Here is a 57,349-nt window from a genome sequence, read left to right as displayed (position 1 = left end):
CCCCGCGGGAGCTGGCGAAGGTTTAAAGAGCGGGGCATTAAACAGGCGCGTATACCGCTGCTCAAACCATGCCAGAGGGCAGGAAGAAAGCTTATTGTCGCTGTCATGACGAATCAGCACTTCACAGCTGAATTCAGGGTTAACCAGCGCCACGGAGGGCGAGGCTTCAGTTAATCTGATAATCGTGACAGTCCAGCCACGCTCATGCTGCCAGCGTTCGCCGGGTTGCGGATAATTACGCATGTTCACCTCCGCAGGGAATGCGACCGGCAAAACTCAGCACGTAGTCCGGGGCAAGTCTGCGCCGCGCTGAGCGCTCGTTATCTGCGGTTATCCTTAACATCACAGGGCGGGCATTGCGTTGACTGCGGTTGATCGCCGCGAATAACCAGGTACACTTCTGTTTAGCCATCTTCGTTGTCTCATATAGCGGTTTGGTCAGAAGCCCGGTTAGTGTTGCTGCACTGTCGGGCTTCGCACTCACAAGGTGAATCGCACCTTCACTTTTAAAGCTACCCTTAAGTGAATCGCACTTCAAGTCTTTTATTATCATTTTTTTTGCGTATACTGAATCGCACCTAACGCAAGGAGATCCAGTAATGGCAACGGGTTCAACTAACAACAAGTCGCAGCAACTTAATGCTCGTTTCCCACATGATGTAGTTGCAGAATTAGAAAGCAACCTTGAAGATGGGGAAACGAAAGCGCAATTTATTGTTACCGCTGTAAAAGGCGAGATTAAACGCCGGCAGCGCAGGAAAAATAAGCCAGAGCAAGTAAGCTGAATAGAGAAGCGAATAGACGTTCTCTCAGATTCCATGCTAATTTCAGTAAGCGAAAATATTTTTAAGCCCACAAACTCATTTTGTCGGGCTTTTTTATTAGTGATTTTCATGCCGTTCACCACGAGAGGCATATATTTGCTCTTGAATCCAGTGATCGACTTCGCTTTCAACAAATGAAATTGCACGAGTTCCTATTTTCACCGGGCGGGGAAATGTATTGTTTGAAAGCTGTTTGTAAAGCCATGCCTTGCTACGCTGAACGCGTCTTAACACCTCTTTTGCTGAGATAAGGGTCTGATTCTCTGAAAGGTTGTTTGCATATTCCATCTTGTTACTCCGTGTTCTACTTAAGTTCACGGTGACTTTAAACACTGAAAAAAAGTCATTCTAGTGATAATGGAATCTATTAAGACAAACGTTGATTCTATTGAAACGTGATGATTTCCACTGAAAAAAAGAAACGATATTCATATGAAAGAACACAAGAAGAAGGAAATGCACAAAAAATAAAATCAATAAAATTCATATAGATAGGATGAAAAATCAAACAAATCATACGTTGAAAGGTATTATTACGTTTTATCGATTCATATTACTCAGGAATTACCACAGTATTACACTGTATTACCCCCTCTAGCCCCTTAGAGCCTCTTGTAGCCCCTTCTAATGAGAGATATCCAGAAAGTAATTAATAAATTCACTCTCCGTATTTTATAATATCTTTACCCAACTTTATTTTCTTATAAAACGTAGCTTTTTTAATTCCTTTCAATGGAATCTCATTTTCATTACAAAAAGAAATAATATCATTATATATAACACTATTATCGCTATAATTTACCTTTCCATGTTTCTTAAGTAATTCAATTAGCAGGTAAATTAATTTACAACTATAATTATCCTCGTCATCTTTTCTATACTGCCCTCTGCCATTACTCCTTAATTTTTTACCAATTTCATATAATTCATTTCCTCCTAGCATCATTAAAATATCGCCCCAATCTTTATTTTTTACCTGTTGTTGCAATGCGTTCTCAATTCTTTCCTTAATCTCCACAGGTACAATATCTTCCCTCTGAAAGATATAAGCGGCAGTTAATACTAAGTTCGCTTCCACTTTTTGCGTGGCGGATATGTTTTTATATTCATTAATCAGTTGTAGATTTCTGGTTATTGCCTTTCTTAATCTGATAACCTCTTTTAATTGAATCTCAGTCAATTCATCATTTTCGGTATCATAGTCAAAACCATTCATAGCAAGCGCCACTTCGTGTGGCGTAATGTACGTTAACCTATTAAAATAAAACAAATTATTATCAGATTGTGTGTTATTCATTTATATCTCTCCGTAGCCACACAATGGTAATTATTTTCCATGCACACGCGCAAAATCATATGGTGTGATAGATCCATTCTTGTTAGCATCAATGTAATCAGCCCACCATTGCAGCATTAATCTTCTTTCTTCAAGATATTCAGAAGTGTGCATATATGAACCTTTCACGTTTTTTCGTTCAACGTGGCTTAACTGTCTTTCAATAGCGTCATCATTCCATAGTTTCGACTCACTTAGCGCACCACGCGCCATAGTTCTAAATCCATGACCACATACTTCCGTTTTCGTATCATATCCCATTACACGTAAGGCGCTATTTACTGTATTTTCACTCATTACTTTTTTAGGGTCATGATCGCTGGGAAATATCACCTCACCTTTACCGCTCAAGGCATGTAAACGTTTAAAAATATCAAATGCCTGTTTGCTCAGCGGAACAATATGTTCAGTTTTCATCTTCATCCCACGCTCAGAGTGTTTTACGCCGGGAATAGGCTTACGAATTCCGGGTATCGTCCACTCGCTTCGTTCAAAGTTAACTTCACTCCAGCGAGCAAAACGCATCTCACTTGAACGAATAAATGTAAGTAGCGTTAATTCAACGGCAAGCCGTGTCATTAGTCGCCCTTTATAGCGTGATAATCTTTCAAGGAACTCAGGGATTCTTTTTGGGGGTAGCGCTGGGTGATGGGTCGCCTTAACGCTTAAAAGCGCTCCAGCCATATCACTGGCAGGATTTGACTCAAGAAGGTCATTCTGCACACCGAAACGCATAATTGCGTTTACGCGCTGCATCAGTCGCTGCGCAACATCATGTTTACCTGCCGTATCGACAGCTTTGATCGGATTGAGAAGCTGGCTGGTTCTCAACGTCCTAGCGTCAATTTGACCTATCGAGGGGAAAATATACTGCTCAAGGGTCAGCAGAACGCGATGGCTATGATCTTCGCTCCAAGTTAGATTACTTGCGTGCCATTGCCTTGCGATAGTTTCAAATAAATATGCCCCCTCAATTTCAGCTTGTGCCCCCTTTTGCTCCACTTTGGGGTCAATGCCCTGAGACAACAATTTCTTTGCTGCATCGCGCTTACCCCGAGCCTCAGCCAAAGTGATCGTCGGGTATACACCAAAAGCGAGCCGATCTTCCTTTTTGTCAGACGGGCGGCGATACTTCATGCGCCAGTATTTGGAACCTTTAGGGGAGACTTCAAGATACAAGCCGCCTCCATCAGCCATTTTATAGGCTTTCTCTTTCGGCTTTGCTGTCTCTATCTGGCGAGCGTTGAGTTTCATTTTGGGGGCACAAATCCTGATCGAATTGACATGCCCCCGATTATGCCCCCAAAAGGGGGTAGACCACAAGAGACCAACAAAGACCATGAAATACGGTAACTTGCTTGTTTTTAAAGATTTTTTCTGGATTTGTAGACTTCAGGAAACGTCAAAAGAAGTGTTAATGGTGCCGAAGGCCGGACTCGAACCGGCACGTATTTCTACGGTTGATTTTGAATCAACTGCGTCTACCGATTTCGCCACTTCGGCACTGAAGGGTATGCGGAAAACGTTGAGGATTATACCCTTACCTGTCACCCGCGCAACCTCAATTGTCGCTAACGTGCGCCAAGTGATGAAAAATTCACCTTATTATACGGACTAATCTCAAACGCAGGCTTTTGCACGGTCCTGTGGGCCGGATGGCGGAACTCTGCCTGGTGTGGGAAGTCCTATTGGCGGATAGCAGGCGCGCCGTGGATGGCGGGCCGGATACACATCGAGGTTAAAATGAAAAAAATTTTACAGCGCCTGACCCTGACAGCGGGCGTACTTTCTTTTATGGCGGCAGGAACAGCACTGGCGGCGAGCTGGCAGGATCAGTTGAGCAGCGCGGCATCGCAGCTAAGTCAGCAAAATAACAGCAACGGTACGGCACAGAACGATGCTAACGCCCAGGGCGGGTTATCGCTCTCTTCACTTACTGCACTGCTGAACGGCGGTGACAAAGCAGTAAGTAGCAGCACCATGACCAACGCCGCTGGCGTGATGGAATACTGCGTTAAGCATAACGTGGTGGAGAATAATGCTAACAGCATTAAGGATCAGGTACTGAGCAAGCTTGGCCTACAGGACAGCACAACGCAGGCGCAGCAAACCGACTACCAGCAAGGGCTGATGGGCCTGTTGAATACCGGCAATGGCCAACAGCTGAATCTGAAAAGCCTGAGCAATACCCCGCTTGGCGAAAAGCTTAAGACCAAAGCCTGCGATGTCGTATTAAAACAGGGCAAAAACTTTATCTCCTGATCCCCACTCTCTGCGCCCTGCTCTTTAACACGGCGCAGAGATTATTCTTCCTTTATTCATCTTTAACAATGCTAGTCCTGAGTGATGGTAAACGTCATCGCGCCACGCGCCACACCGGGAGTGATACTGGTACTGATCGGCGTGTAGGATGCCAGCATCGGAATAGAGATTTCCGGCTCCCCGGCCAGATGATAGGTTTCCGGCGTATCAAAAGTCAGCAACCTGCCATCACGATGCATGACCTTAATCGCAATGCCGCCAGCGGTTCCTGGTCCCTCCTCTATCGGCACAATTCCCGGCTCCGGCGAAGGCGCACCGCCTGAGGATGAGAAGGTTACCTTCACCGGCAGATTCCCCTGGCAGATTAACTCAATATCAAAGGCCGTGGGCGAAACGGTACTGGCTACGCCGGTAAAAGATCTGCGGTTTACCCGGCCTAACGGCACCATAAGGCTTGTGGATTTGGCATAGCAGCTTTTCATACGCACGCTGCCGGAAGCGGCCTGTAGCGTTAAAGCCGTAGCGAGATTGCCTGACTTATCCGAGAGCATAAAGCGCGCCACTTCGCCGCCGGGAAAAATGCCTGGCGTAATATCACCGGTACGGTAAAACAGCAGCTGTATATCAGCACCGATCACCGGTCTGCTTCTATCCGCCGTTATCGTGGTATTAACCGGCATAAAACTATCGGGTAGCAGCGCGTCGGAGATTTTCACCCCCACGCCCGGAATGCCGGTTTCATATACGTCCGGCAGCACGCCGCTGGGACGCGCCCAGCTACCGGTCAGGACTGACTGCCAGTTAATACTGCCCTCGCAGTTTTGCGCCAGATCGCCAGCGATCGCGACCGTTTTACTGCCGATCACGCTGCCTGGCGGCTGATTAGGATCCACCAGCAGATCTGGTAGCGTGATCTGCTGTGTTCGGGGCGTTCCAAGATCGCAGCCTGCCGCCTGTACGCTGGCGGGCGCTGCGGCGCATAACATTATTACACCAGCAACTGTTAACTTCTTCATTGCAGTATCCCTTCTTTCAAGCCGATTTACCGGCAGATAGCCTTCAGCAGGAGAATCTCTTCGCTGCTGTCAGGCAACGCGAAGCTGGCGCGGCACTGCTTGTCGGCGCCGCTTCCCCAATTCACCAGCAGCTTGCCCCGCGACGCCAGGCCGCTCAGCCATACCTCGCCATCACTGCCGACAATGCTGCTGTAGTCTGAGTTATCGTCTTCCGGCCTGACCGTCGCACCGAAAGGCACCGGCTGACCATTCGTCCGCACCAGGGTAAACAGGGCACGCTGCCCTAACCTGCCGCTGAAATCCGCTCTGACCACCGCGCCACGAGTAGGGATCACCTGGCTGGAGGACTGCGCCAGCTCAACCGTTTCCGGCAAAGTGAGCGGATCGAGCGTCAGCTCACTCACACGATAAGGCCTGACGTAGGGAACCAGGGTATAACCGCGAAAATCGGTAATAACGCCGGTCTGGTTTACTACCGATGCGCCGCCCACGCCGGGCGATTTAACCAGCGCTACCGTCTCACCAAGCGGCTGGCTGAGCGTAACGCCATCCTGATGCGCCACCAGCGCACCGCTGATACCATAGTTCAGTCGTCGGCTGTTGCGATCCCATGCGTAGCCCGCATCCACCTGACCGTAGCCGCCGCGATAATCGATATCGGCACTACCTAGGCTGCCGCCGTTACGGTTGGTGTAGCCCTGACGCACGCTCCAGCCGAGGTTATTGTCCTCCAGCGCGGTACCGTTCAGCCCTACCGTCTGGCTGGTGCTGCCGTGACGTGTGCTGTTTACCTGATAGCTCGCCCAGGTATTACTGCTCCAGTCGCTAAGCGCCATATTGAGTGAGAGCGCCACGATTTGTTCCTCGCGCCCGCTTTTTTTACCGCTAAATCCAAGTTGCGTATTACGGTTATAGCTGTAGTTCAGGTTAAGGCCGATCCCTTTCCAGCTATTGTTGTAGCCGATATTTATCGAGCGCAAACGCCGATCGTTATCCCAAAATGACTCATCAACCGCGTTGATCGTCAGGGAGCCAGCACCGCTCCACAGGTTCTGGGTAAGCAACATTTCTGCCCGCTGGCGGCGCTGCTCTCTGAAGTAACTTTGACTGTCGCCATAGCTATCCAGCACATCATCAAGGCTGTAATAATCCCTGGTCGCATAGCGAAATCCAGCCAGCGCCAGGTTAGTACCGGTGCCGATAAAGTTTTTGCCATAGCGCAGACGCCAGACGTGACCATGTTGGGTGTCTTGTCGCCCGGCAAGCTTACTGCGTGCCACGGTCGCATCCAGAGAGAGCGCACCAATCTGTCCGAAGTTTCTGCCCACGCCCGCTACCAGCGAGTGATAGCTATCCGCCTGCTGTGTGCCGCCATAAAGGGTAAATCCATGCTGCAATCCCGCAATCGCGGTCCCCTGAACAAACATCTTGCTGGTGGTGTGGTTCTCATCATTCCGGTATTCACCGCCGGTCAGGCTGTATTTTATATAGCCTTCACGCTGTAATACCGGAACGGAAGCAAAAGGCACCACCAGTTGCTGTTCGCTACCGTCAGTTTCGCGGATGGTGACGTAAAGATCGCCGCTGCTGCCGGTAGGGTAAATATCGTTAATCGCGAAAGCACCCGGCGCAACGTAGGTCTGGTAGATGATGTTGCCATTCTGGTAGACGTTCACCTGAGCATGGCTGCGCGCGATGCCGCGCACTATCGGCGCATATCCTTTCAGGCTGTCCGGCAACATATCGTCATCCGACGCGAGCTGTACGCCCCGAAAAGAAACGCTGTCATAAATATCTGTCGGCGACGTGCTTTCCCCCAGCGTGAGCTGTGCCTGCAACGGTATAATGCCGCGCTGAACTCGGGTATAGAGGCGATCCCACCCTGCATCGCTATGACGGCTACGCGACCAGGTACTGTAGTTACGCAGCCGCCAGGGGCCTACGTTAATTCCGGGCCGCAGGCTAAGAAACTGGCTGTCGTTGTTACGCCGGTGCGCCTGTAGCGCTTCGCTATGCGCGCCGCTGAAGCGATAGTTGAGCATCAACGCGCTAATTCCTTCATCCCAGCGGTCTGGTGGCACCGCGTCACGTGCGCTGTGGTTCAACTCCGCCTGAGGAAAGCTAAGTATTAACTGCTGAGCGTTCACATCCAGACGGGCGCGGGCGTCAGCGATCTGTGAAAGATCGGCACAGCCGTTTTCCTGTTGAAGCAAAGGATAACGCGCCACGTTAACCCCATAGCTTGCCAGTACGTCAGCACTCAGGCAGGGCTGTAGCGTTTGCCCGCCTTCCTCATTATCTTGCCGAAAAAAAGTAACATCCCGCGTTTCTTGCCGCCGGTTATTCATCACGACTTCAACCCGATAGGTGCCAGGCAGCTGTTGTAGCTCCTCAAAAGCCGAAAGATCGACCTTATCGTTATCAACGCTCTGTTTTTCCAGCATTGCCGGGTTAAAACGGACTTTAGCGTAACCGTTATTGGCCTGAATCAGAGCTGACATAAGGCACAGCAGCAGTAAGCGGCGTTTCCTTGCGCCCGTCATGGCTTTTCCTTATTCAATAACGCTTCTGTTTTTTATTTATCAGTCAGTAGCTTGCTTCAGCCTCTGCCGTCGCGGCACCATAATCATTAATTATCCGCCAGCGCACCTTGCCTGATGCTGCCAGCTGAGGAATGTCGTAGGTCCTGGTGGCAAAAGGTGCCACCCATTCCGGGTTCTTAATAGCTTTACCGTTGACCTCAACAGAACGAAAACTCATGTAGAAAGGCGTTGGGTTATTAACCTGAAGCTGACCTTTCTGCTGACTCCACTGCAATTTGCCATAGCTATCAGTGGGCGATACTCGCTTAAGCGTGGCCGGACGATAGATCAGCTTGAGCTGATTTTTAATGGCTATCTGTAAAATATTCTCATCATCGGCGGCACCGGGAATCGATTTAATATTGGCCCAGAACAGGCTTTCCCGATCTTCGGGCAGACTTCCACCGGTAAAAAGGAGACGCAGAACGTTTTTTTGTTTGCCGTCAAGGCGAAATAACGGCGGTGAAAAAATAAAGGGCGCTTTACCGCCATCCAGACTTTCTGTCCAGGATTGTATTAACCAGGAAGTTGCATCAGGGTTAGTGACGCTGATAGTGGTTTCTTTGCGGTCACCATGAAAAATAATGCGCGTTCCGCCTATCACGACGCTCGCTGATGCTTCGCTACTAAATAGCGATAAAAGCAGCAGAAAGCCGAAAATCCGTTTATACATTTCCGCTATCCTGAAAAAAGCAATGGGCCGCCAGCGGCCCATTGCGGGAACGATTAGTTATAGTTCATCGTAAAGGTAGCAACTGCGTTAGCCGTGCCTGCCTGCACGTTGCCATTCATATCGATATAGCTGGCGTAGAATTTCAGTTCATTATCTACGTCAGGTAGCAGCTCATACTGGCTGGACGCTCTGAACAGCGGCAGTTTCTCCATGGTTTTATCGTAGAGCTGAATAGCAACACCAGTTGCTGAATTAGCCCCAGAGCTTATCGCCAATACTTCGTTATTGCCGTTATAACCAGCGCCATCAAATTTTACTCTGGCAACGCCTGCCGGGCATTCAGTCAGTGTTAAAACAAACTCTGTCGTAGAAGCAGTAGAACCTTGCCCAGTAAAGCTGCTTTTATTTACGGATCCCATCGGTACCACCAGGCTTGGGCCATTAGCTCCCGTCAGCCTGCAGGTATTATCGATGATTTCGCCGTTAAAGTTGACGGTACCGTCATAAGCAAGCACGGATGCGGATGCAAACAACAAAGTCATGCCTAATGAGATTTTGTTAAAACGTTTCATATATATCCTTATCAGCTATTGTAAGCGAAATACTACTCATGCCTTAAAAAAAGTGGACACGATTCCTTTTATTCTCTGAAGCACAGAGAATTTCATAAACAAACGTTCTTCGACAAAAAAAGTAGATAAAATCAGGCGTTACGATACGAAAAGTCCTTCCTCATCGCTCCTTATCAAAATAGTGTCTCTGAGTTATTAACACGTCAGGACATTATTCGACTCCATATTATGAGGATGGCTAACGCCTGACTCTCACATCATCTTGTCGACATTAAAATTACAATAAAAAAAGATGAGAGAAAGTGAAGAATTAACAATTCAGGAAAAATAAATAAAATTTCACAATATCAATGCAATACTGGCAATAACCACAGCGGCATCCGCTGCAAAGATGATTAAAATCAATAAATTAAAAGCAAAAGTATACATAATTAAAAATTACAAGATTTAAAAAATATAATAAATAAGATTATATATCGCCTGGATCCCCTTCATTTCTCAAGAGCGTTTGAATGCATAATGTTGTTATGTTAGCTTGAGCCGCTACCCGCCAGCTACATGTTGTTACTTATGGAATCTATCGACGAGGAATTAACCATGTTTTACTGCATTAATAACAACGCTATCTTCGATCCGATAAATCATACATTAACTTCAAGTAAATTTTACCCGGGAAATGACACGAAAATTAATCAACCTGCCAGCCGTTGTCTGGCGTTACTGATTGAACGCAAGGGCGACATTATTTCTCAGGAAGAATTTATGAACGAAGTCTGGCGTAAGCATGGTATGGAGGTGACGGTTAATACGCTCTACCAGAACATATCTATATTAAGGAAGAATCTGAAACGGGTAGGTATTGATGACAATATTATTATTACCGTACCTAAAAAGGGTATAACCCTCTCAGCGCAGGTAGAAGAGTGTGACGAAAAGCCGGTAAACTTTTCCTCATCAGACTTTTCTTCAGAGAAAAAAAGTTTCTCACTGTTTAATAAAAGAGGGAGCGTTCGTCTGCTGGCCGCGCTGTGGTTCATATTGCTTGCGACATTACTGGTGCTGTGGCTTGTCTTTACCTGAAGCCAATACTTTCTCCTGACACAGCTAATAGTTGCTTCTGAAACAAGCAAGCGCGGAGAAACACGATTTTCTTAACGTGCTACGCTATGCTGATAGCATGGAGAAAATAAACGAACTGAAACGAGCTAAGCGCCTGGCGCTTTCCCTGCTGCTGATTGCAGCAGCGACTTTTATATCTACCCTGTTTATGCCGCCCTGGCTATGGGCTAGCGCGCTGAAAGCGGTAGCGGAAGCAGCAATGGTTGGGGCTCTGGCTGACTGGTTTGCCGTCGTTGCCCTGTTCCGACGCGTACGCGTGCCCTTCATCTCTCGTCACACAGCCATTATCCCCCGTAATAAAGATCGTATTGGCGAAAACCTCGGACGTTTTGTACAGGAAAAATTCCTTGGCACGGATTCGCTGCTGGCATTAATTCGCCGCCACGATCCGGCGCAGATAATTGGCGGCTGGCTGAGCGCGCCCGATAATGCCCGGCGCGTAGGTCAACATCTGTTGCAGCTGATGCGCGGCTTCCTCGATTTTACCGATGATGCACGTATCCAGCGATTTATTCGACGAGCGGTACATAAAGCGATAGATAAAGTCGATCTGACCCAGTCCAGCGCCCTGCTGCTGGAAAGCCTGACGAAAAATAATCGCCATCAGGCGCTGCTGGATGCGGCTATCGATCAGCTGCTTCGCCTGTTGAACCGCGACAGCACGCGTGAATTTATTGCCATGCAGATTGTCCGCTGGCTGAAGCGCGAACATCCAATTAAGGCAAAGGTTCTGCCGACGGAATGGCTGGGCGAGCACAGTGCGGAGCTGGTTTCCAGCGCGGTGAATTCACTGCTGGATGAGGTAAGCCAGGATCAGGGGCACGAGCTGCGCCTGGGTTTTAATCGCGCCGTAGAAAAGTTGATTGCGCGTCTGAAAGCCGATCCTGATATGGCGGCGCGGGCAGAAACTATCAAAGGCTATCTGAAAGAGGATGAGGCGCTTAACCGCTATATCAGCGAACTGTGGGGAGATTTACGTGGCTGGCTGAAAACGGATTTAACCGCCGAAGATTCACGCGTTGGAGAGCGAATAACCGAGGCTGGGCTGTGGCTGGGCGAAACGTTGATGAATGATGAGGCGCTGCGCACGTCACTGAATCAGCATATGGAACAGGCGGCACAGACTATCGCGCCTGAATTTGCCACATTTTTAACGCGTCATATCAGCGATACGGTAAAAAGCTGGGATGCGCAGGAAATGTCACAACAAATAGAGCTGAATATTGGTAAGGATCTACAGTTTATTCGTATTAACGGAACGTTGGTAGGCGGGTGTATTGGTCTGCTGCTGTGGCTGATTACGCAGCTGCCCGCGCTGTGGCAATGGCTCAGCGCGGGCTAAGGGTGACAATTACTTCTTCAGGCCGCCCAGACGATCTTTATCGCTGGTGCCGGTGAGACTGTCTTTCTCGAAACCGGTGGTGGTAGTGCCAGCCGGACGGTCTTTCTCCAGGCTGCCGGTTGTACCACCGAGACGGTCTTTCTCCAGACCCGTAGTAGCGGCAAGGCCTTTATCGAGGTCCTTTGCGCCGGTCTGCTCAACCTCAACCTCCTGACGACGCACGGTATCTTTTACCGTCTCGACGCGTTCGGTTGTCTCGTTGCGGATACCCACTTCCTCTTTAATATGCGCGGTTTTGCTTACCGTCGGCACTTCATGGGACTCTTCCACTTCAATAGTTTTGTCAGACCAGTCGACATCATTCAGGTAGGCAGGCTCATTAACCGAATTACGGAATACATCCGCGTGCTGCTCGAACAGCGAAACATCTTCCGCCACTTCATCTTCAACGGTATAACGACGCAGACGTACGGTGCCGTCGCGTACCTGACGTTTACCAATGTCCACCTGCTCTTCTGCCAGCTTCAGCGCTTCGTGCTGATCTTTACCGGTCAGTGAAGTGCCGGTGACGCCAGCACCAGCAACGCCGGTAGCAGCCGAGCCGGTAGCACCTGTTGCTGAAGATGCGGTTACGCCGGTAGCGGAAGTGCCGGTAACACCTGTTGCACTTCCGGTTACGCCATCATTATGTTTACCGCTCAGCAGGTCAGCCGCCCCGGTTTTACCCGCTGTGGTTTTGCCACTGTTGTGATCCAGCGTGCCAGGGACACCGGAGGTAGGATCGCTATTGCCGGTTACGCCAGCGGAGCCTGCGTTAAAACCCGCCGAGGTGGTGCGCCCGGAGAGATCGTTAGTTTCACCCAGGTGTTCGCGCTGTTTGCCAGTAGTATCCGCATGTCGATAAGAGGAAGAATAATCATTAGCGTATTGATCCAGCAACGTTTCGATGCGATCGGCATCTTCTTTACGCGCACGCACCGTCAGTAATACGCCGCCGCCCTGAATGGCTTTGTTGTATTCGGTGGCATAGTCATCATCAACGTCATCACCAAACAGGCGCTGCCAGAAGCTGGGATGGCGGATCTCTTTACCTTCTACGCGTAGTCTTTCACCGGAAATAATATCAATATGGTTTTCCGCGATACCTTCGGCAATCAGTTTCTCTTTAGCGACTTCCGCCTGCTGTAGCTGATTAAAAGCAGTAACGATTTTTTCATGTGCCATAATAGTCTCCTCGTGCTTAGGTGTACGGTTAATTATCTTCCTTGCTGATCTCTATCTCCTGGCTACGTAATGTGACCTGTTGTTGAAAATGCTCGCGCTTTTTCAGTTTATGAATATGAACTTCTTCCTTTAATATATGACGACGAATAATTTCTACCTGCTCTTCAATTACTGGCACAATTAATACGTCACCTTCCTGACGAACCTGGGGAAAATAACCTTCCTCAATCGGTTCATTTTTTTCAACGTGCGTTATCTCCACCTCTTCATGCCAGAGCTCTGCTTCCAGTAGCTTCTCAGCGCTGGTGGTGGAACGATGAATACGGATGCGACGGTCCACCACGCGAGTGGTGCCGATCTCCGCCCGCTCTTCTGCCAACGGAATGACATCCTGCTGTTCCGCCTTTTCCTGCTGCGGCGCAATTTTCTTATCCATTAATTACCTCCGCAAATAGCGCCGTGTCAGAATATGCGTTCATTATCATGTCAGTGACCGATAACTTACCGTAATAGTTATAAAGCATAGACCAAACGGTGACTTATGTAATAATCAGCCGTGGCAAATTGTTAAGAAATATAAATTCCACTGACATTAACGCCTGGAGCGGCCCTGTTTTTTATCGCTTTTTATTCACCAACAAATTTTCACATCAGGCTATGGTGAGAATAAAAGAGCAGACTTCTTATTAACCTCTTCTTGGCGCTAACATTTTAATTAACGCAGCGGCAGAAAAGGTAACAGGCGGTCAAATTTACAATTATTTAGCCAGGACCATACAAGATGCAGAACAGAGAGAAAAGCGAGAAGAGATAAACGGACGCGGCACTGGCTGCCGCGTCCGGGAGATTAACGACGTTTCATCAGCATCCAGACGCTGATAGCAAAGAAAGCGGCGCTGGGCAGCACCGCGCCCAGAACCGGCGGCAGGCCATACACCAGGCTAAGCGGGCCAAAGATCTGATCCAGCACGTAGAACAGAAAACCGAAGCTGATGCCGGTCACCACGCGTACGCCCATCGATACGCTACGCAGCGGCCCAAAGATAAAGGAGAGCGCCATCAGCATCATTACGGCCACCGACAGCGGCTGGAAGATTTTACTCCACATATTCAGCAGATAGCGCCCGGACTCCTGACCGCTCTGCTGCAAATATTTGGCGTAGTTGTGCAGGCCGCGAATCGACAACGCATCGGGATCGAGCGCCACCACACCAAGCTTGTCCGGCGTCAGGTTGGTTTTCCATTCGCCACTGATGCTCTGCTTGCCGGTGATCTGTTTCACATCACTCAGATCTGACTCATCCACCTGCCCCAGTTTCCAGCGCCGTTTCTCTTTATCCCAGATAGCGGTAGCGGCGTAGCGCACGCTCATCAGCCGACGCTGATCGTTGAAGTTATAGATGCTGATGCCGTCCAGCTCATTACTGCCCTTGATGCGCTCTATATAGATGAAGCTGTTACCATCTTTTGCCCACAGCCCGGACTGGGTAGAGAGCAGCGAACCGCCAAGGATCTGTTGGGCGCGGAAGTTACGCGCCATCTGTTCGCCCTGCGGCGCAACGAATTCACCGATGGCCATCGTCAGCAGCACTAGCGGAATCGCGGTTTTCATTACCGATAGCGCGATTTGCAGACGGGTAAAGCCGGAGGCCTGCATTACCACCAGCTCGCTGCGCTGCGCCAGCGTACCGAGGCCGAGCAATGCGCCAAGCAGTGCCGCCATCGGGAAAAAGATCTCAATATCTTTCGGCACGCTGAGCAGGGTGTAATAACCGGCGGAGAGCGCGGTATAGGCGCCCTGACCGGTTTTACGTAGCTGATCGACAAACTTAATGATGCCGGAGAGCGACACCAGCATGAACAGCGTCAGCATGATGGTGTTGAAGATGGTTTTACCGATATAGCGATCGAGTACGCCAAACATCAGACTGAACCTCCACGCGTAAAGCGGGCGCGCAGACGCCGCATCGGCACCGTATCCCACAGGTTCAGCACAATCGCCAGCGCCAGATAGCTCAGGTTAACCACCCACATCCAGACCGCCGGATCGAGCCGCCCTTTTGCACCGTTTGATTTCAGCGAGCTTTGCAGCAGGAAGAAGATCAGATAGAGCAGCATCGCTGGCAGCATCGACAGCACGCGTCCCTGGCGCGGGTTCACCACGCTTAACGGTACTACCATCAACGCCATCACCAGCACCGAAAAGACCAGCGTCAAACGCCAGTGCAGCTCGGAGCGAAACTGCTTCGAATCGTTATGAAGCAGATTCGAAAAGTTGGCCTGCTCCGCATCGTCAGGATCGAGCGTGGCGGTTTTATAACCGATAATCGCCTGATAGTTAGTGAAGTCGGTGATGCGGAAATCACGCAGCAGCGCGGTGCCTTCAAAGCGGGTGCCTTTATCCAGCGTCACCACCTGCGAACCGTCCAACCGCTGCTCCATATGGCCGCTGTCTGCCAGCACAACGGAAGGACGGGCGTTGCCTTTAGGACGTAGCTGAGCGAGGAAAACGTGACCAAACGCGTTGCCCTTAACGTCTTCAATAAAAAGCACGCTGTTGCCGTCGCTGGACTGCTGAAACTGCCCGGCTGCCAGCGCCGCCGCGCCGGGGTTGGCTTTCGCATTCTGCGTCACTTCGCTCTGGTAGCGTGATGACCAGGGGCTTAGCCACAGCACATTAACCGCCGCCGCCGCCGCCGTCAGCAGCATTAAAAACATCGCCGCTTTTACCAGTACCGCCTTGCTCAGGCCGCAGGCGTGCATCACCGTAATTTCACTTTCGGTGTAGAGCCGCCCCAGCGTCATTAAGATGGCCAGAAACAGACTGAGCGGCAAGATAAGCTGTGCCATTTCCGGCACGCCGAGCCCAAGCAGGGTAAGAACTAAGTTTGTCGGGATCTCGCCATCCACCGCCGCGCCCAGAATCCTGACGAGCTTCTGACAAAAGAAGATCAGCAGCAGGATAAAGAGTATTGCCAGCTGGCTTTTTAGCGTTTCCCGAACCAGATATCTAATGATGATCACGCTTCGTATGCCTGTGAAAACTTGTCTTTTTGCTGGAAAATCGATAGTTTCAACGCTTATCCGCCATTTTTAATCATCAATGGCCGTCGTCATAGATCTATTGTATGACACAAGCGTTCAGGTGACGTAAAAAATAACAAAGTCACTGAAACACAAACTGACGTCCTTTTTACTGGAAACGTCGTACGCAACGGCGTCAGCGTTACGAGGCGGTACATTCTAGCCGCAGCCAGCGCCGTTGTCTTTAAGATTCAGGAGAGTGCATGGAGTTCAGTGTAAAAAGCGGTAGCCCGGAGAAACAGCGTAGTGCCTGTATCGTTGTGGGTGTCTTCGAGCCGCGCCGTCTGTCGCCGATCGCCGAACAGCTGGATAAAATCAGCGATGGCTACATCAGCGCCCTGCTGCGCCGCGGCGAACTGGAAGGTAAAGTGGGTCAAACGCTGCTGCTGCATCATGTGCCGAATATCCTTTCTGAGCGTATTTTGCTCATTGGCTGTGGTAAAGAACGCGAGCTGGATGAACGTCAGTATAAGCAGGTTATTCAGAAAACGATTAATACATTGAATGATACCGGCTCGATGGAGGCGGTCTGTTTCCTGACTGAACTGCACGTTAAAGGGCGCAACACCTACTGGAAAGTGCGCCAGGCGGTAGAAACGGCAAAAGAGACGCTCTACTGCTTCGATCAGCTGAAAAGCAACAAAAGCGAACCACGTCGCCCGCTGCGCAAAATGGTGTTTAACGTGCCGACACGCCGCGAGCTAACCAGCGGCGAACGCGCGATTCAGCACGGTCTGGCTATTGCCGCCGGTGTGAAGGCGGCGAAAGATTTAGGCAACATGCCGCCGAATATCTGTAACGCTGCCTATCTCGCTTCACAGGCACGCCAGCTGGCCGATGCCTGGAGCAACATTACCACGCGCGTTATCGGCGAGCAGCAGATGAAAGAGCTGGGTATGAACGCCTACCTGGCGGTGGGCCAGGGCTCGCAAAACGAATCGCTGATGTCAGTGATCGACTATAAAGGCAGCCCGGACCCGGAAGCGAAACCGATTGTGCTGGTAGGCAAAGGGTTGACCTTTGACTCCGGCGGCATCTCTATCAAGCCGGCCGAAGGCATGGATGAGATGAAATATGATATGTGCGGTGCCGCATCGGTATATGGCGTGATGCGCATGGTGGCAGAGCTTAACCTGCCGTTGAACGTGGTTGGCGTGCTGGCGGGCTGTGAAAATATGCCGGGCGGACGCGCTTTCCGTCCGGGCGACGTGCTGACCACCATGTCCGGGCAGACGGTAGAAGTGCTGAATACCGATGCCGAAGGGCGTCTGGTGCTGTGCGATGCGCTGACCTACGTGGAGCGCTTCGATCCGGAAGTGGTGATCGACGTCGCTACGCTGACCGGTGCCTGCGTGATCGCGCTGGGCCATCATGTCAGCGGTCTGCTATCAAACCACAACCCGCTGGCACACGAGCTGATCGGCGCTTCCGAGCAGGCGGGCGATCGCGCCTGGCGCTTGCCGATGGCCGATGAGTATCAGGAGCAGCTGGAATCGAACTTTGCCGATATGGCGAATATCGGTGGTCGTCCAGGCGGTGCAATTACCGCCGCCTGCTTCCTGGCACGCTTTGCCCGTAAATATAACTGGGCGCATCTGGATATCGCCGGAACCGCCTGGCGCTCCGGCAAAGCAAAAGGCGCTACCGGTCGCCCGGTGGCCCTGCTGTCGCAGTTCCTGCTGAACCGCGCCGGAATGAACGGCGACGACTAGGCTGTTTTAATCCAGCCGCTGCATCTGTGGCGGCTGGGTGCTTCATAACTGAACCTATTACTATTCAGCGTCTGGCAACACGCCATACGCCGACAGGCATACATCATGAAAAAGGCCACTTTCTATCTTCTGGAAACCGACGCACAGACGGACGGCCTGAGCGCGGTCGAGGCGCTGGTCTGCGATTTAGCAGAGCTGCGCTGGCGCGAAGGTAAGCGCGTGCTGATAGCCTGTGAAGATGAACAGCAGGCCGTGCGGCTGGACGAAGCCCTGTGGCAGCGTCCGGCGAAAGCCTTTGTGCCGCATAATCTCGCCGGTGAGGGCCCCAAATATGGCGCGCCGGTAGAGCTGGCCTGGCCGCAGCGTCGCGGCAACGCGCCGCGCGATCTGCTGATCAGCCTGCTGCCGCAGTTTGCAGATTTTGCCACCGCTTTCCATGAAGTGATAGACTTTGTCCCTTATGAAGAATCATTGAAACAGCAGGCGCGTGAACGCTACAAAGCCTATCGCAGCGTCGGCTTCCACTTGAATACGGCAACCCCGCCACAGCCGCAAACGACATAGCAGAAATGGAAAAGACATATAATCCGCAAGAGATCGAACAGCCGCTTTACGAGCATTGGGAAAAGCAGGGCTACTTCAAACCGAATGGCGATACCAGCCAGGAAAGCTTCTGCATCATGATCCCGCCGCCGAACGTCACCGGTAGCTTGCATATGGGTCATGCCTTCCAGCAAACCATTATGGATACCATGGTGCGCTACCAGCGTATGCAGGGTAAAAACACGCTGTGGCAGGTGGGCACCGACCATGCCGGTATCGCCACCCAGATGGTGGTGGAACGTAAAATCGCCGCTGAAGAGGGCAAAACTCGCCAGGATTACGGGCGCGATGCTTTTATTGAAAAAGTGTGGCAGTGGAAAGCCGAATCCGGCGGTACCATTACCCGTCAGATGCGCCGCCTCGGCAACTCCGTGGACTGGGAGCGCGAGCGCTTCACCATGGACGAAGGCCTCTCCAACGCGGTGAAAGAGGTGTTTGTTCGCCTCTATAAAGAGAACCTGATCTACCGTGGCAAACGCCTGGTAAACTGGGACCCGAAACTGCGCACTGCCATTTCCGATCTGGAAGTGGAAAATCGCGAGATCAAAGGATCGATGTGGCATATCCGCTATCCGCTGGCGGATGGTGCGAAAACCGCTGACGGCAAAGATTATCTGGTGGTTGCTACCACTCGTCCGGAAACTCTGCTGGGCGATACCGGCGTGGCGGTCAACCCAGAAGATCCGCGCTACCAGAGCCTTATCGGCAAGTTTGTTATGCTGCCGCTGGTTAACCGTCGTATTCCGATCGTGGGCGACGAGCACGCCGATATGGAAAAAGGCACCGGCTGTGTGAAGATCACCCCGGCGCATGATTTCAACGACTACGAAGTGGGCCGCCGCCACAAGCTGCCGATGATCAATATCCTGACCTTTGACGGCGATATCCGTGAAAGCGCGCAGGTATACGATACCAACGGTGAAGAAACTGACGTTTATGCCGCAACGCTGCCGGAAGCCTTCCGCAATATGGAACGCTTCGCCGCGCGTAAGGCGATAGTTGCCGCCGTTGATGAGCTGGGCCTGCTGGAAGAAATTAAACCGCACGACCTTACCGTGCCCTATGGCGATCGCGGCGGCGTAGTTATCGAACCGATGCTGACCGATCAGTGGTACGTGCGTACCGCCCCGCTGGCAAAAGTGGCGGTGGAAGCGGTAGAAAACGGCGACATTCAGTTTGTGCCGAAACAGTACGAAAATATGTACTTCTCCTGGATGCGCGATATTCAGGACTGGTGTATCTCCCGTCAACTCTGGTGGGGCCACCGCATTCCGGCGTGGTATGACGCTGAAGGCAACGTCTACGTAGGCCGCAGCGAAGAAGAAGTGCGTGCGGAAAACCAGCTCGACGCCAGCGTAACGCTGCGTCAGGACGATGACGTGCTGGATACCTGGTTCTCTTCCGGCCTCTGGACCTTCTCTACTCTCGGCTGGCCGGAGAATACCGACGCGCTGCGTACCTTCCATCCCACCAGCGTGCTGGTGAGCGGCTTCGATATCATCTTCTTCTGGATCGCGCGCATGATCATGCTGACCATGCACTTCATCAAGGATGAAAACGGCAAGCCGCAGGTGCCGTTTAAAACCGTCTATATGACCGGTTTGATCCGCGATGAGGAAGGCCAGAAGATGTCGAAATCGAAGGGCAATGTTATCGATCCGCTGGATATGGTGGACGGTATCGCTCTCGACGCGCTGCTGGAAAAACGCACCGGCAATATGATGCAGCCGCAGCTGGCGGAAAAAATCCGCAAGCGCACCGAGAAGCAATTCCCGAACGGCATCGAACCGGCGGGCACCGATGCGCTGCGCTTTACCCTGGCAGCGCTGGCTTCAACCGGACGTGATATCAACTGGGATATGAAACGCCTGGAAGGCTACCGCAACTTCTGTAACAAGCTGTGGAACGCCAGCCGCTTCGTGCTGATGAACACGGAAGATCAGGATTGCGGGCAGAACGGCGGCGATATGACGCTGTCGCTGGCGGATCGCTGGATTCTGGCAGAATTCAACAATACGGTGAAAGCCTATCGCGAGGCGCTGGACAGCTATCGCTTTGATATCGCCGCTAATATCCTGTATGAGTTTACCTGGAACCAGTTCTGCGACTGGTATCTGGAACTGACCAAGCCGGTGATGCATAACGGTTCTGAAGCGGAACTGCGCGGCACGCGTCATACGCTGGTCACGGTGCTGGAGGCGCTGCTGCGTCTGGCGCACCCGATCATTCCGTTTATCACCGAAACCATCTGGCAGCGCGTGAAAGTGCTGAAAAATATCAGCGCCGATACCATTATGCTGCAACCTTTCCCGGCTTACGATGCGGCGAAAGCGGATGAGGCAGCGCTGGCGGATACCGAGTGGCTGAAACAGGCGATCGTTGCGGTGCGTAATATTCGTGCAGAAATGAATATCTCTCCGGGCAAGCCGCTGGAACTGCTGCTGCGCGGTGCCAGCACCGACGCACAGCGTCGCGTAAATGAAAACCGCAGCTTCCTGCAGGCAATGGCGCGTCTGAGCGAGATCACGCTGCTGCCGCAGGGCGATAAAGGCCCGCTCTCCGTGACCAAACTGGTGGACGGTGCTGAGCTGCTGATTCCAATGGCCGGTCTGGTGGATAAAGAGGCGGAGCTGGAACGTCTGGCGAAAGAGCTGGCGAAAGTTGAAGCCGAGATGGAAAAAATTCAGTCCCGTCTGGGCAATGAATCTTTCGTCGCCCGCGCACCTGAAGCTGTCGTCGCCAAAGAGCGCGATCGCATGACCGAGCTGGAACAGGGCAAAGCCAAACTGATTGAGCAGCAGGGCGTGATCGCCGCGCTGTAATACGCGCTTTCTGCCGTCAACAGGCAGCCTTTCTAACCTACCCTGTCAGCATCCGCTGGCGGGGTATTTTTTTGCCTGCCGTAAAGCGGTAGCCGTTGGCTATTACTCTGTGATTGCGCTTAACGGCAACGCTTTTCGCTGAGAACGCAATGGCTGAATTTTTCTCAATGCCGCAGAGATTGCATCGCCCCGTCAGCGGTGTTATTACACTCTTTTCGTTTCTTTATTCAGGCCAGACGTATGACTATCGCCACCGACACTTCGCTGCGCATTCGCCCCATCCGCGAGGCGGATAACCCCTTTGTTGCCCAGGTTATTCGTCACGTATCGGCAGAATTCGGCCTGACCGCCGATAAAGGCTATACCGTTGCCGATCCTAATCTTGATCGTCTGTTTGAGCTGTATAGCGAAGCGAACAGCGCCTATTGGGTGATTGAACTGAATGGCAAAATCGTTGGCGGCGGCGGCATCGCGCCTTTGCAGTGCAGCGCACCTGATATTTGTGAGCTGCAAAAGATGTATTTTATGCCGCAGCTGCGCGGACGCGGGCTGGCCTGGCGACTGGCGTTGCAGGCGTTTGAATTTGCCCGCGAGCGCGGCTTTAAGCGCTGTTATCTGGAAACCACCGCCAGCCTGACTCAGGCGATCCGGCTGTATGAGAAGCTGGGCTTTCAGCATATCGATGGCCCGCTGGGCTGCACCGGTCACGTTGATTGTGAAGTAACCATGTTAAAGACGCTGTAAGCGACCTGCTCGCCCGCTGTCGAACATGGTGTCAGGCGCGGGCGAGAGAGTTGCGCGTTTTTTACTGGGTTAGCCGCCAGGCGGGGACGCCGCTGTGGAAACGCAGTTCGTTATCCGGCTCCTGAATCAGGCGCGCTTCCGTTTCGCCAATAAGACGCACGCGTGCGCTGATGTCAAAGGGAGCGATACGCGCCGCCAGCGCCAGATAATCCTGATAGTGACGCGCCTCGGAGCGCAGCAACGACAGATAAAATCTTGCCAGCTCCTCATCCAGATAAGGTGCCAGGCTGGCAAAGCGCTCACAGGAGCGCGCCTCAATATAAGCGCCGCAAATCAGCTTATCCACCAGCGTCAGCGGCTCATGGGTGGTGACTTCACGCATCAAGCCTTTGGCGTAGCGGCTGGCGCTGATTTTCCGATAGGGAATGTTGCGCGCCTGCATAATCTCCCACACCTGATAAAAATGGTGCAGTTCCTCTTTGATCAACAGCACCATTTTATCCAGCAGCTCATCGCCCCACGGGATATCGTTGCGGGCGATAATGCGTTTCGACAGATTTTTATGCGCCTCGATAAAGCCGCTGTCACGATCTTCGCGATGAATAAAGGCTTCGTAGGGCTGGAGCCAGGCAAGCATGGCGTCACCGCTTGGTTTATCCGCTACATATTTACGGATCAGCCAGGTAGCCGTTTGAGCCGCTTTTAATTCGCAGATCATATGATCGGTGAGCAGCAAAGGAAGATGCTCCGCTTTACGCGCCTCATCAATCCAGAGTTGGGGCGTGCGGCAGTGCAGAAACTGGTGAACGGGAGCAAGCAGATCGGTGTAGTTCATGACATAGCTACGGTTAATGGAGCGCGCCGCATCCACAGCGCGCCGGATTAATCAGGAAAACAACGGAAGATCAGTGGCGAACGCCATCGTCATCGTCGTCCAGGTAATCGCCCTCTTCATCTTCTTCATCCTCACCGTCCGGATCTTCGAAGTAGGTGCCCCAGCCATCATAATCAACGTTATGTTTGCCCGCCAGGTTAACCAGCTGCTCAACCTGCGCGTCAATCAGATCGACATTGAGCGCCAGCTCGCTCAGGATATCCACGCACATTACCGTGGTGCCATCCTCCAGCTCCAGCTCTTCGGGCTCGGTCACTTCATAACCCAGCTTAAAGGCATCTACCGCCGCTTTTTCCAGCGCGTCGAAGCTGTCGCAGGAGAGATGATGCTCAATGGTATAGAGCGCATCGGGATCGCTTCCATCTTCCAGCAGCTCTTCAATAATCGCTCTGGTTTCTTCGCGCTGCTCTTCCAGCAATTCTTCATATGCCATGATGGGTTCCTCAGTGTGTGGCAAACATTGTGATTATTTTCCCACACTGCCGTTCGCGCCACTACACAAAAGCGAAAGTTTATTGCGCCTGGGGTTGAAAATGAATATTCATACGTTTAAATTGAATTTAAATTCATTCATCAAAAGACAAGGAGTGCTGTATGAGCCAGTTTTATCAACGCCATTTCCTCAGGCTGCTCGATTTCACCCCGGCAGAAATCAATGCACTGCTGGCGCTCGCCGCTGAATTAAAAATCGCAAAAAAAAAGGGTGACGAAGTACAGCAGTTACGCGGTAAAAACATTGCGCTCATCTTCGAAAAAGAGTCGACACGTACCCGATGCTCTTTCGAAGTTGCCGCGTATGACCAGGGCGCACACGTTACTTATCTCGGCCCCAGCGGCAGCCAGATCGGCCATAAAGAGTCGATTAAAGATACCGCGCGCGTGCTGGGACGTATGTATGACGGCATTCAATATCGCGGTCACGGTCAGGCGGTGGTGGAAACGCTGGCACAGTACGCTGGCGTGCCGGTATGGAATGGCCTGACCGATGAGTTTCATCCTACGCAGCTGCTGGCCGATCTGCTGACGATGCAGGAACATCTGCCGCAGAAATCGCTGCGGGCGATGAAGCTGGCCTATGTCGGTGACGCGCGCAACAATATGGGCAACAGCATGATGGAAGCTGCCGCGCTAACCGGCCTCGATCTGCGGCTGGTCGCGCCGAAAAGCTGCTGGCCGGAAGAGAGCCTGGTAGCGGAGTGCCAGGCGGTTGCCAGCCAGAACGGCGGGCGCATTACCCTCACGGAAGATATTGCTGAAGGCGTACGCCAGGCCGATTTTATCTATACCGACGTTTGGGTTTCCATGGGCGAGGCGAAAGCGCGCTGGCAAGAACGCATCACGCTGCTGCGTGACTATCAGGTCAATATGGCGATGCTACAACTTACCGGCAATCCGCAGGTGAAGTTCCTGCACTGCCTGCCTGCGCTGCATGACGATCAAACCACGCTGGGCAAGCAGATGGCCGAGCAGTACGATCTGCACGGCGGGATGGAAGTAACCGATGAAGTCTTCGAATCCGAGCACAGCATTGTGTTCGATCAGGCAGAAAACCGCCTGCATACCATTAAGGCGGTAATGATTGCTACGCTGGTAAAACCGGCCTGATAAGGATACGCAAACGATTATATGGCGCGTTTTTTTTGCTTGAAGCCGTGAACTGAATGCGTATAATGCCCGACAATTTGCCGGGAGGATCTATGCAGCTGAGCAGTAAAATATGTCGCGCTCTTTTATGCCTGAATGCAGGCGTAGCGCTTATTTCCTTCCGTCAGTTACCGATCGTAAGAAAGCCCCTCATTGTAGGGGCTTTTTTTTCGTCCTTAATCCGGCATGCCTAAAGGAGAGCGACGCATGAACCCGCTGTATCATAAGCATATTATTTCGATTAACGATCTCAGCCGCGAGGAGCTGGAGCTGGTGCTGCATACGGCGGCCAGCCTGAAGGCCAATCCGCAGCCGGAGCTGCTGAAGCATAAGGTGGTTGCCAGCTGCTTCTTCGAAGCCTCAACGCGTACTCGCCTCTCCTTTGAAACGGCGATTCATCGCCTGGGCGCGTCGGTAGTGGGCTTTTCCGACAGCAGCAATACCTCGCTGGGCAAAAAAGGCGAAACGCTGGCCGATACCATCTCAGTGGTCAGCACCTACGTTGACGCGATTGTCATGCGCCATCCGCAGGAAGGCGCGGCCCGTCTCGCTACCGAGTTTTCCGGAAATATTCCGGTACTGAATGCGGGCGACGGCGCGAACCAGCATCCAACCCAGACGCTGCTCGATCTGTTTACCATCCAGGAAACGCAGGGCCGCCTGAGCAATCTGAACGTGGCAATGGTAGGCGATTTGAAATATGGCCGTACCGTGCACTCGCTGACCCAGGCGCTGGCGAAGTTTGAAGGCAACCGCTTCTTCTTTATCGCACCTGAAGCACTGGCAATGCCCGCCTATCTTACCGATATGCTGGACGAACAGGGCATTGCGTGGAGCCGTCACGACAGCATTGAAGAGGTGATACCGCAGGTAGATATTTTATATATGACGCGCGTGCAGAAAGAGCGTCTCGATCCGTCTGAATACGCCAACGTCAAAGCGCAGTTCGTGTTGCGTGCCGCCACGCTGCAAGGCGCACGCGACAATATGAAGGTGCTGCATCCGCTGCCGCGCGTCGATGAAATCGCCACTGACGTAGATAAAACGCCCTACGCCTGGTATTTCCAGCAGGCGGGCAATGGCATTTATGCACGCCAGGCGCTTCTGGCGTTGGTACTGAACAGCGATCCGGTTCTGTAAGAGGGAGAAGATGATGATGCAAAGTAAATTACAGGTAGAAGCGATCAAACGCGGTACGGTAATCGACCATATTCCGGCGCAGGTAGGCTTTAAGCTTTTGACGCTGTTCCGCCTGACGGAAACCGATCAGCGCATCACTATCGGCCTTAACCTGCCATCCGGCGAGCTGGGGCGCAAGGATTTGATTAAGATTGAAAATACCTTCTTAACTGAAGATCAGATCAATCAGCTGGCGGTTTATGCGCCACACGCCACCGTTAACCGCATCGACGATTATCAGGTGGTTGCCAAGATCGTGCCGACGCTGCCGGATCGCATCGAACGCGTGCTGATCTGCCCCAACAGTAACTGCATCAGCCGCAGCGAACCGGTCTTTTCCAGCTTTAAGGTAAGGAAACGCGACGAGTCAGTGAGGCTTAAATGCAAATATTGCGAGAAAGAATTTGCGCACCAGGTCGTGTTGGCAAACTGGTAATCACTTTTCGTCTCCCTATAATGGAGGCGAAGCGGCGGGCAGGCCGCCCGTCCGCAACAGGTCATTAATCAGGAGAAAATATGTCACGCGAAATCAGCACGGAAAATGCCCCAGCCGCGATCGGCCCGTACGTTCAGGGTGTGGACCTTGGCAGCATGATCATTACCTCTGGTCAGATCCCGGTCAACCCGAAAACCGGCGCAGTTGCTGACGATGTTGCCGCTCAGGCACGCCAGTCGCTGGAAAACGTTCAGGCGATCGTCGAAGCGGCCGGTCTGAAAGTTAGCGACATCGTAAAAACAACGGTGTTCGTAAAAGATCTCAACGACTTTGCCACCGTTAACGCCACCTACGAAGCATTCTTCAGCGAGCATAGCGCGCCCTTCCCGGCTCGTTCCTGCGTAGAAGTGGCTCGCCTGCCGAAAGATGTAAAAATTGAAATTGAAGCGATTGCCGTACGTCGCTAAATGCCTGTCCTGCTAAATGCGCAAGGCCGAGCCTGATACAGACGCGGCCTTGGATATCGACCACTCTTCTTCCGACCGCTTTTCTGCCGTGCGTCGTTAATCCCTCCCGGTTTCTGTACCTCTGCTGCAACCTGTTCAAAAAAATCTTTAACTACGCTTGCGGCATAAACTGCCTTTTTACCGCGCTTATAACCTGCTTATTCCCTGTAAAATCGGCTTAATATGGCAGAATCAGCGGTAACGGAAAATTTTTGCAACATCCCTGTAGAGACTTTTACCTGTGTGCCTGGCGGATGCTGTCATTATGCTACTTTATGAAACGTCACTATTTTTTACCCCGGTGGCGGTAGCAAAAAGTGGCTTTTTAGGTGAATTCAGCTTTCTCCGGCGTGTGGTAATCGTAAGGAATAGCTAACCTTATTGGGGAAGAAAAAAAGAAACTTTTCGATAAAACGGGCGGAGGTTTTCGCCCCGATAAGCAATCAGGACTGAGCAATGAATAAAACTCCACCATGGTGGCAGAACGGTGTCATTTATGAAATCTATCCCAAAAGTTTTCAGGATACGACCGGTAGTGGCACAGGCGACCTGGCCGGTGTGATTCAACGTCTGGACTACCTGAAAATGCTGGGTGTTGATGCGATCTGGCTGACGCCTTTTTATATTTCACCACAGGTTGATAACGGCTATGACGTAGCGAACTATACCGCCATCGATCCCGCTTACGGCACGATGAGCGATTTCGATCATCTGGTTGAACAGGCGCATAAGCGCGGGCTGCGCGTTATCCTCGATATGGTGTTTAACCACTCTTCTACGCAGCATCACTGGTTTCACGAATCGCTGAATCCGGAAAGCCCTTACCGCGATTATTATATCTGGCGGGACGGAACGCCCACCGAGCCACCGAATAACTGGAAATCCAAATTTGGCGGTTCCGCCTGGCGCTGGCATCCGGAGAGTAATCAGTACTATATGCACCTTTGGGCACCGGAGCAGGCGGATCTCAACTGGGAGAATGAAAACGTTCGCGCCGAGTTAAAGCAGATTGTTAACTTCTGGGCCGATCGTGGTATTGACGGGCTGCGTCTTGATGTGGTGAACCTGGTTTCCAAACATCAGGATTTCCCTGACGATCCCGACGGCGACGGCCTGCGCCTCTATACTGATGGCCCGCGCATCCATGAATATATGCGCGAAATGAGCCGCGACGTATTTCGTCCACGTGAGCTGATGACGGTAGGCGAGATGTCCTCCGCCACGCTGGAACATTGCCAGCAGTATGGCTCGCTGGAAGGTGACGAACTGTCGATGGTGTTCAGCTTCGACCATGTTGAGGTCGATTTCCGCAACGGCCAGAAATGGACGCTAACGCCGCTGGATCTGGTGGCGCAGAAGAAAATCTTTACCCACTGGCAGCAGGGGATGTGCAACCGCGCATGGAACGCCCTGTTCTGGTGTAACCACGATCAACCGCGTGTGGTGTCGCGCTGGGGCGATGATGGCGAATACCGCGTGCCGTCGGCGAAAATGCTGGCGCTGGTGCTGCACGGCATGCAGGGCACGCCCTATATCTATCAGGGCGAAGAGCTGGGAATGACTAACCCTGGCTTTACCCGCATCATCGATTATCGCGATATTGAAAGCCATAACATGTATGCCGAGCTGCGTACCCAGGGGCGTGATAGCGAAAACCTGCTGGCGATTCTGGCCAGCAAGTCACGCGATAACGGACGTACGCCGATGCAGTGGGACGCCAGCGAAAACGCCGGTTTTACCGAGGGCACGCCGTGGATCGGCATGAGCCGCAACTATGAAACCATCAACGCGGAAGCGGCTATCGCCGATCCCGACTCAATTTTCTATACCTACCAAAAGTTGATTCAGCTGCGTAAGCGCTATCTGATCCTGACCTGGGGCGACTATCTGGATCTGCTACCGAATCACGCTTATTTATGGTGTTACCGGCGTCAGTATGAAGGCGAAACGCTGATCGTGGTGGCTAACTTCAGTCGTGATGCGCAGGCCTGGCATCCTGAGGAGCCGTTCGGCGAGGAGTGGGACGTGTTAATGAGTAACTATCCCGATGCCAAACCCATGCCCGGCGAAATGATGCTGCGTCCCTGGGAAGCCGTATGGTGGTATCAGAAGAAAAATCATTAAGGATAAACGGAGCGGCGCACCTGATGCCGTGCGCCGCCGTTACGGGAGAAAGCCGCGTGCCGCTGGCTACGCCTGGCTTCCCTCCGCCATAATTGTTTCCGCAGCGCGCTTTTGCGCCGCCGCGCTTGCTGCTGCCTGCTCTTCCCGCCATTTCTGCTTATCCCAGGCCCGGAAGAAGGGATAGTAGATCACCAGCGAAATACCGAGGTTAATCGCCTGCATGACGGTGCCGGAAATATGCCCGCCGGTAGCGAGATAGCCACTGAAGAAAATCGGCGTGGTGAAAGGCAGCGCAATACCGGCTGGCGGCGCAACCAATCCCAGCGACATGGCACTCCAGGTCACCAGCACCAACACAACCGGCGTCAGGATAAACGGCAGGAAGAACCAGGGATTCATCACCAGCGGGATACCAAATACCAGCGGCTCACTGATATTGAATAGCGCGCCCGGTGCGGCGATTTTTCCCAGCTGTTTCATCTGCACGCTGCGGCTACGTATCAACATAAAGATGACCAGCCCCAGCAGCGCGCCGGTTCCGCCTGGCGCAATCCACAGATCGTAAAACTGCTGCGTGATGATGTGAGGCACCGGCTGATTGTGCTGAAAGGCGGTAAAGTTTTCCGTCATGTTCGCTAACCAGACCGGCTGGATAAACACCAGCACAATAGCATCGCCGTGCAAACCCAGCGTCCAGAGCACGCCGATCAAAATCACCGAGAAGATCATCCCCGGCAGCGTTCCGCCCACGTGATGCATCGGAATTCCGATAATGGTGCTGATCATGGTGTTGATATCGCCAAAAGGCGATGCTTCTACCGCCAGACGGAGTAACAGTACAAACGCCAGTACGCAGAAGCCGGGGATCAGCGCCAAAAAAGATTTTGCCACCGCGGGCGGCACGCCTTCCGGCATACGAATAACCAGATTGCGGGCGCTGACAAAACGGTAGATCTCCGTTGACAGCAGCGAGATAACAATCGCGACAAACAGCCCCTGGCTGCCGACCAGATTTACCGGGATCACGCCATCAACGATTTTTTGCGCCGCGCCTTCCACCGGCGCAAACAGGGTATGCTGCGGAATCGTCATCATAAACGCCACCAGCGCCAGCGCGCCGCTGGTTAACGGATCGAGCGTGCGGTACTTTTCTGCCAGCCGGTAAGCGATGCCGAAGCTGGAGATAATCGCCATAATGTCGTAAGTGGCCTTAACCGGATACAACAGCTTATCGCGCCAGGCATCGCCAAACAGCCCCGCCATCATCTCGGCCCAGGCGGGAATCGGCAGGTAGGCGAAAATTAAAAAGAAGGAGCCAATCAGCATAAACGGCATGTTTAAAATGATGCCGTCACGAACAGAAAGCACATGCTTTTGCCCGGCGACTTTCAGTGCGGCAGGCATGACGTAACGCTCTATCAACGATCTTTTGCCATTCATAATTTTCCCTCTCGTATCACGAGATGATGGTTACCGGCGCACACTTACTAAAACTGCGGCAGCCAGGCCTTATTGTTTTCCAGTACTTCCGCCAGCAGCGCTTCTGCGGTGCTCAGGTCGCCGATTAACGGGTTAGTGACCAGCGCCAGCAATGCGCTGTCCCGATCGCCATGCACCGCCGCCTCAATCGTCAGGCGTTCAAAATCTTTTACCTGCTGTGTCAGGCCATTCATGGCGGGCGGCAGACGCCCAAAGGCCAGTGGATGCGCGCCCTGCGCATCAATCAGGCAGTTGGTTTCCACCACCGCATCATCAGGCAGCCCCTGAATCGCGCCGTTGTTACGGCAGTTGACCACCATCTCCTCTCCGCTGTTGGTATGAATGCTGCGAATCAGATTGACCGCCACTTCGGAGTAAAACGCCCCGCCGCGAAAATTAAGCTGCTCCGGTTTACGATCGAGTTGCGGATCGGCGTAAAGCTGGAACAGCTCTGCCTCAACTTTCATCACCTGCTCGGCTCGGGTGCCCGCCGTTTTTGCCGCCTCAATCTCTTCCGTCAGCATGGCGCGCGTTTGCCAGAAGTAGCGATGATAGGGACAGGGAATCGCCCGCAGGGCGCGCAGGAAGCTGGCGGGCCAGGGCACTTCCTGGATATTGTTCATCGACAGCGCATGTCCGGCACAGAGCATATCGATAACCTTGCTGGTGACATCCTTGCCCTGCTGCATCACCTGATGCACCCAGACCATATGATTCAGTCCGGCAAAACGCAGCTTAATCTGCTCATGCGGCGCTTCCAGCATATCGGCAATCATGTGATGCATCGTAACCGGCACGTTGCACAGGCCAATAATTTTCGCCTTGCTGTAGCGTGACACCGCCTCGGTTACCATCCCGGCGGGGTTAGTGAAGTTGATGATAAAGGCGTCGGGTGCCAGTGCCTCCACGCATTTCGCCACCTCCAGCAGCACCGGAATGGTGCGCAACGCTTTGGCAAAGCCGCCGATGCCGGTGGTTTCCTGTCCCAGCATCTGATATTTCAGGCCGAGACGCTCATCAGCTGCCCGCGCCGCCAGCTGACCAACGCGTAGCTGGGTCAGCACAAAGGCCGCGCCCTGCACCGCGCCGTCGAGGGCAAAGTGCACGCTGACCTTTACCCGTTCCAGGCCGTTGCGCTTCAGCATACGCCGCGTCAGCGCGGCGATGATCTCCACTTTCTCACGCCCCGTTTCGACATCCATCAGCGCCAGCTCGGTGACCGGTAGCTGCTGATAATGGCGGATAATGCCTTCCATCAGTTCCGGCGTATAGCTGCTACCGCCGCCAATAATCGCAATCTTAAGCATGCTGTTCTCCTGGAGCAGGTAAACGACGATAAAGTTCGATAAGGTCAGCGGTCAGATCCTGAATAAGCATCGCGTTCATCAGGTGATCCTGGGCGTGCGCCAGGATCAGCGTCACCTTCAGCTTACCGCTGCCCTCATCCATACCGATTAATGTGGTTTGCATACGATGTGCCTCACCGATTGCGGCGCGGGCGGCCTGCTGTGACTGTTCCGCCGCAGCGAAATCGCCTTCTCGCGCCTGCCGTAACGCTGAAAGCGCATGGCTGCGCGCGCTACCAGCGTGAACCAGCAGCTCCATAATGATATTTTCCTGGTCCATCTTTCTCTCCATGCTGAAACGGGCATGCAGGAAGCCGCGCACCGTTAAGGCACGTTTGCTTCTCTGGTTAATTAATTGACCGGCGGAACGCCGGAATAATCAGGACGGTAGCAGCGTTAGCGCTTTATCAAGCACCTTATCGCCACGCATGGTGCCGTAATCCATCATATCGATCACCGCAACCGGCTTGCCAAGCGGCGCGGCGAGCGCTGTCAGACGTGGTGCTTCATACTGCACCTGCGGCCCTAACAAAATAACGTCGGCATCGTCGACAATACTTTCAAACTCTGCCACCGGTACGGCATCAATCCGCACCGCCAGCTGCCGCTTCTCCGCTTCCGCCTTCATACGGGTTACCAGCATGCTGGTAGACATGCCCGCAGCACAGCAAAGTACAATATGCATAGCGTTTTCTCCTTTAAGATGTGCTCAAATATAAGCCAGAGAGAGTCGGTGCTGTAAATACCCTGTGCCGCAGGTTTTGTTAGCCGAAAAACTCAACTGACTGATTAATAAGCTTTTTGATAAAAAGTATATTGAAAATAATTTTCATAGCTGTGATCGATGTAGCGTTTATCCAGCTACACTTTCTTATTCATAAACTTAATACCAGTTTTATCAGTAAGATAACGAATTACAGAGACGTACTTAAAAAACTTTACTGAAAATAATTTTCATCACGCTATGCTGATTAAAATCTGAAACACAACGCAACAGGAGTTTTTGACCCTATGGATCTGGTGTGGCAACTGGAGAACAGCCTGCAAAGGCTGCCTCAGCAACAATCACGCATCGCGCGTTTCGTGCTGGAGAATCTGCAATTCTCATGCAGCGCCACGCTCGAACAGCTGGCGCAGCAGGCTGGCGTCAGCGCCGATACCCTTTCTGCCTTCGCCCGATCCGTAGGATGTCGTGACATGGATGATTTTATGCAGCAGCTGCGCACGCTCCAGCAAAATAGCGCAGAGACGCATCGGGTACAGCCAGCGATAACCGGCGACGTTGATTACGCCAGTACCTCTTCACTGGAGAAGCTGGCGGCCGGCGCGGGCGTCAGTCCTGAGACGGTGAAACGCTTTGCCCGCTCTATCGGACGCGAGGATTTTGACGACATTCTGTTTCAGATTGGTAAGCGGCTCAACGAGCTGAGCCAGCAAGAGGCACGCGTGGCGCGGACGGTATTGGCAAACGTCAGCTTCGCCGCTTCAGCAACCATCGATCAGCTGGCCAGCCATGCTGGCGTCAGCCCGGCCACCATTACCCGCTTCGCCAAGTCAGTCGGCTGTGAAGATATACGCGAGCTGCGCATGAAGCTGGCGCAGGCCTCCGCCAGCCATTCGCGCTATATGGCACCCGGCGGGGCCGCACCGCTTTCTGCCGGCGAGCGGCGGCTGGCGGAAGTTCAACAGGCTCTGCATCAGCAGCTACAGCAAAATTCCTCTTCTTCTTACGCCGAAGCGGCCCAGCTGCTACATCAGGCGCGCAGCGTGACTATTTTCACCGCAGGCGGCAGCGAGGCGATATATGGCCTTCAGGTGCAGCAACAGCTGATGGCGCAGGGCGTGACCACCACGCTCAGCCAGGAACCTCATTTCATCGGCGTCAGCGCCGCGATGCTTAACGAAGATCAGGCACTGATGATCATTTCCCTCGGAGAGCCAGATGTTAACTTACGCAACGCGGCGCTGCTGGCCCGTAGCCGTCATGTTCCGGTAGTGATGCTGGCCGCCGTCGGGCATCCGTTAGCTGACCTGGCCGATATCCTGCTGGCGCTGCCGGAGGATCCATTACTGGCGCGCTATGGCCTGTTAATAACGCTCGATCTGCTCCGTTCTTAAGCCGTTAGCAGCCTTTAAAATGACCCTGTCCTGCTCTCGCCGTCGTGCATTTTTTAATCAAAGGCAGTAAGAGTAATCCTTTTCTGTGATTAGCGTTTAAGTTTTCAACCGCCCTCTGCGATCTTTGTTCTGCATCAAAAAAAGCACGGTTAAATAAGGCGAAAACACCATATATAGCGTTTACTATTCACCACCTATCCAACATATAGTAATTGCGTTGAAGGAGAGCGGTGGTGACAACGACGGTAATAAAACGAGACGGCTGTCAGGTAGCCTTTGATCAACAGCGTATCGCCGAGGCGATTCGCGCTGCGGCCCGTGCCGCCCGGATTGAAGATAACGACTATTGCGCTCTCATCGCGCAACAGGTTAGCGAGAAAATGTGCAGCCGCGATCGGGTTGATATCCACGAGATCCAGCAGGCGGTGGAAGATCTGCTGATGGCAGGACGCTATCCGCAGCTGGCGCGCCAGTATATTGAATACCGACACGATCGCGATCTGGCTCGTGAACAGCGCGGCAAGCTGAGCAAAGCGATTCGCGGCCTGGTTGAGCAAAGCGATCCGGCACTACTGCACGAAAACGCTAATAAAGACAGCAAGGTGATCCCAACCCAACGCGATTTGCTGGCAGGCATCGTCGCGAAGCATTACGCACAACAGCACATGCTGCCGCGTGATGTGGTACGCGCCCACCAGCGCGGGGAGATCCACTATCACGATCTCGATTACGCACCCTTCTTCCCGATGTTTAACTGCATGCTGATCGATCTGAAAGGCATGTTGACCAACGGCTTCAAAATGGGCAACGCCGAAATTGAGCCGCCGAAATCGATCGCCACCGCGACCGCCGTAACCGCTCAAATTATCGCGCAGGTTGCCAGCCATATTTACGGCGGCACCACCATCAACCGCATTGACGAAATCCTCGCGCCGTTTGTCGAAGCCAGCTACAACAAACATCTGGCGGTAGCGCGTGAATGGCAGATCGCCGAAGTTGAACGCTATGCACGTGAACGCACTGAAAAAGAGTGTTTCGATGCCTTCCAGTCGCTGGAATATGAGGTCAACACGCTGCACACTGCCAACGGCCAGACGCCGTTTGTGACCTTCGGCTTTGGTCTTGGCACCAGCTGGGCGGCTCGTCTGATCCAGCAGTCGATCCTGCGTAACCGCATCGCCGGACTGGGTAAAAACCGCAAAACCGCCGTGTTCCCGAAACTGGTTTTCGCCATCCGCGAAGGGCTGAATCGCCGCCCGGGCGACGTGAATTACGATATCAAACAGCTGGCTCTGGAATGCGCCAGCAAGCGCATGTATCCCGATATTCTTAACTATGACCGCGTGGTTAGCGTTACCGGTTCCTTTAAAACACCGATGGGCTGCCGCAGTTTCCTTGGCGTCTGGGAAGAAAACGGCGAACAGGTACATGATGGCCGTAATAACCTTGGCGTAATCAGCCTTAACCTGCCGCGTATCGCGCTGGAAGCCAAAGGTGACGAAAACCGTTTCTGGCAGCTGTTGGATGAGCGTTTAGCGATCGCCAAAAAAGCGCTGATGACGCGCATCGCCCGTCTGGAGCATACCAAAGCGCGCGTGGCACCGATTCTCTATATGGAAGGTGCCTGCGGCGTGCGGCTTAATGCAGACGATAACGTGGCGGAAATCTTCAAGCACGGGCGTGCCTCGATCTCTCTTGGCTATATCGGCCTACATGAAACCATCAACGCGCTGAGCGGTGGCGAAACGCACGTGTATGACGACGAAGCGCTGCGCGCCAAAGCGGTAGCCATCGTGACTCGCCTGCGCACCGCCGTAGACGAATGGAAAGAGGAAACCGGCTACGGCTTCAGCCTCTACAGCACGCCGAGCGAAAATCTCTGCGATCGCTTCTGCCGCCTGGATGCCGCCGAATTCGGTCAGGTGAAAGGCGTAACCGACAAGGGTTACTACACCAACAGCTTCCACCTCGACGTGGAGAAGAAGGTTAATCCTTACGATAAACTCGATTTCGAAGCGGTGTATCCGGCTATCGCCAACGGCGGCTTTATCTGTTACGGCGAGTACCCTAACTTACAGCACAACCTGAAAGCGCTGGAAGATGTCTGGGATTACAGCTATGACCGCGTGCCCTATTACGGCACCAATACGCCCATTGATGAGTGCTATGACTGCGGCTTTACCGGCGAGTTTGACTGTACCAGTAAGGGCTTTACCTGCCCGGCCTGCGGCAACCACGATCCGGCCAGAGTTTCAGTGACGCGCCGCGTTTGCGGCTATCTGGGCAGCCCGGATGCGCGTCCGTTCAACGCCGGGAAGCAGGAAGAAGTGAAACGGCGAGTCAAGCATCTGTGAATATCCACCAGTATTACCCGGTCGATGTAGTAAACGGCCCCGGCACCCGCTGTACGCTGTTTGTAGCGGGCTGTGAACATGAATGCCCCGGCTGCTATAACCAGCGCACCTGGCGGCTGAACTCCGGCGTGCCTTTTACCATTGAGATGGAAGAGCAGTTGATTAACGATCTGAACGATCGCCGTATTCCACGTCAGGGGCTGTCGCTTTCCGGCGGCGATCCGCTGCATCCGGCCAACGTGCCGGACGTGCTGCGCCTGGTGCGCCGCGTGCGTCGTGCCTGCCCCGGTAAGGATATCTGGCTGTGGACCGGCTATACGCTGGCGGAGCTAAGCGAAGCGCAGCGTAAGGTGGTTGCAGAGCTGGATGTGCTGGTGGACGGCAAATTTATCCAGGCGCTTAAAGATGCCAAACTGATCTGGCGCGGCAGCAGTAACCAGGTTATCCACTATCTGCGTAAAGCAGATTAACCACCCGCCCCAACATATCGTTAAGGGGGCCATTTCGTCGCCCCCACATCAACACCAACACATCGCGCGGGCTGGCTTTTAGCCTCCCGCCTGCGCGCCGTGACGCGGAATCGCCGCCGATTCAATAATATTCAGCCCGCTGTGGGCAGGAGAAAATGCCTCACGCATCATCACAGCGGCAACCTCTTTCGCCGCCACCGCTCGCCAGTTTCCCGGCAGCAGCTTAAATAACGGAGCGAGAAAAGCTTCGCCCGGACGCGGCTGCTGGCGATCGCCTAACAGCAGCGAGGGGCGAATCAGCGTCAGCCGCGGCCAGTTCTGCTGCCGTAGCGCATGCTCCATCTCGCCTTTTACCCGCTGATAAAAAAAGGGTGAACGTATGCTGGCTCCGTGTGAGCTGACTGCCAGCATATGCTTCGCGCCGAGCCGCTGTCCGGCAATGGCGCTATCCACCACCAGCGTGTAATCAACATGCACAAAAGCCGCCTTGCTGCCCGCCTGTTTCCGCGTCGTCCCCAGACAGCAAAACACGATATCCACCGGCAGCTGTAACGGACGCAGTACATCGGTAAGATCCGCTTCAACAGGATTAATCAGCTTTTGCATCGCGGGCAGCGGACGACGCGTCGGCGCAATGATTTCGCTGACGCGGGCATCTGCCACCAGCAAGCGCAGCAGATGATTTCCCACCAGCCCGCTGGCACCGGTTAACAATATCCGACTCATCGTTTCTCCTTATCAGGGTTTGCCGCCCCGCATAAGCCTGTCGCGGGCGTCATGAAGCTGAGATTAGCAGAGATGTTGCCGCGAAGAATTTGATTTTTCGGCATCCTCAACCAGACTTAACCGGTAGTTCAACCCAGAAAGGAGGAAAAGATGAGCAAGAAAATAGCGGTACTGATTACCGATGAATTTGAAGACTCTGAATTTACCTCCCCTGCAGAAGCCTATACCAAAGCGGGCCATGAAGTTGTGACCATCGAAATGGAAGCCGGTAAAACGGTAACGGGCAAGCAGGGAAAAGCTCAGGTAAAAATAGATAAAGATATTGATCATGTCAGCCCGGCGGAATTTGATGCGCTGCTGCTGCCCGGCGGTCATTCGCCAGACAGCCTGCGCGGCGACGATCGTTTTGTCAATTTCACTAAAGAATTTGTCGCCAGCGGCAAACCGATCTTCGCCATTTGCCACGGCCCGCAGCTGCTGATTAGCGCCAACGGCGTGCGTGGACGCAAGATGACCTGCGTGAAAGCGATCGCGATCGATCTGAAAAACGCCGGTGCGGATTTCTACGATAAAGAAGTTGTGGTGGATAACGACAAGCTGGTGACCAGCCGCACGCCGGAAGATCTGCCCGCGTTTAATCAGGAGTCACTGCGTATCCTGAATATGAGCTAACCGCTCGCCGCCGTGCAGCGCTGCCGCCGCACGGCGCTTTTCCAGACGGTTAACGCGCTTCGCGCAGCCAATACTGCTTTTTACCGAAGCCGAGTGCGTTATCGGTCATTTTTATCTCATCCAGCCTGATTTCCCATAACGGTGCCGAAACAGCGCGCGCCACCGGGAACCGTTGACAATAGGCCGCTCGCGCAGCCTGTTCCTGCTCACCGCTCAGCCGCTGCACCTCACCGCGATACTGCACGCCTTTAATCAGCATAACCGTTTTCGGCTGACCGTTAACCGTGCCCGCTACCTGGGGATGCTGCACCATCAGCGCGCCGTGGTGCGTCTTCTCTTCGGTCATGATCCAGAACGCCATACGTGCTTCGTCAAACACATAAAAACAGTTGGCGCACCAGAGCGTCTCTGCATCGCGGCAGCATAGCGACAGCACATGCTGCTTTTTTAAAAAGCGCGCAATCGCGCTAACGTCAGACAAATTTCTCTCCATTACGAATTCAGCGGGCCGATCATGACGAGTGCAGACGAGGCGGCTACAATGCCACTCCTGAAACGAAGAGGATGAGCATGAGTGAGATCGTCGCTGCGCCCTGGCAGCTCTATATTATCCGCACTGCGGCTGGCTGGCTCTATACCGGCATCAGCAATAATGTGCCGCGCCGTTTTTTGCAGCACCAGAAAGGCACCGGCGCGAAAGCGCTGCGGGGAAAAGGGCCGCTGGAGCTGCTTTTTATCTGCGATGCAGGCGACCGGGCAATGGCATCCCGCCTGGAATATCAGGTGAAACAGCTATCGCGGCAGGAGAAACTCAGGCTGGTTGCCAGCCAGCCCGTTTCGCTGGCCTGCTGGCTCAGCGAGCGAAGCGGTTAAAGTGCGCGGAATACGCCACTTCACCGTTCACATCAACAAACGCGTCGTCCGCCAGCCGGTAGACCTGGAAAGTGGCCTCCGTGCCGGGCCACGCGCAGCGTAGCTGATGGCGGGCCGCAGGCTCAAAGCCACAGCGCCCATACCAGGCCGGATCGCCCAGCACCACCACCGCCGCATAGCCAAATTCATTCAGCGTATCGAGCCCTTCATAAACCAGCTGCTGGCCGATACCCTGACCCCGCACGCGCTCATCGACCGCCAGCGGTGCCAGACCAACCCAGTTGCGATCTTCATCCTGTACGGTGACCGGGCTGAATGCCGCATAGCCCAGCACCTGCCCTTCATCGTCAGTCGCAACCACGCCCAGCGTTAGCTGCCCATCTTCACGTAGCCGTTGCACCAGTTCCGCTTCGGCGCTGGTGGTAAAGCAGCGGCGCAGCAGGCTATCTATACCGGCAGCGTCCACCCCTATCTCTGTACGAATTAACATGAAGCACCTGCGCGATCTCCTAAAGATTTCGCGTCCTCGTTCAGGCCGGCCTCGACGAAATCAGCCAGCTGCATTAACCCAATGCGTAGCGGTGCTGGCATATGCTCCAGCTCGATCGCATCCATCAGATTTTTTACCTCCAGCCCCAGCTCGGTGTCACCTTCGATCACCAGGCGGCGCTGGAAGAAAAGCGTATCCGGGTCGGTTTTACGTGCGGCAACCAGCAGCAGGTCATTGGCGGTGCCGCGAAACCAGACGTCGGCCTCATCACGGTTGCTAATTTCTAAACGATCGTTTTCCAGCGTGACGGTCCAGCGCAGTGCAATATCATGGATATCAATGCCCAGCCAGCGTCCCTGCAGAAAGTCTAACTCACCTTCCGCCAGCGCATGGCGAAACTGCAAATTTAATAGCTGCTGCAGTAACACTTTTTTCAGTGCAAACGGCGTAAACTGCACCGGCAACCGCAACAGCGCGGGCCCCTGATTAACACACTGAGCGCGAAGCATCTTTAACACAGTTTTACTCCTCAGACCAAATAAGCGCTATTACACGCTATTTTGCCACAGCGCCATTTTCTCCTGAGCGACTGGATCAATAAATCACGCTGCAAAATGAACAATTTTGTCACACTTATTCAATCAATACGTCATTCGCTGCCTTAAATCAAAATTTCCCATTCGTGGGTTGACTACACTCGGCGCAAGTATTTTATTGCTTACAGGATATGTCATGGAACTCCTTTGCCCGGCGGGCAATTTGCCCGCGCTGAAGGCAGCTATCGAAAACGGAGCAGATGCAGTTTACATCGGTCTGAAGGATGACACGAACGCTCGTCATTTCGCCGGTCTTAACTTTACCGATAAGCGTCTGAAAGAGGCGGCGCGCGTGGTGCATCAGCATCAGCGTAAACTGCATGTCGCCATTAACACTTTCGCGCATCCCAATGGCTTTATCCGTTGGCAAAACGCTATTGATATGGCGGTGGATAACGGCGCTGACGCGCTGATTATTGCTGATTTAGCCATGCTGGAATACGCGACCAGCCGTTATCCTCATATCGAAAGACACGTATCGGTTCAGGCATCAGCCACCAACCTGGAAGCGATTCGCTTCTACCATCAGCACTTTGATGTGGCGCGCGTGGTACTACCGCGAGTGCTCTCTATCCATCAGGTGCGCCAGCTGGCGCGTAATACGCCGGTGCCGCTGGAAGTTTTCGCCTTTGGCAGCCTCTGTATTATGGCGGAGGGCCGCTGCTATCTCTCTTCGTGGATGACCGGCGAATCGCCGAATACGGTTGGTGCCTGCTCGCCTGCCCGCTATGTGCGCTGGCAGCAAACGCCTGCCGGACTGGAATCACGCCTGAACGAAGTGCTGATCGATCGCTACGAGCCCAATGAAAATGCGGGCTATCCCACCTTATGTAAGGGGCGCTATCAGGTCGACGGGCAGCGTTACCATGTGCTGGAGGAACCTACCAGCCTGAACACCCTTGAGCTATTGCCCGAGCTGTTAGCCGCCAATATCGCCTCGGTGAAGATCGAAGGTCGTCAGCGCAGTCCCGCCTATGTTTCGCAGGTGGCGCGTATCTGGCGTCAGGCTATCGATCGCTGTAAAGCGAACCCGGAAGCCTTTGCCGTTCAGGAAAGCTGGATGACGGAGCTGGGCTCGCTGTCGGAAGGCACCCAGACCACGCTGGGCGCTTACCACCGTAAATGGCAATAAAGGAAAGGTGATGAAATATTCTTTAGGGCCAGTGCTGTGGTACTGGCCAACGGAAAAGCTGGCCGATTTTTATCAGGCTGCCGCAGAAAGCAGCGCGGAAATTGTTTACCTGGGCGAATCAGTTTGCAGCAAACGTCGCGCAACACGCTTTCCGCAGTGGATGGATTTTGCTCGCCAGCTGGCGGAGAGTGGAAAACAGGTGGTGTTCAGTACGCTGGCACTGGTGCAGTCCACCTCTGAACTACAGGAGATTAAACGTTATGTGGATAACGGCGATTTCCTGATTGAGGCGAACGATTTCGGTACGGTAAACATGGCGGCAGAGCAAAAGCTGCCCTTCGTTGTCGGACATGCGCTCAACTGCTATAACGCCGTGACGCTGCGTATGCTGCTGCGTCTGGGCATGATACGCTGGTGTATGCCGGTGGAGCTGTCGCGTGACTGGCTGATAAATATTCAGCAACAGTGTCATGAGCTGGGGATCCACGGTAAGTTCGAAGTGGAAGTCCTGGCCTACGGTCATCTGCCGCTGGCGCTGTCGGCGCGCTGCTTTACCGCCCGCTCCGAAGACAAACCTAAAGACGACTGTGAAACCTGCTGCATTAAATATCCGCAGGGCCGTCGCGTACTGTCACAGGAAGATCAGCAGGTATTTGTGCTGAACGGCATCCAGACCATGAGCGGCTACTGCTATAACCTCGGTAACGATCTTACCAGTATGCATGGCCTGGTGGATGTGGTGCGCCTGTCACCGGAAGATAAAGGGACGCTGGAGATGATCGATCGCTTCCGCGCCAATGAACAAGGCCAGGCACCGTTGATGGTGGCCCAGCGCAACGACTGTAACGGCTACTGGCGTAAGCTGGCCGGTATGGCGCTACAGTCCTGATCCTACGGCACGGTGCGCCAACGCCCGTGCCGCCTTTCCTGACTTCACTTACTATTTAACTTCTCCTGTCACTTTGCTCTCAGGGCATATTCTGGCTACTCTGCTAAAAGTGCAATACGGTAGAGTAAGTGCATGTTTTTCTGTCAGGCCGACAGAAACGTTATCGCCCCGGCCTTTCAGCCAACAAAGTGAGCAGATATGTCTGAGAAAAAAACGTTCCCCTGTCAGTGCTCGATCTGGCCCCGGTTTCGCAGGGTGCTACGCCGCGTGACGCTTTTAATGCTTCGCTGGCACTGGCCCGTCAGGCGGAGAAACTGGGCTTTCATCGCTACTGGCTCGCAGAACATCATAATATGACCGGGATCGCCAGCGCCGCTACGTCAGTGTTGATCGGTTATCTGGCAGCCAATACCAGCACGCTGCGCCTGGGCTCCGGCGGCATTATGCTGCCAAATCATGCGCCACTGGTCATTGCCGAACAGTTCGGTACGCTGGAGACGCTTTATCCGGGACGTATCGATCTGGGGCTGGGCCGCGCGCCTGGTTCCGACCAGCGCACAATGATGGCATTACGTCGCCATCAAAGCGCCTCTATGGTTGACAGCTTTCCTGATGATGTCGAAACCCTGATCGCCTGGTTTGACGCGGATAAAGATGCGCAGCTGCCGGTACAGCCGGTGCCGGGGCTGGGATTACAGATCCCGGTCTGGCTGCTGGGTTCCAGCCTCTATAGCGCGCAGCTGGCGGCGAAGCTGGGCCTGCCCTTCGCTTTTGCCTCCCATTTCGCTCCCGACCTGCTGTTCCAGGCGCTGCATATGTACCGTGAAAACTTCCAGCCTTCCGCGCGGCTGGCGCAGCCGTACGCCATGGTATGCGTAAACGTCATCGCGGCGGACAGCGAGCAGGAGGCACGCTTCCTGTTTACCTCTATGCAGCAGCAGTTTATCAATCTGCGGCGCGGTAAACCGGGTCCGTTACCGAAGCCGGTAGAGAATATGGATGCGCTCTGGACTCCTTCGGAGCAGTATGGCGTTCAGCAGGCGTTGAGTATGTCGATCGTCGGCGATAGCACCAAAGTGCAACATGGTCTGGCAGCGCTGATTCGTGAAACTCAGGCGGATGAGATTATGGTTAACGGGCAGATTTTCGATACGCAGGCGCGTTTACGCTCGTTTGAGCTGGCAATGCAGGCTGCTCAGGTACTCTGAGCATTATCCTTAGCCTGAATGACAGACATAAAAAAACCAGCCTTACGGCTGGTTTTTTATTTCGTGCTTAGCGATTAGTAATCGCGACGGCGTACAGCACCGGTACCGGCGCTATCTTCACGACGCGGACCACGATTACCGCCTTCGCGGTTGAAGCTGCGACCGCCGCCTTCACGACGTTCGCTGAAGCGACGACCGCCACCTTCGCGACCGCCTTCACGGCGTTCACCGCCAAAACCACCACGCCCACCGCGACGTTCACCACGATCGGCACGTTCGTGCGGCTGCGCATCGCCCAGCAGCTGCATATTCATCGGTTTGTTGAGAATACGCGTGCGGGTAAAGTGTTGCAGGATTTCACCCGGCATACCTTTCGGCAGCTCAATCGTTGAGTGAGAAGCAAACAGCTTGATGTTACCGATGTAACGGCTGCTGATATCGCCTTCGTTAGCGATAGCGCCCACGATGTGACGAACTTCAACACCATCATCACGGCCCACTTCAATGCGGTACAGTTCCATATCGCCAACGTCACGACGTTCACGACGTGGACGATCGCCATCACGGCTGTCGCTACGTGCGTCACGGCTACCGCGACGATCGTCACGCTCACGGAATTCACGACGTTGCGGACGCGGTGCATCCGGCGGCAGAATCAGCGGACGTTCGCCCTGCGCCATTTTCAGCAACGCGGCGGCCAGCGTTTCCATATCCAGATCGCTTTCTGGAGACAGCTGGCTCAGCAGCGCACGGTACTGTTCCAGATCGCTGCTTTCCAGCTGCTGCTGTACTTTAGCCGCGAACTTCGCCAGACGGCGGGTGCTCAGCAGTTCCGCATTCGGCAGCTCTACTTCCGGAATGGTCAGCTTCATGGTGCGCTCGATGTTGCGCAGCAGGCGACGTTCACGGTTTTCCACGAACAGCAGTGCGCGACCGGCACGGCCAGCACGACCGGTACGACCGATACGGTGAACGTAGGATTCAGAATCCATCGGGATATCGTAGTTAACTACCAGACTGATACGATCAACGTCAAGGCCACGAGCCGCTACGTCAGTCGCGATCAGGATATCCAGACGACCATCTTTCAAACGCTCCAGCGTCTGCTCACGCAGCGCCTGGTTCATATCACCGTTCAGCGCGGCGCTGTTGTAACCGCTGCGCTCCAGCGCTTCAGCCACTTCCAGCGTAGCGTTTTTAGTACGTACGAAGATGATAGCAGCATCAAAATCTTCCGCTTCCAGGAAACGTACCAGCGCATCGGTTTTACGGCCCCAGACGGTCCAGTAGCTCTGGCTGATGTCAGGACGCGTAGTGACGCTGCTCTGAATGCGCACTTCCTGCGGATCTTTCATAAAGCGACGGGTAATGCGACGAATCGCTTCCGGCATGGTGGCAGAGAACAGAGCGGTCTGATGACCTTCCGGGATCTGCGCCATGATGGTTTCCACGTCTTCGATAAAGCCCATACGCAGCATTTCATCTGCTTCGTCGAGCACCAGACCGCGCAGTTTGGAGAGATCCAGCGTGCCGCGTTTCAGGTGGTCCAGCAGACGCCCCGGCGTACCTACGACAATCTGCGGCCCCTGACGCAGAGCGCGCAGCTGCACGTCATAACGTTGGCCGCCATACAGGGCCAGCACGTTTACGCCGCGCATATGTTTAGAAAAATCGTTGCAGGCTTCTGCAACCTGCACCGCCAGCTCACGCGTCGGTGCCAGCACCAGGATCTGCGGTGCTTTCAATTCAGTGTCGATATTGTTCAGCAGCGGTAATGCGAACGCTGCGGTTTTGCCACTACCGGTTTGTGCCATACCCAGCACATCGCGGCCTTCCAGCAGATGTGGGATACAGGCGGCCTGGATTGGCGATGGCTTCTCATAGCCCATGTCATTCAGAGCGGTGAGGATAGCTTCGTTAAGGCCCAGATCGGAAAAAGTGGTTTGAATATCAGTCATGTAGTACACGTGCCTCTTAGATTACGGCGGCCAGTCTACACAACTCATTCTGAAAATATGCAATCATTTTCATTGAAAAATGTGAACCGGCTCAAATTAGATGTTTTGACGAACAAAAAAGCCGTCACCCCGAAAGGTGATGACATTTTGCAAAAAATGGATCAGTTGTTCGTCAGCTATTGCTGGTCAGATTCTGTTAAATCGTCTTGTGTCTGGCCTAACAGCGCCAATTCCAACAATGCGTATCGGTGCTCAACAAAGTTATGAACGTTGTTAGCAACCGCCAGTTTGAACAACGCTTCCGCGCTGTCCTTCTCCCCCAGACTTAGGTAGTACTTACCTAAATAGAAGTTGGTTTCACTGAGATGTTCAGCGAGCGAGGTGTTATCCGTTGCGTCTGCCTTAAGACGTTCCATCAGCGTTTTTTCACTGATGTCGCCCAGGTAGAACTCGACAATATTCCATCCCCATTGATCGCGATTCGCCTTCTCGTAACGCTGCTTCAGCATTACTTTCGCCTGCTTAGCATCCATCTCTTGTTCATCGAGATAGAGCCACAGGCTGCGGAAAGGATCGTTAGGATCGTCTTGATAAAACGCCAGCAGATCATCTTGCGCTAACCTGTACCGTCCACCGTAATAGAGGGCGATACCCCGGTTCAAATGCGCATAATTGTAAGTTGGATCAAGCTCAAGTACAGAATCAAACGCTTCATAGGCGGCATCAAAGTTGCCAGCCTGCGTTAAGTATATACCTAAATAATTAAATACTTCAGGCATATCTGGTCTTATAGACAGCGCCTGCGAAAAATCATTCCGCGCCAGTGCCCTCAGACCTAAGCTATCATACAACACTCCGCGCTCATATAATAGCTGTGCGCGCTCATCATCGGTCAATGCCCGACTGGCAAGAATTTGTTCCATGCGCGCCAGGATGACTTCCTGTTGCAGAGTCGGCTGTAGCGGAACCGCCAGCACATCGCTCTTACGCCAATCTGAGTTGCTGCATCCTGCCAGCGTGATAGCTGTCGCAACGAAACACCAGCGCAAAAAAGGCTTCATTTCCCACTCCCGAATACCAACATTGGGATGCACATCCTGTCATCCGCCTGCCATGCACAAGGATTCCCGCCCTCGCAACGAAACAGCTCTCCCCACAAGAGGGAGAGCTCAATGTCGAACGCGCTTTTACTCTGCTTCAGGGGTCACGGCTGCCGTTTCTGCCTGCGGCTGCTGCTCTGAAGCTTCTTTAATGCTCAGACGCACGCGGCCCTGACGGTCAACTTCCAGTACCTTAACCGGTACTTCCTGACCCATCTGCAGGTAGTCGGTGACTTTCTCAACGCGCTTATCAGCGATTTGAGAAATATGAACCAGACCTTCTTTACCGCCGCCGATAGCGACGAAAGCACCGAAGTCAACGATGCGGGTAACTTTACCGTTGTAGATACGACCTACTTCGATTTCCGCAGTGATCTCTTCGATACGACGGATAGCATGTTTCGCTTTGTCGCCATCGGTCGCCGCGATCTTCACCGTACCGTCATCTTCGATTTCGATGGTAGTGCCAGTTTCTTCGGTCAACGCACGGATCACGGAACCACCTTTACCGATCACATCCTTAATTTTGTCCGGATTGATCTTGATGGTGTGAATACGCGGTGCGAATTCAGAGATATCGCCACGCGGCGTGCTGATTGCCTGTTCCATCACGCCCAGGATATGCAAACGCGCACCCTTGGCCTGATTCAGCGCAACCTGCATGATTTCACGCGTGATGCCTTCAATTTTGATATCCATCTGCAGTGCAGTGATACCTTCACGGCTACCGGCAACTTTAAAGTCCATATCGCCGAGGTGATCTTCATCGCCCAGGATATCTGACAGCACGACATAACGATCGCCTTCTTTTACCAGGCCCATCGCGATGCCCGCTACGGCCGCTTTAATCGGCACGCCAGCATCCATCAGCGCCAGAGAAGCGCCACAAACGGAAGCCATAGAAGAAGAACCGTTGGATTCGGTGATTTCAGAAACCACGCGCACGGTGTACGGGAATTCGTCAAGCTTCGGCATGACTGCCAGCACGCCGCGTTTTGCCAGACGACCGTGACCGATTTCACGACGCTTCGGTGAACCCACCATACCGGTTTCGCCTACGGAGTACGGAGGGAAGTTATAGTGGAACAGGAAGTTGTCGGTGCGTTCGCCCATCAGCTCATCCAGGCTCTGCGCATCGCGTGCGGTGCCCAGCGTCGCGGTAACCAGCGCCTGCGTTTCGCCACGGGTAAACAGCGCGGAACCATGCGTACGCGGCAGGACGCCGGTACGAACATCCAGACCGCGAATCATATCTTTTTCACGCCCGTCGATACGCGGCTCGCCGTTCAGTACACGGCTACGCACGACGTTTTTCTCGATAGCGTGCAGAATATCGCTGATTTCGCCTTCATCCAGCGTTTCATCTTCCGCCAGCAGCGCCGCGGTGGTTTCTGATTTGATCAGATCAACCTGCGCATAACGCTCCTGTTTTTCGGTGATGCGGTAAGCATCGCTCAGGCGAGATTCAGCCAGCGCCGCGATACGCGCATTCAGCGTTTCGTTGGCGGCTTCAGGCTGCCAGTCCCAACGCGGTTTACCCGCTTCGGCAACCAGCGAATTGATGTTTTCGATAACAACCTGCTGCTGTTCATGACCGAAGACTACCGCGCCCAGCATCTGCTCTTCAGAGAGAATATCCGCTTCGGATTCCACCATCAGTACTGCGCTCTGCGTACCAGCAACCACCAGGTCCAGACGAGACTGTTTGATCTCATCAGAAGTCGGATTGAGCACATACTGATCGTTGATGTAACCAACGCGTGCGGCACCGATAGGGCCGTTGAACGGAATGCCAGAAAGGCTCAGCGCCGCAGAGGCACCGATCATCGCCACGATATCCGGGTTAACCTGCGGGTTTACCGATACTACGGTAGCGATAACCTGGACTTCGTTAACGAAGCCTTCAGGGAACAGCGGACGAACCGGGCGGTCAATCAGACGCGCAATCAGCGTTTCGCCTTCGCTTGGACGGCCTTCACGACGGAAGAAGCTGCCCGGAATACGACCGGCAGCGTAGGTACGCTCCTGGTAGTTTACGGTCAGCGGAAAGAAATCCTGACCAGCTTTCGCTTTTTTCTGGCCTACAACGGTTACAAATACAGCGGTATCATCCATGCTGGCCATTACGGCCGCAGTAGCCTGACGTGCCATCATACCGGTTTCCAGCGTCACGGTATGCTGACCGTACTGGAATTTACGTACAATCGGATTCAGCAAAATAACTTCCTTTACGTCAAAACAGGCACAATCTTACTGCCTGCTGTGGGTTTTTAACCTTCATTGCATCCTCGCGACTAATGACAATCCTTATGCCCCGCTGCATAAAGTCTCTCATTAGCCGCGCGAACCTCTGCAAGTGAAGATCACATACTGCAACAATACAATATATTGCTATAGATTGCTGCCGGTTGGTTGAAAAAAGGGGCCCTGAGGCCCCTTTTCCACGAAACTTGCACCATGCTGTTCAGTTTAACCCCGCTAAAGCAGGAAACGTGCATATGTCCTGAAACAGCATGTTGGGACTTAGCGACGCAGACCCAGGCTTTCGATCAGGCTGGTGTAACGTGCAACGTCTTTACGCTTCAGGTAGTCCAGCAGCTTACGACGCTGGGAAACCATGCGCAGCAGACCGCGACGGCTGTGGTGGTCTTTCTTGTGCTCAGAGAAGTGACCCTGCAGGTGGTTAATCTGAGCAGTCAGCAGAGCAACCTGAACTTCGGTTGAGCCGCTGTCGTTAGCGCCACGACCGTATTTAGCAACGATCTCTGCTTTAGCTTCGGTACTTAGAGACATAATGAACTCCAGTTAAATGATGAATGTCAGGGTGCCAATCTCTAATTCAGCGACCCCATGTAAAGCCGCATTATTCTACTCTCAGGCTGAGATGAGTGCAAATGACTCAGGCAGAATATTCTACCACTAAACGGCGTGGTGCCACGCGTCCATCCTCCGCAATCTGCGCCATGCCGATAAACTTGCGCGCGTCACCTTCGGTTACCCGCACCAGCCCCTCACGCGGCGCGCCGGAAGCCTGCACCGGCTGGCCTTGCTTAAACCAGACGGCAGTTACGGTGCTCAGGTTAACTTCCGGGTAATCCGCCGCCGGGCTATCCATTGGCATCAGTAAAGCATCCAGTTCCGCCTGCGCCGCTTCGTTTATCTCGCCCGGTTCACCCTGCAGGGCAAACAGCTGCTCCAGCGTTACCATTTTTTCAATCGGATAGCGCGCCACCTGCAAACGACGCAGCATAATCACGTGCGCGCCGCATCCAAGCTTTTCGCCAAGATCGTCGATAATGGTACGGATATAGGTGCCTTTTGAGCAGTGAATTTCCAGTTCCAGCTCATTTCCCTGCCAGCGGATAAACTGCAGCTCATAGACGATAATCGGACGTGCTTCACGCGGCACGTCAATGCCCTGACGCGCATATTCATACAGCGGACGGCCCTGATATTTCAGCGCTGAATACATCGACGGTATCTGCTGGGTTTCGCCACGAAAACTTTCCAGCGCGGCATCAAGCTGCGCCTGATCAAACGTTACCGGGCGTTGCGTAATAATCTGACCATCGGCGTCGGAGGTATCCGTACGCTCGCCGAGGCGGGCGATCACGCGATAACGCTTATCGGCATCCAGCAGGTACTGCGAGAACTTCGTCGCTTCGCCCAGGCAGATGGGCAGCATGCCGGTCGCCAGCGGATCGAGCGCGCCGGTATGACCTGCACGGTTAGCGCGGAAAATACGCTTTACCTTTTGCAAGGCATCATTAGAGGACAGCCCCTGCGGCTTATCCAGCAGCAACACGCCGTGGATATCACGACCGCGACGACGAGGACGGCTCATTACTCCTCCTTGTCGTCTTCTTCCGCCGGTCCGCGGCGCTGGGCATCATTTTTAACGACGTTGGTCACCAGGTTGGACATACGCATCCCTTCAACCAGTGAGTTATCGTAGAAGAATGTCAGTTCAGGCACGATACGCAGACGCATCGCCTTGCCGAGCAGCATACGGATGTAACCGGAAGCGTCCTGCAGCGCCTTAACGCCCGCTTTAACCGAATCGGCATCATCACCGTTTAAGAAGGTGACGAACACCTTCGCGTAGGCCAGATCGCGTGACACTTCAACGCCAGAGACGGTGACCATCAGGCCGAGGCGCGGATCTTTAATTTCACGCTGGATGATGATAGCGATCTCTTTTTGCAGCTCCTGAGCAACACGCTGCGGGCGACCAAATTCTTTCGCCATAATTATTCCTCCTGATAAGGCTGAGCCCCGACCGGAACAGGGCGGGGCTCAGCGAGGGGAGACACCAGGCCTCCCAAATACCACTTACAATGCGATCGTTATTCGATGGTACGTTGGATCTCGATCACTTCGAACACTTCGATCATATCGCCGGTGCGAACATCGTTGTAGTTCTTAACGCCGATACCACATTCCATGCCGTTACGCACTTCGTTCACGTCATCTTTGAAGCGGCGCAGAGATTCCAGCTCGCCTTCATAGATAACCACGTTGTCGCGCAGAACACGGATTGGGTTGTGACGTTTCACTACGCCTTCGGTCACCATACAACCGGCAATCGCGCCAAACTTCGGTGATTTGAACACGTCGCGCACTTCGGCCAGGCCGATGATCTGCTGTTTGTATTCCGGTGCCAGCATACCGCTCATCGCCGCCTTCACTTCGTCGATCAGATTATAGATGACGGAGTAGTAACGCAGATCCAGGCTTTCCGCCTCGATGACGCGACGCGCAGAGGCGTCGGCACGAACGTTGAAGCCGAGGATGATAGCATTCGAAGCCGCAGCCAGCGTTGCGTCCGTCTCGGTGATACCACCGACGCCGGAACCCACGATTTTGACTTTCACTTCGTCGGTAGAGAGTTTCAGCAGCGAATCGGAGATCGCTTCGACAGAACCCTGTACGTCCGCTTTCAGCACGATATTCAGCTCGGACACGTCGCCTTCAGTCATGTTGGCGAACATATTCTCCAGCTTGGATTTCTGCTGACGCGCCAGCTTAACTTCGCGGAATTTGCCCTGACGATAGAGCGCTACTTCACGCGCTTTCTTCTCGTCACGTACCACGGTCGCTTCATCACCCGCTGCCGGTACACCGGACAGGCCGAGGATTTCAACCGGGATAGACGGACCCGCTTCAACCACTTCATGACCCAGTTCATCGCGCATCGCACGCACACGGCCATATTCGAAACCGCACAGTACGATGTCGCCTTTATGCAGCGTACCTTCACGTACCAGTACGGTAGCAACCGGACCACGACCTTTGTCCAGGAAAGATTCGATTACCACACCGCTGGCCATACCGGCGCGCACTGCGGTCAGCTCAAGCACTTCAGACTGTAGCAAAATCGCATTCAGCAGATCGTCAACGCCAGTACCCGCTTTCGCAGAAACGTTAACGAACATGTTTTCACCGCCCCACTCTTCCGGAATGATACCGTACTGGGTCAGTTCGTTTTTCACGCGATCCGGATCGGCTTCCGGCTTATCGATTTTGTTCACCGCCACGACCACCGGCACGCCAGCCGCTTTTGCGTGCTGAACAGCTTCGATAGTCTGCGGCATCACGCCATCGTCAGCCGCGACAACCAGTACCACGATATCCGTTGCCTGCGCACCACGGGCACGCATCGCGGTAAACGCGGCGTGGCCTGGGGTATCCAGGAAGGTGATCATGCCGTTATCGGTTTCAACGTGATAAGCACCGATATGCTGAGTAATGCCGCCCGCTTCGCCAGAGGCGATTTTGGTGGAGCGGATATAGTCAAGCAGTGAGGTTTTACCATGGTCAACGTGACCCATGATGGTCACCACTGGCGCACGTGATTCGGCAGCAGCGCCGGTATCACGATCGCTCATTACCGCTTCTTCCAGCTCATTCTCGCGGCGCAGGATCACTTTGTGTCCCATCTCTTCCGCAACCAGCTGTGCTGTTTCCTGGTCGATAACCTGGTTGATGGTGGCCATTGCACCCATTTTCATCATCGCTTTGATGACCTGGGAGCCTTTCACCGCCATTTTGTTAGCCAGTTCAGCTACGGTAATGGTTTCACCAATCACCACATCGCGGTTAACCGCCTGTGCTGGCTTGTTGAAGCCCTGCTGCAGCATGCTGCCTTTACGATGCTTGCCGCCTTTGCCGCCGCGAATCGCCGCACGGGCTTCTTCACGATCGGTTTTCGCTTCCGCATGTTTGTTGCCTTTACGCGGACGAGGCGCTTTAGCCGTGCGGGTGCGTCCACGACCGCCTTCAACCTCACGGTCGTTTTCGTCTTCGGCCTGACGTGCATGTTGCGAGGTAGTAACGTGATAATCTGCGTCATCTTCCTCGGTCGGTTTCTCTTCCCAGTCGCCAGCTTTCTGCTCTGCGAGCTTACGCGCTTCTTCCGCTACGCGGCGCGCGTCTTCTTCCAGCTTACGGCGGGCTTCTTCTTCCGCTTTACGCTTCAGCTCTGCAGCTTCAGCTTCGCGACGGGCTTTTTCAGATTGTCCGGCCCGGGTCATATCGTCGGTTTGTTGGTTGCTCACTTTCTCATTTTCCGCTGCTTCGCGCTTAGCCTTTTCCGCGGCCTCGCGTTTGGCTTGCTCTTCGGCTTCACGCTTCGCTTTTTCCGCTGCTTCACGCCTGGCTTTTTCTTCCGCCTCACGACGAGCCTGTTCTTCCGCTTCACGCTGCGCCTGCGCTTCTGCTTCAGCCTTAGCTTTTTCAGCCTCAGCATCCTCTTTTACATAGGTGCGCTTTTTGCGGACTTCGATTTGCACCGACTTACTTTTACCCCCGGTGCCTGGAATATTCAAGGTGCTGCGCGTTTTGCGCTGCAAGGTTAATTTGCCTGACGGGCTGCCGTTATCGCGATTAAGGTGCGTCAGTAAGGTTTCTTTTTCCTGCTGAGTCACAGAGTCGTTTTCAGACTTACGGATCCCTGCATCAGCAAACTGCTGTACCAGGCGTTCTACCGAAGTCTGAATCTCTGCGGCCAGCGATTTTACGGTTACATCTGTCATGCTGTTCCTTCCTGTTATTACGCGTCGTCGCCGAACCAGCAGATATTACGCGCCGCCATAATCAGAGCGCCGGCCTTCTCATCGTCCAGGCCTTCGATATCTGTCAGATCGTCAACACCCTGCTCGGCCAGATCTTCCAGCGTGCAGATGCCACGTGCCGCCAGTTTGTTAGCCAGAGCGCGATCCAAACCTTCAAGATTAAGCAGATCGTCCGCAGGCTGACCGCCGCCATTATTTTCGGCTTTTTCCAGCGCCAGGGTCGTTAACGCATTTTTCGCACGTTCGCGCAGTGCTTCTACAGTTTCTTCATCCAGGCCGTCAATTTCCAGCAGCTCGTTCATTGGCACGTAAGCCAACTCTTCCAGGGAGGAGAAACCTTCTTCGACCAGCACGGTGGCGAACTCTTCATCGATGTCCAGGTGTTTGGTGAAAACATCAATCGCAGCATGTGCTTCCGCCTGATGTTTCGCCTGCAGATCATCGACCGTCATCACGTTCAGCTCCCAACCGCTCAGTTGCGAAGCCAGACGCACGTTTTGACCATTACGGCCAATCGCCTGAGCCAGATTGCCAGCTTCTACGGCGATATCCATGGTGTGATTATCTTCATCCACCACGATTGAGGCGACATCCGCAGGTGCCATCGCGTTAATCACGAATTGCGCCGGGTTGTCATCCCACAGAACGATATCAATACGCTCACCGCCCAGCTCGCTGGAAACAGCCTGGACGCGCGCGCCGCGCATACCAACGCAGGCACCGACCGGATCGATACGCTTATCATTAGTTTTCACTGCAATTTTGGCACGAGAACCCGGATCGCGAGCGGCCGCTTTAATTTCGATCACTTCTTCGCCAATTTCCGGCACTTCGATACGGAACAGCTCAACCAGCATTTCTGGTTTAGAGCGGCTGACGAACAGCTGCGCGCCGCGCGCTTCAGGACGTACCGCATAGAGTACGCCGCGAATGCGGTCGCCCGGACGGAAGTTTTCACGCGGCAGCATATCTTCACGCAGAATCACTGCTTCAGCGTTGTTGCCGAGATCGAGCGTGATGTTGTCGCGGTTAACTTTTTTCACCACGCCGGTGATGATCTCACCTTCCTGCTCGCGGAACTGATCGACCACCATTGCGCGCTCGGCTTCACGTACTTTCTGCACGATAACCTGTTTCGCGGTCTGCGTGGTGATACGGTCAAATTTCACCGACTCAATCTGGTCTTCAACGAAGTCGCCAGGATTGAGAGTTTCATCTTCATACCGGGCAGCTTCCAGCGTGATTTCGCGCGTCGGCTGGGTAACTTCTTCCACTACCTGCCAACGACGGAAGGTATCGAAATCGCCGCTTTTACGATCGATGCTGACACGCACATCGATTTCCTGCTCATATTTTTTCTTGGTTGCAGTAGCCAGTGCGCTCTCCAGCGCTTCGAAAATTTTCTCACGCGGCAGGGCTTTTTCATTAGAAACGGCTTCTACAACAGCTAAGATTTCTTTATTCATCCTGGTTAGCCTCAATCCGGACTTTTAAAAGTGGGGGACCAGGTTCGCTTTCTGGATATTGCTCAGCGCGAACACTTCATCTCTACCCTCGACGGTCACCGTAATCATTTCGCCTTCGACGGCCTTAATGATGCCCTGCCATTTACGGCGGTTCTGGACGGCCATACGCAGTACCAGGCTCACTTCCTCACCGGTAAATCGTGCATAATGTTCAGCGGTAAACAGTGGGCGATCAAGACCCGGCGAGGAAACTTCAAGGTTGTAAGCGACCGTGATGGGATCTTCCACATCCATGACTGCGCTTACCTGGTGGCTGACATCAGCACAATCGTCAACATTGATGCCATCTTCACTATCAATATAGATGCGCAACGTTGAAGTGCGACCACGAATGAACTCGATACCGACCAGTTCGTAGCCAAGCGCTTCTACCGGTGCTGAAATCATCTCTGTTAATTTCTGCTCTAATGTGGACAAGCCCACCCCCAAGACATAAAAAAAGGGCTTATAGCCCAGTGTTGCGATTCCTGATAACAAAAAACCCCGAAAATTCGGGGCTTAATGCGACTGGACCCTGTATGCCGCAGCTGCGGCCCGGCACACCATCCAAAGAATTTTTTTCAAAAATTAGCTGAGGATGCATTCGGAGATACATACAGTATATTTGAAAAATAACTCTAAGGGAAAGTGGTTGCGGGGGCCGGATTTGAACCGACGACCTTCGGGTTATGAGCCCGACGAGCTACCAAGCTGCTCCACCCCGCGTCCGAAAACGTGGCTAATATTACACCGAACCTGCACAAAATGCAAGTGAAACTGAGATTTGCTACGGGCTTCAGGCCTGCATTTGAAGCCTTGCTCGTTGATAAATAAACCAGTTAAGAATCAGCGACTTATACCATATTCTCACAACTCGTTAGTCACAACAACAGCTCTTTCAGCTCCACAGCAAGCAGGTTAGCTCTGCCACGGAGAGACATATCTTATCAGGCAGCGGCAGAGATTTAAAGGCTATACGCTATTTTTCCACCAGCAGTGCGTTCAAGCGTGCGCGTTCAGCCGGGCCGATACCCAGCGCACGGTGCAGGAAAGTTTTGCTGTCGCCGTAATGTTCATCAATGGCCAGCAGTGATGCGTTCAGATAACTCTCCTGCACCTGAAGCAGTGTCAGAATGCTCTCTTTATCCGCATCTGCGATCAGGGCGCTGTACTCTGCCAGCAGTCGCTGGTTAACCGCCGCACGATAGCGGTTACTGAGCAGGTAGTCAGCCATAATCACTTTCCGCTCGGCTCCCAATGCCATCAACACCAGTGCGGCAGCAAAGCCGGTGCGATCTTTGCCTGCCGTACAGTGAAAATAGACCGCACCTTCAGGCAGAGTAAGCAGCTCATGCAGAAACTCCCCCCATCGATCCAGACAGGCAGGCTCGTGAACGAAGGCCTGATAGATATCCTGAAACGCCGCTGCCGGATCTCGCTCTCCCAGGTGCTTAAGCATATCAGCCGGGCTGGCGCTCTGTACTTTTAACACGCTGCTAAGTACATCCAGACGAATCAATGAGGCATCGCCAGGGGTACGGTCAGGCCGATCGCTGACTTCACCATCGGTACGTAGATCCACCACTTTCCTTACCGGGATCTGCGCCAGATGCTGCTCCCCGGCGGGCGTAATGCTGTAAAGATCTTCTCCGCGAATCAGTTTGCCTGGACGAATATACCCCTCGGCAACCGGATAACCTCCCATATCGCGCACATTATTAACGCCTTCCAGCTCAAGCACGCGGGGAATCAGGATATCCGCCGTTGTCCTGCCATAGTCTGCACTCATTACTCGCTCCATTTAGTAACTTCGCCGCTCTGTTTTTTGAGCGTACGCTATGAATCCCTCCTTTATACTACAGATACGCCGGATTATCCTGGCACGTTGATTGTTGTAGTTTGCGGCTTAAAAAGTAATACGCAGATTGCCGTAATAACTACGCCCATCAGCCGGATATTCCGTATCATGATAGCGGGCATCGGCATTAAGCAGATTCTTTACGCCAATATTAACGGTAAGTTCCGTCAGCTCTGGCGGGGTGAAACTTAATTTCAGGTTGGTCAGTGCAAAACCTGCCAGTCGATCTCCTCTTTGGTTGATATAACGGGCAGAATTGGTCTCAACGGAGGGAATAATACCCAACCAGGGAAACGGACGAATATCGGCGTAAAAGCTGCCAGCATGGCGTGGAACGTCAGTTAAATGGTTAGACGGGTTATCCAGATCTTTGATTTGCATCCAGGTATAGCTGGCACCAAAGGACAACACTTCGCTGATATAACTATCAACGCCCAGCTCCACACCCTTGCGTTCAACGACGCCTTTAACGTTAATTGCCTGGCGTACCGATTGATCCGGATAGCCGGGGTAATCGCCCTTTTTATAAATCTGCGATTCAATTTTATCGTCGATACGGCTGTAAAACAGATTGGTCGTGAGATGCGTCGCGGCAAAAAGGTTCCCCTGATAGCCTATCTCATAATGTATTGCCTGTTCCGCTTTCAGGCCCGGATTTGGAATGGCAACCCGATCGTCGGCCATATGAACCGAAAAGCGCTCTTTGATTGAAGGCATACGCGATTTACGCGCAACCGTCGCATGAAATTGGTGATCTTTAGCGTACTGCCAGAACAGGCCGATCTGCGGATTCCAGCTATCCA

At 53.4% G+C, this 57,349-nt stretch carries 55 protein-coding genes and 2 tRNA genes (2 of these 57 only partly in view); 21 read left to right on the top strand and 36 right to left on the bottom strand.

Annotated features, from left to right (window positions below; translation table 11 throughout):
- A protein-coding gene (locus C7M51_RS20565; RefSeq protein WP_032418135.1) for a hypothetical protein crosses the window boundary here: on the bottom strand, positions 1–243 show its 5' portion. The gene continues 117 nt to the left of window position 1, outside the view; only the first 243 of its 360 coding nucleotides appear in the window; the start codon lies at positions 241–243; its stop codon lies off the left edge, out of view.
- Positions 236–412: a host cell division inhibitor Icd-like protein gene (locus C7M51_RS22655; protein ID WP_001118612.1), complete on the bottom strand. Its 177-nt coding sequence runs from the start codon at positions 410–412 to the stop codon at positions 236–238. Before C7M51_RS22655 ends, C7M51_RS20565 begins: the two co-directional genes overlap by 8 nt.
- 187 nt (positions 413–599) lie before the next feature.
- Between C7M51_RS22655 and C7M51_RS20555 the strand changes: the two genes are divergently transcribed.
- Complete coding sequence (locus C7M51_RS20555) at positions 600–785, top strand: YlcI/YnfO family protein (RefSeq protein WP_000190567.1); 186 nt, start codon at positions 600–602, stop codon at positions 783–785.
- A 96-nt stretch (positions 786–881) separates the two neighbouring features.
- On the opposite strand, the gene C7M51_RS20550 is transcribed toward C7M51_RS20555, so the two are convergent.
- The 4 genes from C7M51_RS20550 to C7M51_RS20535 all read right to left on the bottom strand — a co-directional run bounded on the left by C7M51_RS20550 (position 882) and on the right by C7M51_RS20535 (position 3,663).
- Positions 882–1,112 (bottom strand): helix-turn-helix transcriptional regulator, encoded by a 231-nt coding sequence (locus tag C7M51_RS20550; protein WP_000455466.1) that lies wholly within the window; start codon positions 1,110–1,112, stop codon positions 882–884.
- A gap of 370 nt (positions 1,113–1,482) precedes the next feature.
- Entirely contained in the window at positions 1,483–2,121 is a 639-nt protein-coding gene (locus tag C7M51_RS20545) for a hypothetical protein (RefSeq protein WP_032428940.1), read from the bottom strand.
- 30 nt (positions 2,122–2,151) lie between these two features.
- Entirely contained in the window at positions 2,152–3,414 is a 1,263-nt protein-coding gene (locus tag C7M51_RS20540) for a tyrosine-type recombinase/integrase (protein WP_077139007.1), read from the bottom strand.
- A 164-nt stretch (positions 3,415–3,578) separates the two neighbouring features.
- Positions 3,579–3,663, bottom strand: a tRNA-Leu gene (locus tag C7M51_RS20535).
- 240 nt (positions 3,664–3,903) lie between these two features.
- Between C7M51_RS20535 and C7M51_RS20530 the strand changes: the two genes are divergently transcribed.
- Positions 3,904–4,422, top strand: a complete 519-nt coding sequence (locus tag C7M51_RS20530) for a YjjA family protein (RefSeq protein ID WP_160623337.1) — start codon at positions 3,904–3,906, stop codon at positions 4,420–4,422.
- Between the two features lie 71 nt (positions 4,423–4,493).
- On the opposite strand, the gene C7M51_RS20525 is transcribed toward C7M51_RS20530, so the two are convergent.
- The 4 genes from C7M51_RS20525 to C7M51_RS20510 are packed head-to-tail and all read right to left on the bottom strand — an operon-like array spanning position 4,494 to position 9,265.
- Entirely contained in the window at positions 4,494–5,438 is a 945-nt protein-coding gene (locus tag C7M51_RS20525) for a fimbrial protein (RefSeq protein ID WP_160623336.1), read from the bottom strand.
- Positions 5,439–5,464: 26 nt separating this feature from the next.
- A complete protein-coding gene (locus C7M51_RS20520) occupies positions 5,465–7,981 on the bottom strand; it encodes a fimbria/pilus outer membrane usher protein (RefSeq protein ID WP_160623335.1) in 2,517 nt (838 codons plus the stop codon).
- A 43-nt stretch (positions 7,982–8,024) separates the two neighbouring features.
- Positions 8,025–8,693 carry a fimbrial biogenesis chaperone gene (locus C7M51_RS20515; RefSeq protein WP_160623334.1) on the bottom strand — a complete coding sequence of 223 codons (669 nt, stop codon included), beginning with the start codon at positions 8,691–8,693 and terminating at the stop codon, positions 8,025–8,027.
- Between the two features lie 53 nt (positions 8,694–8,746).
- Positions 8,747–9,265: a fimbrial protein gene (locus tag C7M51_RS20510; protein ID WP_160623333.1), complete on the bottom strand. Its 519-nt coding sequence runs from the start codon at positions 9,263–9,265 to the stop codon at positions 8,747–8,749.
- Between the two features lie 597 nt (positions 9,266–9,862).
- Here C7M51_RS20510 and C7M51_RS20505 point away from each other — a divergent pair.
- On the top strand, positions 9,863–10,345 hold the full coding sequence (locus C7M51_RS20505) for a winged helix-turn-helix domain-containing protein (RefSeq protein WP_160623332.1): 483 nt from the start codon (positions 9,863–9,865) through the stop codon (positions 10,343–10,345).
- A gap of 97 nt (positions 10,346–10,442) precedes the next feature.
- Complete coding sequence (locus C7M51_RS20500; protein WP_160623331.1) at positions 10,443–11,726, top strand: DUF445 domain-containing protein; 1,284 nt, start codon at positions 10,443–10,445, stop codon at positions 11,724–11,726.
- 9 nt (positions 11,727–11,735) lie between these two features.
- Here C7M51_RS20500 and C7M51_RS20495 read toward each other — a convergent pair whose 3' ends face one another.
- The 4 genes from C7M51_RS20495 to lptF form a co-directional block, all read right to left on the bottom strand.
- Positions 11,736–12,950, bottom strand: a complete 1,215-nt coding sequence (locus C7M51_RS20495; protein WP_160623330.1) for a YsnF/AvaK domain-containing protein — start codon at positions 12,948–12,950, stop codon at positions 11,736–11,738.
- A gap of 28 nt (positions 12,951–12,978) precedes the next feature.
- Positions 12,979–13,386, bottom strand: a complete 408-nt coding sequence (locus C7M51_RS20490; RefSeq protein WP_160623329.1) for a YsnF/AvaK domain-containing protein — start codon at positions 13,384–13,386, stop codon at positions 12,979–12,981.
- A 411-nt stretch (positions 13,387–13,797) separates the two neighbouring features.
- Positions 13,798–14,874 carry an LPS export ABC transporter permease LptG gene (gene lptG / locus C7M51_RS20485; protein ID WP_160623328.1) on the bottom strand — a complete coding sequence of 359 codons (1,077 nt, stop codon included), beginning with the start codon at positions 14,872–14,874 and terminating at the stop codon, positions 13,798–13,800.
- Positions 14,874–15,974: an LPS export ABC transporter permease LptF gene (gene lptF, locus C7M51_RS20480; RefSeq protein ID WP_160623327.1), complete on the bottom strand. Its 1,101-nt coding sequence runs from the start codon at positions 15,972–15,974 to the stop codon at positions 14,874–14,876. Before lptF ends, lptG begins: the two co-directional genes overlap by 1 nt.
- A 263-nt stretch (positions 15,975–16,237) precedes the next feature.
- On the opposite strand from lptF, the gene pepA reads away from it, so the two are divergent.
- The 4 genes from pepA to C7M51_RS20460 all read left to right on the top strand — a co-directional run bounded on the left by pepA (position 16,238) and on the right by C7M51_RS20460 (position 21,915).
- Complete coding sequence (gene pepA, locus C7M51_RS20475) at positions 16,238–17,746, top strand: leucyl aminopeptidase (RefSeq protein WP_160623326.1); 1,509 nt, start codon at positions 16,238–16,240, stop codon at positions 17,744–17,746.
- A gap of 105 nt (positions 17,747–17,851) precedes the next feature.
- A complete protein-coding gene (locus tag C7M51_RS20470; RefSeq protein WP_160623325.1) occupies positions 17,852–18,310 on the top strand; it encodes a DNA polymerase III subunit chi in 459 nt (152 codons plus the stop codon).
- Positions 18,311–18,315: 5 nt separating this feature from the next.
- Positions 18,316–21,171, top strand: a complete 2,856-nt coding sequence (locus C7M51_RS20465) for a valine--tRNA ligase (protein ID WP_160623324.1) — start codon at positions 18,316–18,318, stop codon at positions 21,169–21,171.
- Between the two features lie 240 nt (positions 21,172–21,411).
- Positions 21,412–21,915, top strand: coding sequence for a GNAT family N-acetyltransferase (locus tag C7M51_RS20460; RefSeq protein WP_160623323.1), 504 nt, complete (start codon positions 21,412–21,414; stop codon positions 21,913–21,915).
- Between the two features lie 61 nt (positions 21,916–21,976).
- Here the strand turns inward: C7M51_RS20460 and miaE are convergent, their stop codons facing one another.
- Both miaE and rraB read right to left on the bottom strand, forming a co-directional pair.
- Entirely contained in the window at positions 21,977–22,750 is a 774-nt protein-coding gene (gene miaE / locus C7M51_RS20455; protein ID WP_160623720.1) for a tRNA isopentenyl-2-thiomethyl-A-37 hydroxylase MiaE, read from the bottom strand.
- Between the two features lie 70 nt (positions 22,751–22,820).
- Positions 22,821–23,243 (bottom strand): ribonuclease E inhibitor RraB, encoded by a 423-nt coding sequence (rraB, locus tag C7M51_RS20450; RefSeq protein WP_160623322.1) that lies wholly within the window; start codon positions 23,241–23,243, stop codon positions 22,821–22,823.
- Positions 23,244–23,404: 161 nt separating this feature from the next.
- Between rraB and argF the strand changes: the two genes are divergently transcribed.
- The 5 genes from argF to treC all read left to right on the top strand — a co-directional run bounded on the left by argF (position 23,405) and on the right by treC (position 28,699).
- A complete protein-coding gene (gene argF / locus C7M51_RS20445) occupies positions 23,405–24,415 on the top strand; it encodes an ornithine carbamoyltransferase (protein ID WP_160623321.1) in 1,011 nt (336 codons plus the stop codon).
- 246 nt (positions 24,416–24,661) lie between these two features.
- The gene (gene pyrB, locus C7M51_RS20440) at positions 24,662–25,594 is read left to right on the top strand and encodes an aspartate carbamoyltransferase (protein WP_160623320.1); all 933 of its coding nucleotides are present in this window, start codon (positions 24,662–24,664) and stop codon (positions 25,592–25,594) included.
- A 10-nt stretch (positions 25,595–25,604) separates the two neighbouring features.
- A complete protein-coding gene (gene pyrI / locus C7M51_RS20435) occupies positions 25,605–26,069 on the top strand; it encodes an aspartate carbamoyltransferase regulatory subunit (protein ID WP_160623319.1) in 465 nt (154 codons plus the stop codon).
- An 80-nt stretch (positions 26,070–26,149) separates the two neighbouring features.
- Entirely contained in the window at positions 26,150–26,536 is a 387-nt protein-coding gene (ridA, locus tag C7M51_RS20430; RefSeq protein WP_160623318.1) for a 2-iminobutanoate/2-iminopropanoate deaminase, read from the top strand.
- A 495-nt stretch (positions 26,537–27,031) separates the two neighbouring features.
- Complete coding sequence (gene treC / locus C7M51_RS20425) at positions 27,032–28,699, top strand: alpha,alpha-phosphotrehalase (protein WP_160623317.1); 1,668 nt, start codon at positions 27,032–27,034, stop codon at positions 28,697–28,699.
- Positions 28,700–28,765: 66 nt separating this feature from the next.
- Here treC and celB read toward each other — a convergent pair whose 3' ends face one another.
- The 4 genes from celB to C7M51_RS20405 form a co-directional block, all read right to left on the bottom strand.
- Complete coding sequence (gene celB / locus C7M51_RS20420; RefSeq protein WP_160623316.1) at positions 28,766–30,139, bottom strand: PTS cellobiose transporter subunit IIC; 1,374 nt, start codon at positions 30,137–30,139, stop codon at positions 28,766–28,768.
- A 47-nt stretch (positions 30,140–30,186) separates the two neighbouring features.
- The gene (locus C7M51_RS20415; protein ID WP_160623315.1) at positions 30,187–31,485 is read right to left on the bottom strand and encodes a 6-phospho-beta-glucosidase; all 1,299 of its coding nucleotides are present in this window, start codon (positions 31,483–31,485) and stop codon (positions 30,187–30,189) included.
- Complete coding sequence (locus C7M51_RS20410; RefSeq protein ID WP_160623314.1) at positions 31,478–31,804, bottom strand: PTS lactose/cellobiose transporter subunit IIA; 327 nt, start codon at positions 31,802–31,804, stop codon at positions 31,478–31,480. The genes C7M51_RS20415 and C7M51_RS20410 overlap by 8 nt, the downstream gene beginning before the upstream one ends.
- Before the next feature lie 99 nt (positions 31,805–31,903).
- Entirely contained in the window at positions 31,904–32,209 is a 306-nt protein-coding gene (locus tag C7M51_RS20405; RefSeq protein ID WP_160623313.1) for a PTS sugar transporter subunit IIB, read from the bottom strand.
- Between the two features lie 326 nt (positions 32,210–32,535).
- Here C7M51_RS20405 and C7M51_RS20400 point away from each other — a divergent pair, with 326 nt between their 5' ends.
- From C7M51_RS20400 to nrdG, 3 genes are all read left to right on the top strand, one after another.
- Positions 32,536–33,642: a MurR/RpiR family transcriptional regulator gene (locus tag C7M51_RS20400; RefSeq protein WP_160623312.1), complete on the top strand. Its 1,107-nt coding sequence runs from the start codon at positions 32,536–32,538 to the stop codon at positions 33,640–33,642.
- Between the two features lie 233 nt (positions 33,643–33,875).
- Positions 33,876–35,996, top strand: a complete 2,121-nt coding sequence (nrdD, locus tag C7M51_RS20395) for an anaerobic ribonucleoside-triphosphate reductase (RefSeq protein ID WP_160623311.1) — start codon at positions 33,876–33,878, stop codon at positions 35,994–35,996.
- A complete protein-coding gene (gene nrdG, locus C7M51_RS20390; RefSeq protein WP_160623310.1) occupies positions 35,993–36,466 on the top strand; it encodes an anaerobic ribonucleoside-triphosphate reductase-activating protein in 474 nt (157 codons plus the stop codon). The genes nrdD and nrdG overlap by 4 nt, the downstream gene beginning before the upstream one ends.
- A 78-nt stretch (positions 36,467–36,544) precedes the next feature.
- On the opposite strand, the gene C7M51_RS20385 is transcribed toward nrdG, so the two are convergent.
- Complete coding sequence (locus C7M51_RS20385; protein WP_160623309.1) at positions 36,545–37,192, bottom strand: NAD(P)H-binding protein; 648 nt, start codon at positions 37,190–37,192, stop codon at positions 36,545–36,547.
- Positions 37,193–37,342: 150 nt separating this feature from the next.
- Here C7M51_RS20385 and C7M51_RS20380 point away from each other — a divergent pair, with 150 nt between their 5' ends.
- Positions 37,343–37,864 carry a type 1 glutamine amidotransferase domain-containing protein gene (locus C7M51_RS20380; RefSeq protein WP_160623308.1) on the top strand — a complete coding sequence of 174 codons (522 nt, stop codon included), beginning with the start codon at positions 37,343–37,345 and terminating at the stop codon, positions 37,862–37,864.
- A 49-nt stretch (positions 37,865–37,913) separates the two neighbouring features.
- Here C7M51_RS20380 and C7M51_RS20375 read toward each other — a convergent pair whose 3' ends face one another.
- The gene (locus C7M51_RS20375) at positions 37,914–38,345 is read right to left on the bottom strand and encodes a YhbP family protein (RefSeq protein WP_160623307.1); all 432 of its coding nucleotides are present in this window, start codon (positions 38,343–38,345) and stop codon (positions 37,914–37,916) included.
- Positions 38,346–38,434: 89 nt separating this feature from the next.
- Between C7M51_RS20375 and C7M51_RS20370 the strand changes: the two genes are divergently transcribed.
- Positions 38,435–38,737, top strand: a complete 303-nt coding sequence (locus C7M51_RS20370) for a GIY-YIG nuclease family protein (RefSeq protein WP_160623306.1) — start codon at positions 38,435–38,437, stop codon at positions 38,735–38,737.
- On the opposite strand, the gene C7M51_RS20365 is transcribed toward C7M51_RS20370, so the two are convergent.
- Together C7M51_RS20365 and ubiT are read right to left on the bottom strand one after the other, a co-directional pair.
- The gene (locus C7M51_RS20365; RefSeq protein ID WP_160623305.1) at positions 38,718–39,227 is read right to left on the bottom strand and encodes a GNAT family N-acetyltransferase; all 510 of its coding nucleotides are present in this window, start codon (positions 39,225–39,227) and stop codon (positions 38,718–38,720) included. The genes C7M51_RS20370 and C7M51_RS20365 overlap by 20 nt on opposite strands.
- The gene (gene ubiT / locus C7M51_RS20360; RefSeq protein ID WP_425280986.1) at positions 39,221–39,745 is read right to left on the bottom strand and encodes a ubiquinone anaerobic biosynthesis accessory factor UbiT; all 525 of its coding nucleotides are present in this window, start codon (positions 39,743–39,745) and stop codon (positions 39,221–39,223) included. Before ubiT ends, C7M51_RS20365 begins: the two co-directional genes overlap by 7 nt.
- Before the next feature lie 214 nt (positions 39,746–39,959).
- On the opposite strand from ubiT, the gene ubiU reads away from it, so the two are divergent.
- The 3 genes from ubiU to C7M51_RS20345 all read left to right on the top strand — a co-directional run bounded on the left by ubiU (position 39,960) and on the right by C7M51_RS20345 (position 43,052).
- Entirely contained in the window at positions 39,960–40,955 is a 996-nt protein-coding gene (gene ubiU / locus C7M51_RS20355; RefSeq protein ID WP_160623304.1) for a ubiquinone anaerobic biosynthesis protein UbiU, read from the top strand.
- Positions 40,956–40,965: 10 nt separating this feature from the next.
- Positions 40,966–41,844 (top strand): U32 family peptidase, encoded by an 879-nt coding sequence (locus tag C7M51_RS20350; protein WP_160623303.1) that lies wholly within the window; start codon positions 40,966–40,968, stop codon positions 41,842–41,844.
- A gap of 221 nt (positions 41,845–42,065) precedes the next feature.
- Complete coding sequence (locus C7M51_RS20345; protein WP_160623718.1) at positions 42,066–43,052, top strand: luciferase-like monooxygenase; 987 nt, start codon at positions 42,066–42,068, stop codon at positions 43,050–43,052.
- 74 nt (positions 43,053–43,126) lie between these two features.
- Here C7M51_RS20345 and C7M51_RS20340 read toward each other — a convergent pair whose 3' ends face one another.
- The 12 genes from C7M51_RS20340 to C7M51_RS20285 form a co-directional block, all read right to left on the bottom strand.
- Positions 43,127–45,010, bottom strand: coding sequence for a DEAD/DEAH family ATP-dependent RNA helicase (locus C7M51_RS20340; protein WP_160623302.1), 1,884 nt, complete (start codon positions 45,008–45,010; stop codon positions 43,127–43,129).
- A 176-nt stretch (positions 45,011–45,186) separates the two neighbouring features.
- Positions 45,187–46,071, bottom strand: coding sequence for a lipoprotein NlpI (gene nlpI / locus C7M51_RS20335; RefSeq protein ID WP_141174807.1), 885 nt, complete (start codon positions 46,069–46,071; stop codon positions 45,187–45,189).
- A gap of 126 nt (positions 46,072–46,197) precedes the next feature.
- Entirely contained in the window at positions 46,198–48,327 is a 2,130-nt protein-coding gene (gene pnp, locus C7M51_RS20330; RefSeq protein WP_160623301.1) for a polyribonucleotide nucleotidyltransferase, read from the bottom strand.
- Positions 48,328–48,633: 306 nt separating this feature from the next.
- Positions 48,634–48,903, bottom strand: coding sequence for a 30S ribosomal protein S15 (gene rpsO, locus C7M51_RS20325; RefSeq protein WP_038628742.1), 270 nt, complete (start codon positions 48,901–48,903; stop codon positions 48,634–48,636).
- A gap of 106 nt (positions 48,904–49,009) precedes the next feature.
- Positions 49,010–49,954, bottom strand: a complete 945-nt coding sequence (gene truB, locus C7M51_RS20320; RefSeq protein ID WP_160623300.1) for a tRNA pseudouridine(55) synthase TruB — start codon at positions 49,952–49,954, stop codon at positions 49,010–49,012.
- Positions 49,954–50,358 (bottom strand): 30S ribosome-binding factor RbfA, encoded by a 405-nt coding sequence (rbfA, locus tag C7M51_RS20315; RefSeq protein ID WP_160623299.1) that lies wholly within the window; start codon positions 50,356–50,358, stop codon positions 49,954–49,956. The genes truB and rbfA overlap by 1 nt, the downstream gene beginning before the upstream one ends.
- A gap of 98 nt (positions 50,359–50,456) precedes the next feature.
- Positions 50,457–53,144 (bottom strand): translation initiation factor IF-2, encoded by a 2,688-nt coding sequence (gene infB / locus C7M51_RS20310; RefSeq protein ID WP_160623298.1) that lies wholly within the window; start codon positions 53,142–53,144, stop codon positions 50,457–50,459.
- 17 nt (positions 53,145–53,161) lie between these two features.
- Positions 53,162–54,649, bottom strand: a complete 1,488-nt coding sequence (gene nusA, locus C7M51_RS20305) for a transcription termination factor NusA (protein WP_160623297.1) — start codon at positions 54,647–54,649, stop codon at positions 53,162–53,164.
- 24 nt (positions 54,650–54,673) lie between these two features.
- Positions 54,674–55,126, bottom strand: coding sequence for a ribosome maturation factor RimP (gene rimP, locus C7M51_RS20300; RefSeq protein WP_160623296.1), 453 nt, complete (start codon positions 55,124–55,126; stop codon positions 54,674–54,676).
- Positions 55,127–55,337: 211 nt separating this feature from the next.
- A tRNA-Met gene (locus C7M51_RS20295) sits at positions 55,338–55,414 on the bottom strand.
- 253 nt (positions 55,415–55,667) lie between these two features.
- Positions 55,668–56,477 (bottom strand): tyrosine-protein phosphatase, encoded by an 810-nt coding sequence (locus tag C7M51_RS20290; protein ID WP_160623295.1) that lies wholly within the window; start codon positions 56,475–56,477, stop codon positions 55,668–55,670.
- Positions 56,478–56,594: 117 nt separating this feature from the next.
- Positions 56,595–57,349: the end of a TonB-dependent receptor plug domain-containing protein gene (locus C7M51_RS20285; RefSeq protein WP_160623294.1), read on the bottom strand. It continues 1,186 nt past the right edge of the window; only the last 755 of its 1,941 coding nucleotides appear in the window; the start codon falls outside the window, past its right edge; the stop codon is at positions 56,595–56,597.

The sequence above is a fragment of the Mixta intestinalis genome, from assembly GCF_009914055.1.
In the GTDB taxonomy this organism is placed as follows: Bacteria; Pseudomonadota; Gammaproteobacteria; order Enterobacterales; family Enterobacteriaceae; genus Mixta; species Mixta intestinalis.
This window is presented reverse-complemented; position numbering and strand designations above follow the sequence as displayed.

Excerpts from the sequence above, each read along its gene's own strand:
- rpsO (WP_038628742.1), bottom strand. The coding sequence starts at position 48,903 with ATGTCTCTAAGTACCGAAGCTAAAGCAGAGATCGTTGCTAAATACGGT.
- celB (WP_160623316.1), bottom strand. The coding sequence starts at position 30,139 with ATGAATGGCAAAAGATCGTTGATAGAGCGTTACGTCATGCCTGCCGCA.
- C7M51_RS20520 (WP_160623335.1), bottom strand. The coding sequence starts at position 7,981 with ATGACGGGCGCAAGGAAACGCCGCTTACTGCTGCTGTGCCTTATGTCA.
- C7M51_RS20400 (WP_160623312.1), top strand. The coding sequence starts at position 32,536 with ATGGATCTGGTGTGGCAACTGGAGAACAGCCTGCAAAGGCTGCCTCAG.
- ubiU (WP_160623304.1), top strand. The coding sequence starts at position 39,960 with ATGGAACTCCTTTGCCCGGCGGGCAATTTGCCCGCGCTGAAGGCAGCT.
- C7M51_RS20370 (WP_160623306.1), top strand. The coding sequence starts at position 38,435 with ATGAGTGAGATCGTCGCTGCGCCCTGGCAGCTCTATATTATCCGCACT.
- C7M51_RS20515 (WP_160623334.1), bottom strand. The coding sequence starts at position 8,693 with ATGTATAAACGGATTTTCGGCTTTCTGCTGCTTTTATCGCTATTTAGT.
- nlpI (WP_141174807.1), bottom strand. The coding sequence starts at position 46,071 with ATGAAGCCTTTTTTGCGCTGGTGTTTCGTTGCGACAGCTATCACGCTG.
- C7M51_RS20530 (WP_160623337.1), top strand. The coding sequence starts at position 3,904 with ATGAAAAAAATTTTACAGCGCCTGACCCTGACAGCGGGCGTACTTTCT.
- C7M51_RS20465 (WP_160623324.1), top strand. The coding sequence starts at position 18,316 with ATGGAAAAGACATATAATCCGCAAGAGATCGAACAGCCGCTTTACGAG.
- pyrI (WP_160623319.1), top strand. The coding sequence starts at position 25,605 with ATGATGATGCAAAGTAAATTACAGGTAGAAGCGATCAAACGCGGTACG.
- C7M51_RS20555 (WP_000190567.1), top strand. The coding sequence starts at position 600 with ATGGCAACGGGTTCAACTAACAACAAGTCGCAGCAACTTAATGCTCGT.
- C7M51_RS20490 (WP_160623329.1), bottom strand. The coding sequence starts at position 13,386 with ATGGATAAGAAAATTGCGCCGCAGCAGGAAAAGGCGGAACAGCAGGAT.
- rbfA (WP_160623299.1), bottom strand. The coding sequence starts at position 50,358 with ATGGCGAAAGAATTTGGTCGCCCGCAGCGTGTTGCTCAGGAGCTGCAA.
- C7M51_RS20545 (WP_032428940.1), bottom strand. The coding sequence starts at position 2,121 with ATGAATAACACACAATCTGATAATAATTTGTTTTATTTTAATAGGTTA.
- C7M51_RS20415 (WP_160623315.1), bottom strand. The coding sequence starts at position 31,485 with ATGCTTAAGATTGCGATTATTGGCGGCGGTAGCAGCTATACGCCGGAA.
- C7M51_RS20470 (WP_160623325.1), top strand. The coding sequence starts at position 17,852 with ATGAAAAAGGCCACTTTCTATCTTCTGGAAACCGACGCACAGACGGAC.
- C7M51_RS20460 (WP_160623323.1), top strand. The coding sequence starts at position 21,412 with ATGACTATCGCCACCGACACTTCGCTGCGCATTCGCCCCATCCGCGAG.
- C7M51_RS20405 (WP_160623313.1), bottom strand. The coding sequence starts at position 32,209 with ATGCATATTGTACTTTGCTGTGCTGCGGGCATGTCTACCAGCATGCTG.
- rraB (WP_160623322.1), bottom strand. The coding sequence starts at position 23,243 with ATGGCATATGAAGAATTGCTGGAAGAGCAGCGCGAAGAAACCAGAGCG.
- C7M51_RS20495 (WP_160623330.1), bottom strand. The coding sequence starts at position 12,950 with ATGGCACATGAAAAAATCGTTACTGCTTTTAATCAGCTACAGCAGGCG.
- miaE (WP_160623720.1), bottom strand. The coding sequence starts at position 22,750 with ATGAACTACACCGATCTGCTTGCTCCCGTTCACCAGTTTCTGCACTGC.
- C7M51_RS20350 (WP_160623303.1), top strand. The coding sequence starts at position 40,966 with ATGAAATATTCTTTAGGGCCAGTGCTGTGGTACTGGCCAACGGAAAAG.
- C7M51_RS20500 (WP_160623331.1), top strand. The coding sequence starts at position 10,443 with ATGGAGAAAATAAACGAACTGAAACGAGCTAAGCGCCTGGCGCTTTCC.
- C7M51_RS20290 (WP_160623295.1), bottom strand. The coding sequence starts at position 56,477 with ATGAGTGCAGACTATGGCAGGACAACGGCGGATATCCTGATTCCCCGC.
- C7M51_RS20525 (WP_160623336.1), bottom strand. The coding sequence starts at position 5,438 with ATGAAGAAGTTAACAGTTGCTGGTGTAATAATGTTATGCGCCGCAGCG.
- nusA (WP_160623297.1), bottom strand. The coding sequence starts at position 54,649 with ATGAATAAAGAAATCTTAGCTGTTGTAGAAGCCGTTTCTAATGAAAAA.
- C7M51_RS20510 (WP_160623333.1), bottom strand. The coding sequence starts at position 9,265 with ATGAAACGTTTTAACAAAATCTCATTAGGCATGACTTTGTTGTTTGCA.
- argF (WP_160623321.1), top strand. The coding sequence starts at position 23,405 with ATGAGCCAGTTTTATCAACGCCATTTCCTCAGGCTGCTCGATTTCACC.
- C7M51_RS20505 (WP_160623332.1), top strand. The coding sequence starts at position 9,863 with ATGTTTTACTGCATTAATAACAACGCTATCTTCGATCCGATAAATCAT.
- ridA (WP_160623318.1), top strand. The coding sequence starts at position 26,150 with ATGTCACGCGAAATCAGCACGGAAAATGCCCCAGCCGCGATCGGCCCG.
- C7M51_RS20365 (WP_160623305.1), bottom strand. The coding sequence starts at position 39,227 with ATGTTAATTCGTACAGAGATAGGGGTGGACGCTGCCGGTATAGATAGC.
- C7M51_RS20540 (WP_077139007.1), bottom strand. The coding sequence starts at position 3,414 with ATGAAACTCAACGCTCGCCAGATAGAGACAGCAAAGCCGAAAGAGAAA.
- C7M51_RS20550 (WP_000455466.1), bottom strand. The coding sequence starts at position 1,112 with ATGGAATATGCAAACAACCTTTCAGAGAATCAGACCCTTATCTCAGCA.
- treC (WP_160623317.1), top strand. The coding sequence starts at position 27,032 with ATGAATAAAACTCCACCATGGTGGCAGAACGGTGTCATTTATGAAATC.
- C7M51_RS20410 (WP_160623314.1), bottom strand. The coding sequence starts at position 31,804 with ATGGACCAGGAAAATATCATTATGGAGCTGCTGGTTCACGCTGGTAGC.
- infB (WP_160623298.1), bottom strand. The coding sequence starts at position 53,144 with ATGACAGATGTAACCGTAAAATCGCTGGCCGCAGAGATTCAGACTTCG.
- lptG (WP_160623328.1), bottom strand. The coding sequence starts at position 14,874 with ATGTTTGGCGTACTCGATCGCTATATCGGTAAAACCATCTTCAACACC.
- C7M51_RS20385 (WP_160623309.1), bottom strand. The coding sequence starts at position 37,192 with ATGAGTCGGATATTGTTAACCGGTGCCAGCGGGCTGGTGGGAAATCAT.
- C7M51_RS20380 (WP_160623308.1), top strand. The coding sequence starts at position 37,343 with ATGAGCAAGAAAATAGCGGTACTGATTACCGATGAATTTGAAGACTCT.
- pepA (WP_160623326.1), top strand. The coding sequence starts at position 16,238 with ATGGAGTTCAGTGTAAAAAGCGGTAGCCCGGAGAAACAGCGTAGTGCC.
- C7M51_RS20340 (WP_160623302.1), bottom strand. The coding sequence starts at position 45,010 with ATGACTGATATTCAAACCACTTTTTCCGATCTGGGCCTTAACGAAGCT.
- truB (WP_160623300.1), bottom strand. The coding sequence starts at position 49,954 with ATGAGCCGTCCTCGTCGTCGCGGTCGTGATATCCACGGCGTGTTGCTG.
- C7M51_RS22655 (WP_001118612.1), bottom strand. The coding sequence starts at position 412 with ATGGCTAAACAGAAGTGTACCTGGTTATTCGCGGCGATCAACCGCAGT.
- pyrB (WP_160623320.1), top strand. The coding sequence starts at position 24,662 with ATGAACCCGCTGTATCATAAGCATATTATTTCGATTAACGATCTCAGC.